Origin of the sequence: Burkholderia sp. MSMB1072 (assembly GCF_001524725.1) — a bacterium.
Lineage (GTDB): Bacteria > Pseudomonadota > Gammaproteobacteria > Burkholderiales > Burkholderiaceae > Burkholderia.
This window is the reverse complement of sequence record NZ_LOYC01000025.1, coordinates 1-55,661: the sequence shown is the minus strand read 5'-3', so window position 1 is coordinate 55,661 and position 55,661 is coordinate 1. Positions and strand designations below refer to the sequence as shown.

Sequence of the window (55,661 nt, the reverse complement as noted above, 5' to 3'; positions counted from 1 at the left end):
GGCCGCCGCCGACGTCGAGCAGGGCGCCTGTCGTGTAGGACGCCGTATCGCCGAGCAGCCACACGATCGCCTCGGCGATCTCCTGCGCTTCGCCCGCGCGGCCGAGCGGTGTCTGCGCGCCGAGACGGGCCGCACGGTCCGGCTGGCCGCCGCTTGCATGAATGTCGGTCTCGATCAGGCCGGGGCGCACCGCGTTCACGCGCACGCCGTGCGGGCCGAGTTCCTTTGCCAGGCCGATCGTCAGCGAATCGACCGCGCCTTTCGAGCCCGCGTAGTCGACGTACTCGTTCGGCGAGCCGAGCCGCGACGCGATCGACGACACGTTGACGATCGCGCCGCCGCGGCCGCCGCGGTCGGTGGACAGCCGGCGCGCGGCTTCGCGCGCACACAGGTAGGCGCCGAGCACGTTGGTATCGAACATCCGCCGCAGCCGGTCGACCGGCATGTCGGCGAGCGGCATCGACGGCGCGACGATGCCTGCATTGTTGACCAGCGCGTCGAGCCGCCCGAATTCGGCGGCAACGGTGTCGAACATCGCGACGACGTCCGCCTCGTTCGCGACATCGCCCGCGACGATGCACGCGCGGCCGCCCGCGTCGCGCACGGCCTGCGCGGTCCGTTCGGCCGCCGCCGCGTCGCGCGCGTAGTTGATGCCGACGTCCCAGCCGCGTTCGGCCGCGAGCACGGCGGTCGCGCGGCCGATGCCACGGCTCGCGCCGGTGATGAGGACGGCCTTGCGGTCGGACGGTGCGGTCATCGTGCGGGTTCCGGTGAGGGTTACTTCGCTGCGTCGGGTGCCCACTTGTCGCGGGCGGGCGGCTGGTAGCGGCGCAGCCGCTCGATCAGCCCGGCGGGTTCCGATTCGACGCACAGCGCGTCGAAGTAGGCCGGCCGCATGAAGCCTTCGTCGACCGTATGGCGCAACAGCGCGATCAGCGGATCGTAGAACGCATCGATGTTGTAGAGCGCGACGGGCTTGCGGTGATAGCCGAGCTGCGCCCACGTGTAGACCTCGAAGAGCTCCTCGAGCGTGCCGGCGCCGCCGGGCATCGCGACGAACGCATCGGAGAGGTCGGCCATCATCTTCTTGCGATGGTGCATGTCGGGCACCACGTGCAGTTCCGACAGCCCCGTATGGCCGACTTCCTTGTCGACGAGCAGCTCGGGGATCACGCCGACCGCACGGCCGCCGGCCGCCATCACTTCGTCGGCGATCACACCCATCAGGCCGACGCGGCCGCCGCCGTACACGAGCGTGAGGCCCTCGTCGACCAGCGCGCGGCCGAATGCGCGCGCGGCATCGGCATAGACGGGCCGCACGCCGGACGACGAGCCGCAGTAAACGCAGACCGCCTTCATTGCTTGGCGTCCTTGGCGGCGGCTTGACCGGTGGCGACGGGCCCGCCGGCCGGGCGCGGCGAACCGTCGCGCGGCGGCAGGTAGTCGGAGAACTGGCGCTTGGGCAGCTTGCCGGAGACCAGATCGTCGAACAGCTGGCGCGAGCGGCCGCGCAGGTACGGGGCCATGATCGAGATCACGTGCATGCTCACCTGGTGCAGCTCTTCGCGGATCGCGTCCTGGTCGTTGTATTTGCGCGGATGCATCACGTACTGGTACGACAGCCAGTACGTCGAGATCACCGCCATGTTGGTCGCAATGACTTCGATCTCGGCGGGCGTCGCGACCATTTCGGCGTCGGAGACGAGCAGCTCGCACATGTCGTGCGCGAAGCGCACCTTGTGGCTGATGATCTGCTTGAAGTGCGTCTCGAGCGTGCGGTTGCGTGCGAGCAGGTCGTTGAGGTCGCGATACAGGAACCGGTAGGTCCACATGAAATCGGCCATGTACTGCAGGTACGACCAGGTTTCGTCGATCGTCGGACGGTGATCTTCGGGGAAGCGCAGCCGCCGTTCGATCTGCTGCTCGAACTGCGCGAAGATGCTGTTGATGATGTCGTCCTTGTTGCGGAAATGGTAGTACAGGTTGCCTGGACTGATTTCCATTTCCTCGGCGATCGTCGTGGTGGTGACGTTCGGCTCGCCGATCTCGTTGAAGAGTTTCAACGACAACTCGAGAATCCGTTCGCGGGTGCGGCGGGGAGGTTTCGCTTCCATGTCGTCCGGCCCTGTGTGTGCCGGACTGGCGGGCGCTGCAATCGATGCTGCGTGATTCGTCCGGCGCGGGTTGCTGTTCTATGTCTAGCGGACGATTATAAACCGGGGTTTCGCCACATCGGGGCATTTCGTGATCGCGGCCCCGCGCGGCGCATGGTGCGGCGCCGCATGCGGGTGGCGGGGCAGGCGCCCGGCAGGGCTAGAAGCCGAGCCAGCGTGCGACGACCGGGCCGAGCACGAAGCCCCAGGTCGTCACGCACGCGAACAGCGCGACCGTCACGGCCGCGCTGCCGAGGTCCTTCGCGCGCTTCGAGAGTTCGTGGCGCTCGAGCGAGATGCGGTCGATCGCGGCTTCGACGCTCGAGTTCAGCAGCTCGACGATCAGCACCAGCAGCACCGAGGCGATCAGCAGCGCGCGCGACGCGGCCGGCACCGGCGCGAAGGCGCCGATCGGCAGCATCAGCGCGGCGAGCGTGAGCTCCTGGCGAAACGCGCTTTCCTCGCGGATCGCGACGCGAAAGCCGTTCAGCGAATGCTTGAGCGCGAACCACGCACGCGTGATGCCGCGGTGGCGCTTGTACGGGTTCGGCGGCAGCGGCGTCAGCCGATCGTCGGGGCCGAGCGGCTCGTGCGGATGCGCGTCCGTTTCGGCGTGCGGCTCTTCCTCGTCGAACGGCCGGTGCCGTTGCGGCGTTGCGTTAAAGGGCGGGGTCTTGTCGTTCAGGTCTCGTTTCAAACGGCGGCACCTTCGGCGGGCGAGTACGCGGTCTTCGGCAGCGGCTTCAGGTGCGACGCGAACTGCTCGGATGCCGCGCGCCACGAGAAGCGTTCCGCCCACGCGCGCGCAGTCGTGCGTTCGATCTTCAGCGCCTCGAGGCAGGCTTCCTGCAGGTCCTCGTGCATCGCGCCGGCGTCGCCTCCGCTGAGCACGTCGATCGGACCCGTGACGGGATACGCGGCCACCGGCGTGCCGCAGGCGAGCGCCTCGAGCAGCACGAGGCCGAACGTGTCGGTGCGACTCGGGAACACGAACACGTCGGCCGCAGCATACACCTTCGCGAGTTCGGCCTGCGACAGCACGCCGAGATAGTTCGCCTCCGGGTAGCGCGACTTCAGCTCCGCGAGCGCGGGGCCTTCGCCCGCGACCCATTTCGAGCCGGGCAGATCGAGGCGCAGGAATGCCTCGACGTTCTTCTCGATCGCGACGCGGCCCACGTACAGGAAGATCGGCCGCGCGGTGTTGAGCACCTTCGACTCCATCGGATGGAAGATGTCGAGATCGACGCCGCGCGTCCACAGCACCACGTTCGTGAAGCCGTATTTCTCGAGATCCTGCTTGACGACCGGCGTCGGCGCCATCACCGCGAGCGACGGGCCGTGGAACCAGTGCAGGAAGCGGTAGGTCGCGGCGAGCGGAATACCGAAGCGCGCCTGCACGTATTCCGGAAAGCGCGTGTGGTAGGCGGTCGTGTACGGCAGCTTGCGGGCGCGTGCATAGCGCCGGGCGGCCAGTCCGAGCGGGCCTTCGGTCGCGATGTGCAGCGCGTCGGGCGCGAACGCATCGATCCGCGCGCGCAGCTTGCGGTACGGCAGGATCGACAGGCGGATCTCGGGGTAGGTCGGGCAGGGCACCGTGCGGAATTCCAGCGGCGTCAGCAGTTCGACGCGGTGGCCGAGCGCCGTGAGTTCGCGCGACGTGCTTTTCAGCGTGCGCACGACGCCGTTGACCTGCGGTTCCCACGCATCGGTGACGATCATGATCTTCATCGCGGCATCTGTCCTGTAAGTAAGGTTGTGTCAGGCAGCGGCCTTGGCCTTGCGCGACGTGGTCTCCGACGGCGCGGAGCGCATCACCGTCCAGTAGACGATCTTCAGTTCGCCTTCCATCGTTTCGACGAGCGCGGACAGGCTTTCGACCCAGTCGCCGTCGTTGCAGTACAGCACGCCGTCGATGTCGCGGATCTCGGCCTTGTGGATATGGCCGCACACGACGCCGTCGCAGCCGCGGCGGCGGGCCTCGTCGGTCATCACGGTCTCGAACTGCGAGATGAAGTTGACCGCGTTCTTTACCTGGTGCTTCAGGTACTGCGACAGCGACCAGTACTGGAAGCCCAGCCGGCTGCGGATCCGGTTGAACCAGCGGTTCAGCACGAGGATCAGCGTGTAGAGCGTGTCGCCGAGGTACGCGAGCCATTTCGCGTGCTGGATCACGCCGTCGAACAGGTCGCCGTGCACGATCCACAAACGTTTGCCTGCGAGCGTCGTGTGGAATGCCTCGCCGCGCACCTGGATGTCGCCGAACGCGAGATCGCAGAACTGCCGCGCGCCTTCGTCGTGATTACCCGGGATGTAGACCACCTGCGTGCCCTTGCGCGCCTTGCGCAGGATCTTCTGCACGACGTCGTTGTGCGCCTGCGGCCAGTACCAGCCTTTCTTCAGCTGCCAGCCGTCGATGATGTCGCCGACGAGGTACAGGTATTCCGAGTCGTTGTGACGCAGGAAGTCCAGCAGGTAGGGCGCCTGGCAGCCGCTCGAGCCGAGGTGGATGTCGGACAGCCAGATGGTGCGGTAGCGATGGGCGGACGGTTCAGGGTCCTCGTGCTGCGTGGTGTGCGCGACGGGCGGCTTTTGCGACACCACGCCGTCGGTTGCCCCCGAGCCGGACAGGAACGCAGTGGCGGCGCGAGCGCCGATGGGGTGACGAAACAGTGAGGTCGCGGACGTTTTCTGGCCCATGCATGACTCGCGCCGGTTGACATTACCGGCATTCCGCCATGCGGGCGTGACTGTGCCGTGACAGTCACGAGACGTTCTTATTACGGCCGTTGAAGGGTGTTTAGCAGTGAATGGACAGGCGTTGCGTAACCTGCCGCACCGAACGATCGTCGCTTGTCCGGCACGGCCGTCCGGCTCGACGAGCGCACCGGACGAGCGGATTTCATCTGACGAATGCGGTGCGTCAGCGCGGTATCGCGACGACGCGCGTGCGCGCGATCCGGTCGTGCAGGAACTGGCGGCCTGCGTGCAACCGGGCGGCGCCGGCCCACACGACGATCCATGCGGCGGTGAGCGCGAGCGTGACGGGTACCGACAGTCCGAGGAGCGGGTGCAGCGCGAGCGGCGGCAGGAACCACAGCCAGCCGAGCACGTAGCGGACGAGCGCGTGGCCGGCGCTCAGCGGCCGGCCGCTCGACGATTCGAGCCGTAGCCGCCAGGTCTTCATCGGCAGCGTCTGGCCGCCGTGCGTCCAGAACCACACGAAATACGCGCCGACGACGAGCGCGATCCACGCGGCAAGCAGGTTGTGATGGACGAGGCCGTTGCGTTGCCGTGTCGCGAGGCTGAACGCGAGCCCGGCGAAGAACACGACGCCGAACAACAGTACGCCTTCGTAGAGCAGCGCGGCGAGGCGCCGCCGTACGGACGGCGCGACGGCCGGGGTTTCGGGGGCGCGGGCGCTCGCCACGGCCGCTCAGGAGCCCTTGAACAGCGAGGGCGCGTCGGCGGGCGACACCGGCGCCACGGCGGCCGGTGCGGATGCGGTGCCGGAGGTCGACGACGCGGGCGCCGGCTGCGCGGCGGCACCGGCCGACGCGGGCGCCGCGGCGGCCGCCGCGCCGCTCGCCGGGTGTTCGTGCGCGTTGACGAGGCGGCGCACGTCACGGTCGGCGATGGTCGGCGGCGCGCTGACGACACTCGGCTTGCGACGGCGCTCGGCGGCGGCAAGCCGTTCCTTCTGCTCCTGGGGGAGTTGCTGGTAGGCCTTCCACGCGCGCTCGCGCGCCTGAGCGGACAGCTCCTTCGCACTCTGGTAGTTCTCGCGCGCGACGCGGCGCTGCTCGGGCGTCATCTTCGCCCATTCGGTCATCCGCTCCTGCAGGCGTTTCTGGTCATCCGGCGATAACTTCGCGAAACGCGATGCGATCTTCAGCCATTTGCGCTTGCGGGCGTCGCTGAAGCCGTCCCACTGGTCGGCGAACGGAGCGAGGGCTGCGTGCTGCGCCGGCGTGAGGCGCGCCCACGACAGCGGGCCCGCGGCGGCCGGCAGCGGCAGGGGCAGCGGGGGGAGTTCGGTGGTCAGGCCGGTTGCGGTCGACGCGGGCGCGGCGGGGCTGGTGGTCGCGACGGGAGCCGTCGCGGGGGCCGGGTGAAATCGGGGATACGTGGCGACGTAGGAAACGGCGATCGCGATCACGCATCCGAAAAATACGGCCAGGCCGCGCTTCTGACTCACCCGTACGATCCCCTCGTTATTGTCTGTTAGTGAGCGCGCGAAAGATACGCGTTGAACCCGTGGTCGAGATACGCGTTGAGCGGCAGGTCGTCGCTGAGCATCGCCGCGTCGATGTCGGCGAGTTCGGCGGTGCGCTGCATGTCTTCCCAGTACGCGATGCCGACGAGCCCCGCGAGCAGCAATGCGAGCGGCCATGCGCGCAGCAGCCGGCGCGCGAACGACAGGCGGCCGGCCGGCGGGCGGTTCGCGGGCGTCGGGCCATAGGCGCCGGCCGCGCCGGCGAAGGCCGGCACGAACACCGGCGCACTCGCGGCTTCGGGCTTCTTGCGCGCGAGCGCGGCCCGGCGGGCGACGGCCAGCCGGTCGGTGGTCGCGGCAGGCAGGGCGGCGGCGCGCTCGTCCAGCGCGCGGCGCACCTTCAGCGCGAATTCGTGTTCTCGGTTTGCGGGAGCGGAGCTCATAGCGTGATTCCTTTGGCCTTGAGCGCTTGCGCCAGTGTGTGGGTGGCTCGCGAGCAGTGCGTCTTGACGCTGCCCTCGGAGCACCCCATCGCGGCGGCAGTCTCGGCGACATCCATATCTTCCCAATAACGCATCAGGAACGCTTCCCGTTGACGCGTCGGAAGTTTCTGGATTTCCTCGTCGATCAGGGCCAGAACCTGCTCTCTTTCGAGGCGGTGCTCGCTGCTCTCGACGCCGGCGTTGTCGTCCGCGGATTCGAGCGTTTCGAGCGGGTCGAAGTCGTCGTCGTCGGTGTTGTTCAGCGACGAGAAGAGCGTCACCCACGTGTTGCGGACCTTCTGCCGGCGGAACCAGTCGTGGATCGCGTTCTGCAGGATCCGCTGAAAAAGCAGCGGCAACTCGGCCGCCGGCCGGTCGCCGTACTTTTCAGCGAGCTTGATCATCGCGTCCTGCACGATGTCGAGCGATGCATCGTCGTCACGCACGGCGTACGCGGCCTGCTTGAACGCGCGCCTTTCGACGCCCGCCAGAAAGTCGGCGAGTTCCTTGTCTGATGCCATTCCGTGAAGGTATGCGCTGCGGCCCGCTGCGTGGTGTAAATGGTCGAAAAATTTCGTAAAACCCGCGGATGCTATCAAATTTTTGCGCGGCTTGGCACCGGGTCGGGCGCCGCACGTTGCGCGCGAACCGCGCCGGCGGGGCGCCGGGCGGCGCGCATGATGCGCTGCGGGATATTTTGCTTGACGGCTCAATCGCTACCCGCTATCGTCGGCGATTCGCAACATGAAGTGATGGTCTCATTTGAGGCTGGCCCAAGAAGCCCGCCCTTCAAACTAGACGCGCCGCTTGAACCCGAGCCACAAGCCCGGCAGAGAGCACCCGATCAATTTTTTGCCGAAAATTCGAAAGGTCAACATGAACATGCCCAGCGCGGAATTCTCCACGTCGGAACCCCTTTCCCCTCCCGATAGCGACTCCATCGGCGGTACCGTGCTCATGAAGGCACTGGCCGACGAAAACGTCGAATTCATCTGGGGCTATCCCGGCGGCTCGGTTCTCTACATTTACGACGAGCTGTACAAGCAGGACAAGATTCAGCACGTGCTGGTGCGCCACGAACAGGCGGCCGTGCACGCAGCCGATGCGTATGCGCGCTCCACCGGCAATGTCGGCGTCTGCCTCGTGACGTCGGGCCCCGGTGTCACCAACGCGGTGACCGGCATCGCAACGGCGTACATGGATTCGATCCCGATGGTCGTGATCAGCGGCCAGGTGCCGACGGCCGCGATCGGTCAGGACGCATTCCAGGAGTGCGACACCGTCGGCATCACGCGTCCCTGCGTGAAGCACAACTTCCTCGTGAAGGACGTGCGCGACCTCGCGGAAACCGTCAAGAAGGCGTTCTACATCGCCCGCACCGGCCGTCCGGGCCCGGTGCTGATCGACATCCCGAAGGACATCTCGAAGACGCCGTGTCAGTACGAGCCGATCAAGAGCGTGTCGCTGCGTTCGTACAACCCCGTCACGAAGGGCCATTCGGGCCAGATCCGCAAGGCCGTGTCGCTGTTGCTGACGGCGAAGCGCCCGTACATCTACACGGGTGGCGGCATCATCCTCGCCGACGCGTCGCGTGAACTGAACCAGTTCGCGGACCTGCTCGGCTACCCGGTCACGAACACGCTGATGGGCCTCGGCGGCTATCGCGCGTCGGACAGGAAATTCCTCGGCATGCTCGGCATGCACGGCACCTACGAAGCGAACATGGCGATGCAGCACTGCGACGTGCTGATCGCGATCGGCGCGCGCTTCGACGACCGCGTGATCGGCGATCCGGCCCACTTCGCGTCGCGTCCGCGCAAGATCATCCATATCGACATCGACCCGTCGTCGATCTCGAAGCGCGTGAAGGTCGACATCCCGATCGTCGGCGACGTGAAGGAAGTGCTGAAGGAGCTGATCGAGCAACTGCAGACGGCCGAGCACGGCCCCGACACCGAAGCGCTCGCGCAATGGTGGAAGGACATCGAGAGCTGGCGTGCGAAGGACTGCCTGAAGTACGACCGCGAAAGCGAGATCATCAAGCCGCAATACGTGGTCGAGAAGGCGTGGGAGCTGACGGACGGCAACGCGTTCGTGTGCTCGGACGTCGGCCAGCACCAGATGTGGGCCGCGCAGTTCTACCGTTTCAACAAGCCGCGTCGCTGGATCAACTCCGGCGGCCTCGGCACGATGGGCTTCGGCCTGCCGGCGGCGATGGGCGTCAAGATGGCCCATCCGGACGACGACGTGCTGTGCATCACGGGCGAAGGCTCGATCCAGATGTGCATCCAGGAACTGTCGACCTGCCTGCAGTACGACACGCCCGTGAAGATCATTTCGCTGAACAACCGCTACCTCGGCATGGTCCGCCAGTGGCAGCAGATCGAATACAGCAAGCGCTATTCGCATTCGTACATGGATGCGCTGCCCGATTTCGTGAAGCTCGCCGAAGCGTACGGCCATGTCGGCATGCGGATCGAAAAGACTTCGGATGTGGAGCCGGCGCTGAAGGAAGCGCTGCGCCTGAAGGACCGCACCGTGTTTCTCGACTTCCAGACCGATCCGACCGAAAACGTCTGGCCGATGGTACAGGCCGGCAAGGGCATCACCGAGATGCTGCTCGGATCGGAAGATCTGTAACGGCGCGACGCGCGCAGCGCGCGATGCGGCCGCCTTCACGAAGGGCGGCGCGGCACGCGACGGCGCGCGGCGCGAGTGAATCGACACGGACACATTCTGGAAGAAGCGAACATGAGACACATCATTTCCGTCCTGCTGGAAAACGAACCGGGCGCGCTGTCGCGCGTGGTCGGTCTCTTTTCCGCACGCGGCTACAACATCGAAACCTTGACGGTGGCGCCGACCGAAGACCAATCGCTGTCGCGGCTGACCATCGTTTCCATTGGCTCGGACGACGTGATCGAACAGATCACGAAGCATCTGAACCGCCTGATCGAGGTGGTGAAAGTGGTGGACCTGACCGACGGTGCACACATCGAACGCGAGCTGATGCTGATCAAGGTACGTGCAGTGGGCAAGGAGCGCGAAGAAATGAAGCGGATGTCGGACATTTTCCGCGGCCGCATCATCGACGTGACCGAGAAGACCTACACGATCGAATTGACGGGCGCGAGCGACAAGCTCGACGCATTCATCCAGGGGCTGGACGCCACCGCGATCCTCGAGACCGTGCGGACCGGCAGCTCCGGCATCGGACGCGGCGAGCGCATCCTGAAGGTGTGATGCCGATATTGCAAGAAGGCACGCCGGGTGCGCCGTCATGTCCCGGCCCGCAGTACCCCATCCGAACGAATTGTTGAATTTTTGAATTAGCGAAGGAACCATCATGAACGTTTTCTACGACAAAGACGCCGACCTCTCCCTCATCAAGGGCAAGCAAGTCACGATCATCGGCTACGGCTCGCAAGGCCATGCGCACGCACTGAACCTGAAGGACAGCGGCGTGAACGTGACGGTCGGCCTTCGCAAGGGCGGCGCGTCGTGGAGCAAGGCCGAGAACGCCGGTCTCGCAGTGAAGGAAGTCGCGGAAGCGGTGAAGGGCGCGGACGTCGTGATGATGCTGCTGCCGGACGAGCAGATCGCCGACGTGTACGCGAAGGAAGTGCACGCGAACATCAAGCAGGGCGCGGCGCTGGCATTCGCGCACGGCTTCAACGTCCACTACGGCCAGGTGATCCCGCGCGCCGACCTCGACGTGATCATGATCGCGCCGAAGGCCCCGGGCCACACCGTGCGCGGCACGTATGCACAAGGCGGCGGCGTGCCGCACCTGATCGCGGTTGCGCAGAACAAGTCGGGCGCGGCACGCGACATCGCGCTGTCGTATGCGGCGGCGAACGGCGGCGGCCGTGCCGGCATCATCGAGACGAACTTCCGTGAAGAAACTGAAACCGACCTGTTCGGCGAGCAGGCCGTGCTGTGCGGCGGTACCGTCGAGCTGATCAAGGCGGGTTTCGAGACGCTGGTCGAAGCCGGCTACGCGCCGGAAATGGCGTACTTCGAGTGCCTGCACGAACTGAAGCTGATCGTCGACCTGATCTACGAAGGCGGCATCGCGAACATGAACTACTCGATCTCGAACAACGCCGAGTACGGCGAGTACGTGACCGGCCCGCGCGTCGTCACGGAAGAGACGAAGAAGGCGATGAAGCAGTGCCTGACCGACATCCAGACGGGCGAGTACGCGAAGAGCTTCATTCTCGAAAACAAGGCAGGCGCGCCGACGCTGCAGTCGCGCCGCCGCCTGACGGCCGAGCACCAGATCGAGCAGGTCGGCGCGAAGCTGCGTGCGATGATGCCGTGGATCGCGAAGAACAAGCTCGTCGACCAGACGAAGAACTAAGCACCACGTGCTGTTCCGGCCCTTCGAGCGAAGGGCCGGCATCAAAAAGCCGTCCGAAGGCAGCAGTGCCCCGGGCGGCTTTTGTTATGCTACGGGCTTTGCAATTCACCGAACACAGAACGAATCCATGAACTATCCTCATCCGATCATCGCGCGCGAAGGCTGGCCGTTCATCGCGATTGCAGCCGTCATCGCGCTGTTGATCCATGCCGTCGGGGGCTTCGGCTTCGCGTGGCCGTTCTGGCTGCTGCTCGTCTTCGTCGTCCAGTTCTTCCGTGATCCGCAGCGCCCGATCCCGGCGCAGCCGAACGCGGTGCTGTGCCCGGCAGACGGCCGCATCGTCGCGGTCGAGACCGCGCAGGATCCGTACGCGAACCGCGAAGCGCTGAAGATCAGCGTGTTCATGAATGTCTTCAATGTCCATTCGCAGCGTTCGCCGGTCGATGGCGCGATCAGCAAGGTCGAGTATTTCCCGGGCGCGTTCCTGAACGCGGCGATCGACAAGGCGTCGACCGAGAACGAGCGCAACGCGGTCGTGATCCAGACGGCGAGCGGCAAGACCGTCACGTCCGTGCAGATCGCCGGCCTGATCGCGCGCCGGATCCTCTGCTACGTCCGTGCCGGCGAGCCGCTGTCGCGCGGCCAGCGCTACGGTTTCATCCGCTTCGGTTCGCGCGTCGACGTGTATCTGCCGCTCGGCAGCCGCGCGAAGGTGTCGATCGGCGAGAAGGTCTACGCGTCGTCGACGATCCTCGCCGAGCTCGAGCAGTAAGGGGCGGGGCGCACGATGGCCGCATTCAAACCGCGTCGGCCGCGCAACGGCTCCAGCCAGACGCCACGCCCGTTCCGCCGCAACAAGGTGATGGCGCCCGATCAGGCGCCGCTCGAAAGCCGCCGTGCCGCGCGCCAGCGGTTCCTGAAGACGCGCGGCATCTATCTGCTGCCGAACGCATTTACGACCGCCGCGCTGTTCTGCGGCTTCTTCGCGGTCGTGCAGGCGATGAACGTGCGCTTCGAGATCGCCGCGATCGCGATTTTCGTCGCGATGGTGCTCGACGGGATGGACGGGCGCGTGGCGCGCATGACGCATACGCAGAGCGCGTTCGGCGAGCAGTTCGACAGCCTGTCGGACATGGTGTCGTTCGGCGTGGCGCCCGCGCTCGTGATGTACGAGTGGGTACTGAAGGATCTCGGCCGCTGGGGCTGGCTCGCCGCGTTCGTCTATTGCTCGGGCGCTGCGCTGCGTCTCGCGCGCTTCAACACGAACATCGGCGTGGTCGACAAGCGCTTTTTCCAGGGGCTGCCGAGCCCGGCCGCCGCCGCGCTGATCGCGGGCTTCGTATGGCTCGCGACCGACAACCGCGTGCCGATGAAGCTCGGCTGGCTGCCGTGGGTCGCCTTCGTGCTGACGATCTACGCGGGCGTGACGATGGTGTCGAACGCGCCGTTCTACAGCGGCAAGGCGCTCGACGTGCGGCACCGCGTGCCGTTCGCGGCGATCCTGCTCGTCGTCGTCGCGTTCGTGCTCGTGTCGTCCGATCCGCCGCTGATGCTGTTCTGCCTGTTCGTGCTGTACGGGTTGTCCGGCTATGTGTTCTGGGCCTACACGGCCGTCCGCGGGCGCGCGAATCCGGCGCGCTCGTCGCAGCGCGATCACTGACGCCGACGCTGCGATTTGCCCGGAAGCGGCGGCCTCGGGGCCGCCGTTTTTATTTGGCCCTTTTTCGAGCCCGGCCACGTCGATTCCCGGGTGCCGTCCGATTGCGCGGCCAACGGAATGTCGCTATAGTCTTCGGCATGACTGCTTTTCCCCACCTCTCCCTCCTTCTAGCCGGTGCGCCGCTACGCGCGCTAGCTTTGGCGCGCCTGCCGCGCTGACCGTTCTCGCCCTCCGTCTCAAGCCTCGTCTGTTGTTGAACGTCGCCAGCGGTGGCGCGATCTCGTTACGTTTGACTTCCGTATAAAAGAGCCCTGGAGCCCCCATGACAGACAAGCTGATCATTTTCGATACGACGTTGCGTGACGGCGAGCAATCGCCCGGTGCGTCGATGACGAAGGAAGAGAAAATCCGCATCGCGAAGCACCTCGAGCGGATGAAGGTCGACGTGATCGAGGCCGGCTTCGCCGCCAGCTCGAACGGCGATTTCGACGCGATCCACACGATCGCCGGTCTCGTGAAGGACAGCACGATCTGCTCGCTGGCGCGGGCCAACGACAAGGACATCCAGCGCGCGGCCGACGCACTGAAGCCGGCCAACAGCTTCCGGATCCACACGTTCATCGCGACGTCGCCGCTGCACATGGAAAAGAAGCTGCGGATGACGCCCGATCAGGTGTTCGAGCAGGCGCGCCTCGCGGTGCGTTTCGCGCGCAAGTTCACCGACAACGTCGAGTTCTCGCCGGAAGACGGCAGCCGTTCGGACATGGATTTCCTGTGCCGCGTGCTGGAAGCCGTGATCGCCGAAGGCGCGACGACGATCAACATCGCCGACACGGTCGGCTACGGTGTGCCGGAGCTCTACGGCAACCTCGTGAAGACGCTGCGCGAGCGCATTCCGAACTCGGACAAGGCGATCTTCTCGGTGCACTGCCATAACGACCTCGGGATGGCGGTCGCGAATTCGCTCGCCGGCGTGAAGATCGGCGGCGCGCGTCAGGTCGAGTGCACGATCAACGGTCTCGGCGAGCGCGCGGGCAACACGTCGCTCGAAGAAATCGTGATGGCGGTGAAGACGCGCAAGGACTACTTCGGTCTCGACGTCGGTATCGACACGTCGCAGATCGTGCCGACGTCGAAGCTCGTGTCGCAGATCACCGGCTTCGTCGTGCAGCCGAACAAGGCGGTGGTCGGCGCGAATGCATTCGCGCACGCGTCGGGCATTCACCAGGACGGCGTGCTCAAGGCGCGCGACACGTATGAGATCATGCGTGCGGAAGACGTGGGCTGGACCGCGAACAAGATCGTGCTCGGCAAGCTGTCGGGCCGCAACGCGTTCAAGCAGCGCCTGCAGGAGCTTGGCGTATCGCTCGACAGCGAAGCCGAATTGAATGCCGCGTTCATGCGCTTCAAGGATCTGGCCGACCGCAAGGCGGAGATCTTCGACGAGGACATCATCGCGATCGTGTCCGAGGAATCGGCGCTCGCGCAGGAGCAGGAGCACTTCAAGTTCGTGTCGCTGTCGCAGCGTTCGGAAACGGGCGAGCAGCCGCAGGCGAAGGTCGTATTCGCGGTCGAAGGCAAGGAAGTGACCGGCGAGGCGCGCGGCAACGGTCCGGTCGATGCGACGTTCAATGCGATCGAAGGCGAAGTCGGCAGCGGGTCCGAGCTGCTGCTGTACTCGGTGAACGCGATCACGACCGGCACGCAGGCGCAGGGCGAAGTGACCGTCCGTCTGTCGAAGAGCGGGCGGATCGTCAACGGCGTCGGTACCGATCCGGATATCGTCGCCGCGTCCGCGAAGGCATATATTTCGGCGCTGAACAAGCTGCATTCGAAGGACGACAAGGTCAACCCGCAGCGCTCGTAAGCGCCGCGCGTGACGCGCCCCCGAAACGCCCCGTGCGGCCCTGTGCCGCCGGGGCGTTTTTTATCGGCCGCTCATTCGGCGGCCGGCGCACGGAACAGCCAGCGGCGCGCAGCCGCGCGTGGCGCGGGATGGCGCCGGCGGAACTCGACCGCGATCCCGCGCCGCGGCGCATCGGCGACGAACGCATCCAGCAGTTCGAGCACGTCGTGATCGATGTAGTCGGCGCGCGTCGCGTCGATGATCACCGCCGCCCGGTCCGGAATGTGCCGCAGGTGGTGCTTGACTTGCACCTTGCCGAGAAACGACACGTCCTTGCGGAACGACAGCAGGAAGTGGTCGTCGTGCTGCGCGAGCGTGACGGGGCTCTTCAGGTTCGCGACGGCGACGGCCAGCACGCTGCACGCGAGACCGAGCGCGATACCGAACAGCAGGTCGACCGTCAGCACGCCGGCGATCGTCGCGGCGAACGGCACGAACGCGGCCGGCCCCTGTTTCATCACCGAGCGGAACAGCGCCGGCTTCGCCAGCTTGAAGCCCGTATGGATCAGGATCGCGGCCAGGCTCGCGAGCGGGATCAGGTTGATCAGCCCGGTGAGTGCGAACACGCTGGCGAGCAGCAGCACTCCGTGGATGATCGCCGACATCCGGCTTTGCGCGCCCGCGTTGACGTTCACCGAGCTGCGCACGATCACCGACGTGATCGGCAGGCCGCCGACCGCACCCGCGACGAGGTTGCCGACGCCCTGGGCCTTCAGTTCGCGATCGGGTTGCACCGGCCGGCGCTTGGGGTCGAGCTGCTCGACCGCCTCGAGGCTCAGCAGCGTCTCGAGGCTGGCGACGACCGCAAGCGTGATCGCGACGCGCCATACGTCCGGATTGACGAGCTGCGCGAAGTTCTGGCCGAGCTCCGCGTGCTTGAGCGATGCGGCGAAGGCGGCGAACGATCCGAGTTCGGGCAGCGTGACGCGATGGGCGGCGCCCGGCGCGACCGCGGGCGCGACGACACCCAGCACGAGTGTCGCGCCGATGCCGAGCACGACCACCGCGAGCGGCGCGGGCACCGAGCGCACCAGCGCGAAGCGGCGCAGCGCGGGGGTGTCCCACGCCACGAGCAGCGCGAGCGAAACGAGCGCGATGGCCGTGGCGGCCCATGCGACAGGCAGGCCCGGCCAGTTCGCAAACGATTGCGCGGCCTGGCCGCCAATGCCGAATGCGAACGGAATCTGCTTCACGATCAGCAGCAGGCCGATCGCGGCGAGCATGCCCTTGATGACGGGCGACGGCACATAGGCGGCGAAGCGGCCCGCGCGCAGCATGCCGAAGCCGAACTGGAGCACGCCGGACAGCAGCACCGCGAGCAGGAACGCGGAGAAGCTGCCGAGTTGCGCGATCCCTTCGACGACGATCACGACGAGGCCGGCGGCCGGCCCGCTGACGGACAGCGACGAGCCGCTCAGCAGCGCGACGACGATGCCGCCGACGATGCCCGACACGAGCCCGGCGAACGGCTCGACGCCTGAGGCGTTGGCGATGCCCAGACAGAGCGGCAGCGCGACGAGGAAAACGACGATGCCGGCGACGATGTCGCGCGGCAGGGTGGATAGGCGCTCGTTCAGTTTCATGGTTGGGAGTGGTTTCGTTGGCATGGAGGACGGGGCGCGGATCAGCCGAGCGCGGCGGCCGCGGCAGGCTCGGCTTCGGCTTCGGCTTCGGCCGGCGGCGCCGTGTAGCCGGAATCGAGCTCCTTCAGGCGCCCGTCGGCGAGCGAAAAGATCCAGCCGTGCACGAGCGGCGGCCGTTCGCGGCCGCGTACGATCGGCGACGCGCGCAGCAGCCGCACCTGTTCGAGCACGTTCAGCTCGGCGAGGCGGTCGGCGGCGGCCAGGTCGTCGAGCCCGTCGAGCGCGTCGCGATGACGCCGCGCGAGCGCGCAGAGCGGCGCGATGCGGCGCGCGACGTGCGGCAGGTCGGCGGGCGGCGGCAGCAGCGACGCGCGGACCCCGCCGCACCCGTAATGGCCGCATACGATCACGTGATCGACCTTCAGCACTCGCACCGCGTACTCGAGCACGCTGGCGGAATTGTCGTCGTCGGGGTGGAACAGGTTCGCGATGTTGCGATGGACGAACAGCTCGCCGGGTGCGCAGTGCGTGATGGTTTCGGCCGGCACGCGGCTGTCGGCGCAGCCGATCCACAGCACGCGCGGGTTCTGGCCGCGCGCGAGCGCGTCGAAGAAGCCGGGCGTGTGTTCGCGCGTCTCGCGGGCCCAGGCAATGTTGGCAACCAGCATGCTCTTGGGGCGATTCATGAGGACTCCTTTCCGATAAAGGCAAATAAATACCGAACGAAATGGCGCAATGGCATTCTTTCTAAATTGAAAGGTTTGGTTTCGGTGATATTAGGGGTATGCCCTAGCAGTCCGGGTGAGTTGAAACAAATTGTTTCAAATTGATTGGGCGTAGTGCATTGCATGCACCAGCCCGACGCATGACATGCACTGCCCATGCCTGTTTACGCGCCACGGCCCGCATGACGGGGTGTTCAGCGTATTGCCATCGCAATGTCATCGATCGGAAAAGTTTTCCGTCTTATTCGTTAAATCAAATAAGGCGACGGAAAAAATGAAATGGCCATTCAGCAATAATTCGTGAATGGCCATTGCGATAATTGCGCGTAAATGTGCAATCGGTCAGAACAGGTTGCGGCGATCGGGGTCGTGCAGCGGGTCCGGCGTTTTCTGCGTGGTGCGCAGGATGCCCTGCGGATCGAAGTAGAAGCTGTACATCATGTACCAGACGTTGTCCTCCAGATACCGGTACGTCCAGACCTCGCGCTTCATCAGCGGGAAGTAGGAGGTCTCGACCGGGCGTCCGAAATTGACGAGGACGTCGGTCTTCGTCCACTTGCCGATTTCCGCGCGATAGAACTCGCTCGGCTGCAGCACCTGGCGCACGTTGACGATCCGGTGGGCTGTATCGACGTCGGCCGCGACCGTGATCTCGCCCATCGGCTGAGTCGGCCACATCAGGCGCTTGCCGCCGCCGGGCAGGTCGTAGATCTCGCGCGGCGGCCCCATGCGCGCGACGATCGCCGATTCGTCCTGGCCGGCCTGGTATTGCTGCCACGGTTGCGCGCAACCGGCCAGCAGCGCGGCGGCGCAGGCGGCCAGCACCGGCAGGCGCGCAGGAATGCGAATGCGCATCGGATTTCTCCAGAACACGGAAACAAGCCCCGTTTTATCACGGACGGCGCGCGATCGCGCATCGCGCGGAAAAAATCGGTGCGGATCGCGCACCGCCGCGCTTGCGGGCGGCGGGTGCGGGAGCCTATGATCCGCGCTTCTCGGGCAGATTGAAGGGCAGGTGGCCGATGCAGGGGTGGAAGCGATGCGCGCTCGCGTGGAGCGCGGGGTGGATGCTGATGTCGTCCGCATTTGCCGGTGGCGAGCCGGTGCGGATCGCGCTGATCGAAGGGATGTCGGGCCCGTTCGCGAACGCGGGCGCCGCGGTCGAGCGCAACCTGCGCTTCGGCGTCGAGCAGGTCAATGCGGCGGGCGGCGTGAAGCTGCGCGACGGCGCGCACCGGCTCGAACTCGTGGTGCTCGACAGCAAGGGCAGCCCGGAGGAGGCGCTCGTGCAATTGCGCGCGGCCGCCGACCGCCGTATCGGCTTCGTCGCGCAGGGCAACAGCTCGGCCGTCGCGGCCGCGCTCGTTGCGGCGCTCGACAAGCTGAACGCGCGCGATCCGGACCGCCGGATGCTGTTCCTGAATTATTCGGCCGACGATCCGGCGCTGACGGGCGCGCGCTGCAGTTTCTGGCATTTCCGCTTCGACGCGCATGCCGGCATGCGGATGGCCGCGCTCGCGGACGTGATGGCGCGCGATCGCGCGCTGCGCAAGGTCTATCTGTTGAACCAGGACTACAGCTTCGGCCACGACGTCAGCGCCCTCGCGCGGCAGGCGCTGGCCGCGCGACGCCCGGACGTGACGATCGCCGGCGACGAATTTCACCCGATCGGCCGGATCAAGGATTTCTCGCCGTATATCGCGAAGATCCGCGCGAGCGGCGCGGACGCCGTCGTGACCGGCAACTGGGGCAACGACCTCACGTTGCTCGTGAAGGCGGCGCGCGAACAGGGGCTCGATGCGAAGTTCTATACGTTCTACGGCAACAGCCTCGGCGCGCCGGCAGCCTTGGGCGACGCGGGCGTAGGGCATGTCGTGGCCGTTGCGGACTGGCACCCGAACGCGGGCGGCGTCGGCTCCGACGCGTTCTACCGTGCGTTCCGGGCCCGTTTCCCGGCCGCGCAGGACGACTATCCGGTGCGGCGGATGAGCCAGATGATCGAAATGCTGGCCGCCGCGATGACCAGCGCGGGTTCGGCCGACCCGGTCGCAGTTGCGCGTGCGCTCGAGGGCCTGTCGTTCGACGACGGCTTTCACGCGTCGCGGATGCGCGCGCAGGATCACCAACTGATCCAACCCCTTTACGTGATGGAAATGGACAAGGCCGGTACGCCGGGCGTGCGCTTCGACAACGAAGGGTCGGGCTACGGCTTCCGGACGGTGCTCGCGGTGCCGGCGCCGCGTACGGAGATGCCGTCGACGTGCTCGATGACGCGCCCGTGACAGGAGGCGGTAAGAACGGCACCGAGTTGTGCTACAATGCGCGCCGGTTGTAAATCACGGCACGGCCATTCTTCCGTGTCCGCCTGTTCAGTTAGAAAGGAAATCACATGTCTGTTGCAGATATCAAGAAGTCGGAAGTCGTTGCTCAGTTCGCCCGCGGTACCAACGACACGGGGTCGCCCGAAGTCCAGGTCGCACTGCTGACCGCACGTATCGTCGAACTGACGGGTCACTTCAAGACCCATGCGAAGGATCACCACAGCCGCCGCGGCCTGCTGCGCATGGTGAGCCGCCGCCGCAAGCTGCTCGACTACCTCAAGGGCAAGGATGCCGACCGTTACCGCGCACTGATCGAGAAGCTGGGTCTGCGTAAGTAATCGAGGCGATTGCCGCCAGCAAGATGCCTGTGTCAGTCCGCTGATACAGGCATTTTGTTTTTGCGCGGTGCGTAGCGTCACACGCATCGCAGGCTGTCCGGCACGTTCGTGCGGGGCCGCCGCCACGACCGATACCGGGGCGGGATTTGTGTCATTCCAGCGCGTCGCTGCATGAGCGCCGCGCTGGAATGGCATAAAAAACACACCTTGCTCCGGGTGATTCGGTCGGGACGCCGCCGCGCGGGATCGCCGGCGCGGCGAACGAAATGCATGAATACAAAGGAGCAACCATGTCCATGTTCAACAAGGTCGTGAAGGAATTCCAATGGGGCCAGCACAAGGTGCGCCTCGAAACCGGTGAAGTCGCCCGCCAGGCGAGCGGCGCCGTGATCGTCGACGTCGAAGACACCGTCGTGCTGGCAACCGTCGTCGGCGCGAAGTCGGCGAAGCCGGGCCAGGATTTCTTCCCGTTGACCGTCGACTATCTCGAGAAGACCTACTCGGCCGGCAAGATCCCGGGCGGCTTCTTCCGCCGCGAAGGCCGTCCGTCGGAACACGAGACGCTGACGTCGCGCCTGATCGACCGTCCGCTGCGCCCGCTGTTCCCGGAAGGCTTCTACAACGAAGTCCAGGTCGTGATCCACGTGCTGTCCGTGAACCCGGAAATCCCGGCGGACATCCCCGCGCTGATCGGCGCATCGGCTGCGCTCGCCGTGTCGGGCCTGCCGTTCAACGGCCCGGTCGGCGCCGCGCGCGTGGCGTACATCGACAACGCGTACGTGCTGAACCCGACGCGTGAGCAGCTCAAGGCATCGCGCCTCGACCTCGTCGTCGCGGGTACGGAGCGCGCCGTGCTGATGGTCGAATCGGAAGCCGATCAACTGTCGGAAGACGTGATGCTGGGCGCCGTGGTGTTCGGCCACGAGCAGATGCAGGTCGCGATCGACGCGATCCACGACCTGGTCCGCGACGGCGGCAAGCCCGAGTGGGACTGGCAGCCGGCGCCGAAGAACGAGGCGCTGATCGCACGCGTGACCGAGCTGGCGCAGAACGATCTGCTCGCCGCTTACCAGCTCCGCGACAAGCAGGCGCGTTCGGCGAAGCTGAAGGAAGTCTACGCGGCGACGTCGGCGAAGCTCGAGGAAGAGGCGCTGGCGGCCGGTACGGTCGCGGCCGACAAGGCCACGGTCGGCAACGTGCTGTTCGACATCGAAGCGAAGATCGTCCGCTCGCAGATCCTGAACGGCGAGCCGCGCATCGACGGCCGCGACACGCGCACCGTGCGCCCGATCGAGATCCGCACCGGCGTGCTGCCGCGTACCCACGGCTCGGCGCTGTTCACGCGCGGCGAGACGCAGGCGCTGGTCGTCGCGACGCTCGGCACCAAGGGTGACGAGCAGATCATCGACGCGCTCGAAGGCGAATACCGCGAGCGCTTCATGCTTCACTACAACATGCCCCCGTTCGCGACCGGCGAAACGGGCCGCGTCGGCTCGCCGAAGCGCCGCGAAATCGGCCACGGCCGCCTCGCGAAGCGCGCGCTGGTCAAGTGCCTGCCGAGCGCCGACGAATTCGGCTACTCGATCCGCGTCGTGTCGGAAATCACCGAGTCGAACGGTTCGTCGTCGATGGCGTCGGTGTGCGGCGGCTGCCTCGCGCTGATGGACGCCGGCGTGCCGATGAAGGCGCACGTCGCGGGTATCGCGATGGGCCTGATCCTCGAAGGCAACAAGTTCGCGGTGCTGACCGACATCCTCGGCGACGAAGATCACCTCGGCGACATGGACTTCAAGGTGGCCGGCACGGAGCAGGGCGTGACGGCGCTGCAGATGGACATCAAGATCCAGGGCATCACGAAGGAAATCATGCAGGTCGCGCTCGCGCAGGCGAAGGAAGGCCGCATGCACATCCTCGGCAAGATGACCTCGGCGGTGTCGGGTGCGAACACGCAACTGTCGGAATTCGCGCCGCGCATGATCACGATCAAGATCAACCCGGAAAAGATTCGCGACGTGATCGGCAAGGGCGGTTCGGTGATTCGCGCGCTGACGGAAGAAACGGGCACGACCATCGACATCTCGGACGACGGCGTCGTGACGATCGCGAGCACGAGCAGCGACGGCATGGCCGAAGCGAAGAAGCGCATCGAGCAAATCACGGCTGAAATCGAAGTCGGCCAGGTGTACGAAGGCACGGTGCTCAAGCTGCTCGATTTCGGCGCGATCGTGAACCTGCTGCCGGGCAAGGACGGCCTGCTGCACATCTCGGAAATCGTCAACGAGCGCGTGAAGGACATCAACGACTACCTGAAGGAAGGCCAGCAGGTGAAGGTCAAGGTGATCCAGACGGACGAGAAGGGTCGCGTGCGTCTGTCGGCCAAGGCGCTGCTGAATGAAGCAGCGGCGGCAGCGCAGTCGGATACGCCGCCGCAGCAGTAAGCGGACAGGCGGACCAACGGCCGGCAGTGCGAAAGCGTGCCGGCCGTTTTTTCTGTAGCATCGTTGTGCGGCGCAGCAGCGCCGGCCAGGCGCCCGCGCCGTGCGCATGGGCGTGCCATCCGATTCCGATCCTGGAGCGACTCTCACCATGAAAGCCATCGAAATCACCGAATTCGGCGCCCCCGACGTGCTGAAGCTCGCGGAGCGTCCGCGGCCCGAACCGAAGCGCGGCGAGGTGTTGATCAAGGTGGCGGCTTCCGGCGTGAACCGGCCCGACGTGTTCCAGCGCAAGGGCGCCTATGCGCCGCCGCCGGGTGCGTCGGATCTGCCGGGCCTCGAGGTCGCGGGCGAGATCGTCGGCGGCGATTTGTCCGATGCGGCGCTGAATCCGTTCGGCCTGAAGCTCGGCGATCGCGTGTGCGCGCTGCTCGCGGGCGGCGGCTATGCCGAATACGCGGTCGCGCCGCTGCCGCAGTGCCTGCCGGTGCCCGACGGCCTCACCGATATCGAGGCCGCATCGTTGCCCGAAACGTTCTTCACCGTGTGGAGCAACGTGTTCGACCGTGCGCAGCTCGGCGCGGGCGAGGGCGGCGAACAGGAGACGCTGCTCGTGCAGGGCGGCTCGAGCGGCATCGGCGTCACGGCGATCCAGATCGCGCATGCGCTCGGCTTTCGCGTGTTCGCGACGGCAGGCACCGCCGACAAGTGCCGTGCGTGCGAGGCGCTCGGCGCCGAGCGCGCGATCGACTACAAGACGGAAGACTTCGTCGAAGTCGTGAAGTCGCTGACGCACGATCGCGGCGTCGACGTGATCCTCGACATGGTGGCGGGCTCGTACGTGCCGCGCGAGCTGTCCGCGCTCGCGGACGGCGGCCGTCTCGTGCTGATCGCGCTGCTCGGCGGCGCGAAGGCCGAGGTCAACCTGAACGAGATCCTGCGGCGCCGGTTGACGGTGACGGGCTCGACGTTGCGCCCGCGCCCGGTCGAGTTCAAGGCGCGCATCGCCGCGCAGCTGAAGGCGCGCGTGTGGCCGCTGCTGGCCGACGGTCGCATCAAGCCCGTGATCTATCGTGTGCTACCGGCCGGCGAGGCTGCGCAGGCGCATGCGCTGATGGAGAGCGGCGAGCACATCGGCAAGATCGTGCTTGATTGGGGCGCGAACGCATGACGGCCCGCGCGGCGGGCTTGACATACGCGGTTTGACCGGTTCAAGCCGCGCGCAGTAAAATCGCGGGTTTGCTTCGCCAGATCCAACCTGACGGCCGGGTTCCGGCACGTTAATGACAAGATAGTGACGAGACAGACACGATGTCGAAACAACGAACAAAGCGAGTGATCGGCAACTGGAAGATGCATGGCCGGCTGGCCGGCAACCAGGCGCTGCTGAGCGAAGTGGTGCAGGGTGCGGGCGCGGTGGCGGCTGAAACGTCGATCGGCGTGTGCGTGCCGTTCCCGTATCTCGCGCAGGTTCAGGCGCAGCTCGGCGGCGGCCGTGTCGCGTTCGGTGCGCAGGACGTGTCCGCGCACGAGCAAGGCGCGTTCACCGGCGAGGTGGCGGCTGCGATGGTGGCGGAGTTCGGCGCGCAATATGCGATCGTCGGCCATTCGGAGCGTCGCGCGTATCACGGCGAAAGCAGCGAGACGGTCGCGGCGAAGACGCAACGCGCGCTCGCGGCCGGCCTCACGCCTGTCGTGTGTGTCGGCGAGACGCTCGACGAGCGCGAGTCGGGTGCGACCGAGCAGGTCGTCGGTGCGCAGCTCGACGCGGTGCTGGCCGTGCTGACGGCTGACGAAGCCGCCCGCATCGTCGTCGCGTACGAGCCGGTCTGGGCGATCGGCACGGGCAAGAGCGCGACGTCGGCGCAGGCACAGGACGTGCACGCGTTCCTGCGTGCGCGTCTCGCGGCAAAGGGTGCGGAGGGCGTGTCCGTGCTGTACGGCGGCAGCGTGAAGCCGGACAACGCGGAAGAGCTGTTCGCGCAGCCGGACATCGACGGCGGCCTGATCGGCGGCGCGTCGCTGAAGGCGGAAGATTTTCTGGCGATCTGCCGGGCTGCGCGTTGAGCGGTCCGAGATCGAATTGAACCATGACGGCGGCCGGTCGGTCCGGTCGCTTGATCCAATCGGGTGGGTGTGATGCTGTTATTCAAGACGCTGATTATTGTGGTGCAGGTGCTGTCTGCACTCGGTGTGATTGGGCTCGTGCTGCTGCAGCACGGCAAGGGCGCCGACATGGGCGCCGCATTCGGCAGCGGCGCGTCGGGCAGCCTGTTCGGCGCGACGGGCTCGGCGAACTTCCTGTCGCGCACGACGGCCATTCTCGCGGCGATTTTCTTCGTCGCGACGCTCGCGCTGACGTACCTCGGTTCGTACAAGTCGACGCCGTCGGCGGGCGTGCTCGGCACGGCGGTGACCGCGCCGGCATCGGCTCCGGCAGCATCGACGCCGGCCGTCGCGGCGTCTGCCGCCGCCGGTTCGGCCGCAAGCGCACCGGGCCAGGATGTCCCGAAATAAAAAGTTAATTTTTTTGCGGTTGTGCGTTGAACAAATCCGGAACTCGGGTTAGAATTTAATTCTTGAAGCGATTCGCGGGAACAAGCAGCACAACCCGAGTTGCATGCAGTGCCGACGTGGTGAAATTGGTAGACACGCTATCTTGAGGGGGTAGTGGCGAAAGCTGTGCGAGTTCGAGTCTCGCCGTCGGCACCAAAGTTACTCAATGCCAGCCGCTTCTAGTGGCTGGCATTTTTCATTTCTGGGGTGTGCTTGCGGTTGTCTTGCGATCGCCTGCACTCCGAAATGATTCCTTCCGCCGGAAGTGGTATTCTCCGGACGCTCAGAACCAACCGATAGAGGATTGCCTTGAACCTCGCAGCCTATTACCCCGTCTTGTTGTTCCTCCTCGTGGGCACTGGTTTAGGTATAGCGCTGGTCAGCATCGGCAAGCTCCTTGGTCCCAACAAGCCGGACGTCGAGAAGAACGCACCGTACGAGTGCGGCTTCGAAGCCTTTGAAGACGCCCGGATGAAATTCGACGTACGGTATTACCTCGTCGCCATCCTGTTCATCATCTTCGATCTCGAAACCGCATTCCTGTTTCCGTGGGGCGTCGCGCTCCGGGACATCGGCTGGCCGGGTTTCATCGCAATGATGATTTTTCTGCTCGAATTCCTGCTGGGCTTTGCCTATATCTGGAAGAAAGGCGGCCTCGACTGGGAGTGATGGGTTAATCGCCGGTTTGCATGGGCGGCCGCGCTCGGTCGCTCGTCTGGAGTGGAAAGCAAATGAGTATCGAAGGGGTCTTGAAGGAAGGGTTTGTCACCACGACGGCTGACAAGCTGATCAACTGGACGCGTACCGGCTCGCTGTGGCCGATGACGTTCGGGCTCGCGTGTTGCGCCGTCGAGATGATGCATGCGGGCGCGGCCCGTTACGATCTGGACCGGTTCGGCGTCGTGTTCCGTCCGAGTCCGCGTCAGTCGGACGTGATGATCGTCGCCGGCACGCTGTGCAACAAGATGGCGCCCGCGCTGCGCCGCGTGTACGACCAGATGGCCGAGCCGCGCTGGGTGATCTCGATGGGGTCGTGTGCGAACGGCGGTGGTTACTACCACTACTCGTACTCGGTGGTCCGCGGCTGCGACCGGATCGTGCCGGTCGACGTCTACGTGCCGGGCTGTCCGCCCACGGCCGAGGCGCTGGTCTACGGCGTGATCCAGCTTCAGGCGAAGATCCGCCGCACCAATACCATCGCCCGTCAATAAAGCCCCGAGCGTCCCCTCAATATGGCAAGCAAAATCGAGACCCTCAAGGCCAACCTCGAAGCCGCGCTCGGCGCGCGCGTGGTGAGCCTCACCGAAGCGATCGGTGAACTGACGCTCGTCGTGAAGGCGAGCGATTACCTCGAAGTCGCAAAGGCGCTGCGCGACGATCCGAAGCTCCGTTTCGAGCAACTGATCGACCTCTGCGGCGTCGACTACCAGACCTTCGGCGATGGCGCCTACGACGGTCCGCGCTTCGCGGCCGTGTCGCACCTGCTGTCGGTCACGAACAACTGGCGCCTGCGCCTGCGCGTATTCGCGCCGGACGACGATCTGCCGATCGTGGCGTCGCTGGTCGACATCTGGACCTCGGCGAACTGGTACGAGCGAGAAGCGTTCGACCTGTACGGCATCGTGTTCGAAGGCCACCCCGACCTGCGCCGCATCCTCACCGACTACGGCTTCATCGGTCACCCGTTCCGCAAGGACTTCCCGGTGTCGGGCTACGTCGAAATGCGTTACGACCCGGAAGAGAAGCGGGTTGTGTACCAGCCGGTGACGATCGAGCCGCGCGAAATCACGCCGCGCGTGATCCGCGAGGATCGCTATGGCGGTCTGAAACATTAAGGGGGCGTCATGGCAGAAATCAAAAACTACACGCTCAACTTCGGCCCGCAGCACCCGGCAGCGCACGGCGTGCTGCGCCTCGTGCTCGAGCTCGACGGCGAAGTCATCCAGCGTGCCGATCCGCACATCGGCCTGCTGCACCGCGCGACGGAAAAGCTCGCGGAATCCAAGACCTTCATCCAGTCCGTGCCGTACATGGACCGTCTCGACTACGTGTCGATGATGGTCAACGAGCATGGCTACGTGCTCGCGATCGAAAAGCTGCTCGGCATCGACGTGCCGGAGCGCGCGCAGTACATCCGCGTGCTGTTCGACGAAATCACGCGCGTGCTGAACCACCTGATGTGGATCGGCGCGCACGCGCTCGACGTCGGCGCGATGGCCGTGTTCCTGTACGCGTTCCGCGAACGCGAAGACCTGATGGACGTGTACGAAGCGGTGTCCGGCGCCCGGATGCACGCGGCCTACTATCGTCCGGGCGGCGTCTATCGCGATCTGCCTGACGCAATGCCGCAATACAAGGCGTCGAAGATTCGCAACGAGAAGGCGCTCGCGAAGATGAACGAAGCGCGCAGCGGCTCGGTGCTCGACTTCATCGACGATTTCTTCACGCGCTTCCCGAAGTGCGTCGACGAATACGAAACGCTGCTGACCGACAACCGGATCTGGAAACAGCGTCTGGTCGGGATCGGCGTCGTGAGCCCGGAGCGTGCGTTGCAGATGGGCCTGACCGGCCCGATGCTGCGCGGCTCGGGTATCGCATGGGATCTGCGCAAGAAGCAACCGTACGAAGTGTACGATCGCATCGATTTCGACGTGCCGGTCGGTGTGAACGGCGATTGCTACGACCGCTATCTGGTGCGCGTCGAGGAAATGCGCCAGTCGGTCCGTATCGCGAAACAGTGTATTGAGTGGCTCCGCAAGAATCCGGGCCCGGTGATGACGGACAATCACAAGGTTGCCCCGCCGTCGCGCGTCGGCATGAAGACCAACATGGAAGACTTGATTCACCACTTCAAGCTCTTCACCGAAGGTTTCCATGTGCCGGAAGGCGAAGCGTACGCGGCGGTCGAGCATCCGAAGGGTGAGTTCGGCATCTACCTCGTGTCCGACGGCGCCAACAAGCCGTATCGCCTCAAGATTCGCGCGCCGGGTTTCGCGCACCTGGCGTCGCTCGACGAAATGGCGCGCGGTCACATGATCGCCGACGCCGTCACGATCATCGGTACGCAGGACATCGTGTTCGGCGAAATCGATCGCTAATGGTTGCGCCGCCCGCGAGCGCGGGCGGCGAGCAGTCAGTCACATGCGAAGTCACATGCGGTATGCGCCGAACCGGCGCGGCTTCGCAAGCTGTCAACAGAGTGAGCGCCAGGTCTGCCGTCCATGCACCCCGATGTGCGGCAGGTTGTTCGTTCGGTAGGAATTGAAAGAGTCGTGTCTGAAAATGATCTCAGCTGAAGGCCTGAAGGAAATCGATCGCGCGTTGACGAAGTATCCCGCCGATCAGAAACAGTCCGCCGTGATGTCGGCGTTGGCCGTTGCTCAGGAAGAGCATGGCTGGCTGTCGCCCGAACTGATGCAGTTCGTCGCGGACTATCTCGGCATGCCGGCCGTTGCCGTGCAGGAAGTCGCGACGTTCTACACGATGTACGAGCTCAAGCCGGTCGGCAAGCACAAGATCACGCTCTGCACGAACCTGCCGTGCCAGCTCGGCCCGCACGGCGGCGCGGAAGCGGCTGCCGATTACCTGAAACAGAAGCTGGGCATCGACTTCGGCGAGACCACGCCCGACGGCAAGTTCACGCTGAAGGAAGGCGAATGCATGGGCTCGTGCGGCGATGCGCCGGTGCTGCTGGTGAACAATCACAGAATGTGCAGCTTCATGAGCCGCGAGAAGATCGACCAGCTGCTTGAGGAGCTCTCGAAATGACGTCCCTCCACGACCGTCACATCAAACCGCTGATCCTCGCTGGTCTGAACGGCGAGAACTGGCATCTCGAAGACTACGTTGCGCGCGGTGGCTACAAGCAGCTGCGCCGCATTCTCGAAGAAAAGATCCCGCCCGAGCAGGTGATCGCCGACGTGAAGGCGTCGGGCCTGCGCGGCCGCGGCGGTGCGGGCTTCCCGACCGGCCTGAAGTGGAGCTTCATGCCGCGCCAGTTCCCGGGGCAGAAGTACCTCGTCTGCAACTCGGACGAAGGCGAGCCTGGCACGTTCAAGGATCGCGACATCCTGCGCTGGAACCCGCACGCGCTGATCGAAGGCATGGCCATCGGCGCGTACGCGATGGGCATCACCGTCGGCTACAACTATATCCACGGCGAAATCTTCGAAGTGTATCGACGCTTCGAAGCCGCGCTCGATGAAGCGCGCGCGGCCGGGTTCCTCGGCGACAACATCATGGGCTCGGAATTCTCGTTCCAGCTGCACGCGCACCACGGTTACGGCGCGTACATCTGCGGCGAAGAGACGGCGCTGCTCGAGTCGCTCGAAGGCAAGAAGGGCCAGCCGCGCTTCAAGCCGCCGTTCCCGGCGAGCTTCGGCGTGTACGGCAAGCCGACCACGATCAACAACACCGAGACGTTCGCGGCGGTGCCGTTCCTGCTGTCCATCGGGCCGCAGAATTATCTCGAGATCGGCAAGCCGAACAACGGCGGCACGAAGATTTTCTCGGTGTCGGGCGACGTCGAGCGTCCGGGCAACTACGAGGTGCCGCTCGGCACGCCGTTCGCGACGCTGATGGAGCTCGCCGGCGGGATGCGCGGCGGCAAGAAGATCAAGGCCGTGATTCCGGGCGGGTCGTCGGCGCCGGTGATCCCGGGCGACATCATGATGCAGACGGATCTCGACTACGATTCGATCGCGAAGGCGGGCTCGATGCTCGGCTCCGGCGCGGTGATCGTGATGGACGAGACGCGCTGCATGGTGCGCTCGCTGCTGCGCCTGTCGTACTTCTACTACGAGGAATCGTGCGGCCAGTGCACGCCGTGCCGTGAAGGCACCGGCTGGCTGTATCGCGTCGTGAACCGCATCGAGCACGGCGAAGGGCGCCAGGAAGATCTGGACCTGCTGAATTCGGTGGCCGAGAACATCATGGGCCGCACGATCTGTGCGCTCGGCGATGCGGCGGCGATGCCGGTACGCGGGATGCTCAAGCACTACTGGGACGAATTCGCGTACCACGTCGAGCACAAGCACTGCATGGTCGGCGGCCACGCGCACGCGGCGGCAGCCTGAAGCGCACCCGGTTGCGGAATTTGAGCGCACGGTCGGGCCAAGGCGCGAACGGGCGGAAATAGGTTAAGGACCATTCACCATCATGGTTGAACTTGAAATAGACGGCAAGAAGGTCGAGGTGCCCGAAGGCAGCATGGTGATCCAGGCTGCGCACAAGGCGGATACGTACATTCCTCACTTCTGCTATCACAAGAAACTGTCGGTAGCGGCCAACTGCCGGATGTGCCTCGTCGAAGTCGAGAAGATGCCGAAGGCCGTGCCTGCCTGCGCGACCCCCGTGTCGGCCGGCATGATCGTCCGTACGCAGTCCGACAAGGCTGTGAAGGCGCAGCAGTCGGTGATGGAATTTCTCCTCATCAATCACCCGCTCGATTGCCCGATTTGCGATCAGGGCGGCGAATGTCAGCTGCAGGATCTGGCGGTCGGCTACGGCAAGTCGTCGTCGCGCTACTCGGAAGAAAAGCGCGTGGTGTTCCACAAGAACGTGGGCCCGCTGATCTCGATGGAAGAAATGTCGCGCTGCATCCACTGCACGCGCTGCGTCCGCTTCGGCCAGGAAATCGCCGGCGTGATGGAGTTCGGCATGCTGGGCCGCGGCGAGCATTCGGAAATCACGACGTTCGTCGGCAAGACGGTCGACTCCGAAATGTCGGGCAACATGATCGATCTGTGCCCGGTCGGCGCGCTGACCAGCAAGCCGTTCCGCTACAGCGCCCGTACGTGGGAACTGTCGCGCCGCAAGTCGGTGAGCCCGCACGATTCCGTCGGCGCGAACCTCGTCGTGCAGGTGAAGAACAACCGCGTGATGCGCGTGCTGCCGTTCGAGAACGAAGCCATCAACGAATGCTGGATCTCGGACAAGGACCGCTTCTCGTATGAAGGCCTCAACAGCGAAGAGCGTCTGACGAAGCCGATGCTGAAGCAGGGCGGCCAGTGGATCGAAACCGACTGGCAGACCGCGCTCGAATATGTCGCGAAGGGCCTGAAGGGCATCGCCGCGGATCACGGCGCGAACGCACTGGCGATGCTCGCGAGCGCGCACAGCACCGCGGAAGAACTGTTCCTCGTGAAGCAGCTCGCCAACGAACTGAAGACGCCGAACGTCGACTTCCGTCTGCGTCAGCAGGATTTTTCGGCGCCGGTCCAGGGCGCGCCGTGGCTCGGCATGCCGATCGCCGACCTGTCGAACGTGGACGCCGCGTTCGTCGTCGGTTCGTTCCTGCGCCGCGACCACCCGCTGTTCGCGTCGCGCCTGCGTCAGGCTGCGAAGAACGGCGCGAAGCTGCACTTCCTGCACGCGACCGGTGACGATTCGCTGATCCCGACCGCGCAACGCATCGTCGCCGCGCCGTCCGCCTGGCTCGACGAGCTGGCCGGCATCGCCGCGGCCGTCGCGCAATTGCGCGGCGTCGCGCTGCCCGACGCGCTCGCAGGCGTCGCCGCATCGCCGGCCGCGCAAGCCGTCGCGCAGTCGCTCGCGAACGGCGAACGCCGCGCGGTGCTGCTCGGCAACGTCGCGGTCCGTCATCCGCAATTCGCGAAGCTGCACGCCGTCGCCCAGTGGATCGCCGACAACACCGGCGCCACGTTCGGCTTCCTGACGGAAGCGGCGAACACGGTCGGCGCGCACGTCGTCGGCGCACTGCCGGGCGAAGGCGGCCTGAACGCACGCGAAGCGTTCGCGCAGCCGCGCAAGGGCTACGTGCTGCTGAACGTCGAACCGGAATTCGACACCGCCGATCCGGCACAGGCACTGGCCGCGCTGAACCAGGCGGAGATGGTCGTCGTGATGTCGCCGTTCAAGCACGGCCTCGACTACGCCGACGTGCTGCTGCCGGTCGCGCCGTTCACGGAAACGGCCGGTACGTTCATCAACGCGGAAGGTACCGTGCAGAGCTTCAACGGCGTCGTGCGCCCGCTCGGCGACACGCGTCCGGGCTGGAAGGTGCTGCGCGTGCTCGGCAGCCTGCTCGGCCTGCCGAACTTCGAATACGAGACCGCGGAAGAAGTGCGTGTCGCCGCGCTCGGCGACGCCGGCGTCGCGGGCCGTCTGTCGAACCGCACGTCGGTCGCGCCGGCTCGTGCCGCGGCGAATGCCGCGAACGGCGGGTTCGAGCGCCTGGCCGACGTGCCGATCTATCACGCCGACGCGCTCGTGCGCCGCGCAGGTGCGCTGCACCTGACGGCCGCCGCGAAGGCGGCGAATGCCGCAGCCCTGCCGGCCGCGCTGTTCGACAAGCTGGGCTTGAAGGAAGGCGACGCCGTGCGCGTGCGCCAGGGCGAGCGTGCGGTGCAGTTGCCGGCCGTGCGCGACGCGAATCTTGCGGAGACGGTCGTTCGCGTGTCGGCGGCGACGCCTGCCGGCGCAGCGCTCGGCAGCCTGTCCGGTGAACTGGTGGTGGAGAAGGCGTAAATGAGCTTGTTCGATACGATCAACGCGGGCGGGGCCGAGCTTCTCGGCTTCGCGTGGCCGACGGTGTGGGCAGTCGTGCGCATCCTCGTCGTCTCCGTCGTCATCCTGCTGTGCGTCGCGTACCTGATTCTGTGGGAGCGCAAGCTGATCGGCTGGATGCACGTGCGTCTCGGCCCGAACCGCGTCGGCCCCGGCGGCCTGCTGCAGCCGATCGCCGACGTGCTGAAGCTGCTGCTGAAGGAAGTCATTCAGCCGAGCGCCGCCAGCCGCTGGCTGTACCTGATCGCGCCGGTGATGACCGTCGTGCCGGCGTTCGCCGTATGGGCCGTGATTCCGTTCCAGGCCGAAGCCGTTCTCGCGAACGTGAACGCGGGCCTGCTGTACGCGATGGCGATCTCGTCGATCGGCGTGTACGCGGTGATTCTCGCCGGCTGGGCGTCGAACTCGAAGTACGCGTTCCTCGGCGCGATGCGTGCCGCGGCACAGATGGTGTCGTACGAAATCTCGATGGGCTTCGCGCTGGTGCTCGTGCTGATGACCGCCGGCAGCCTGAACCTGTCGGAAATCGTCGGTTCGCAACAGCACGGCTTCTTCGCCGGCCACGGCGTGAACTTCCTGTCGTGGAACTGGCTGCCGCTCCTGCCGGCGTTCGTCGTCTACTTCATCTCGGGTATCGCCGAAACGAACCGTCACCCGTTCGACGTGGTGGAAGGGGAGTCGGAGATCGTCGCGGGTCACATGATCGATTACTCGGGCATGGCGTTCGCGCTGTTCTTCCTCGCCGAGTACATCAACATGATCGTGATCTCGGCGCTGGCGGCGACGCTGTTCCTCGGCGGCTGGGACGCACCGTTCGAATTCCTGTCGTTCATTCCGGGCATCTTCTGGCTGGTGCTGAAGGTCTTTGCGCTGCTGTCGGTGTTCATCTGGGTGCGCGCGACGTTCCCGCGCTTCCGTTACGACCAGATCATGCGTCTGGGCTGGAAGGTGTTCCTGCCCGTCACGGTGGTCTGGGTGGTCGTGGTCGGCTTCTGGATGATGTCGCCGCTGAACATCTGGGTGAAGTAAAGATCGGACGAAATCATGACGGCTATCCAACACTTCTTTAAGACTTTCTTCCTGACCGAACTGCTGAAGGGGCTCGCGCTGACCGGTCGTTACACGTTCAAGCGCAAGTTCACCGTGCAGTTCCCGGAAGAGAAGACCCCGATTTCGCCGCGTTTTCGCGGGCTGCACGCACTGCGCCGCTACGAGAACGGCGAAGAGCGCTGCATCGCGTGCAAGCTGTGCGAGGCCGTGTGCCCCGCGCTGGCGATCACGATCGAATCGGAAACGCGCGCGGACAACACGCGCCGCACGACGCGCTACGACATCGACCTGACGAAGTGCATCTTCTGCGGTTTCTGCGAAGAGAGCTGCCCGGTCGATTCGATCGTCGAGACGCAGATTCTCGAGTACCACGGCGAAAAGCGCGGCGACCTGTATTTCACGAAGGAAATGCTGCTCGCGGTGGGCGATCGCTACGAGAAGGACATCGCCGCGGCGAAGGCTGCCGACGCGCCGTATCGTTGATTGTGTTTGCAGTGCCGGCCCGGCATGAACGGGCCGAGCCGCCGCGACGGGTGCGGGCGTCCCGCAAGCCGCGCCTGACTATGGCCTAACGATGAACCGGTAATCATGGAATTCACGACCGTACTGTTCTACATCTTCGCGCTGCTCCTGGTGGTATCAGGGCTGAAGGTGATCACTTCGCGCAACCCGGTGGCGTCTGCGCTTTTCCTTGTGCTGGCGTTCTTCAACGCCGCCGCGATCTGGATGCTGCTGGAGGCGGAATTCCTCGCGATCCTGCTGGTTCTGGTCTACGTGGGCGCGGTGATGGTGCTGTTCCTGTTCGTCGTGATGATGCTGGACATCAACATCGACTACCTGCGCCGCGACTTCAAGCGCTTCGTGCCGATGGCAACCGTGGTCGGCGCGATCATCGTGATCGAAACCGCGCTGATCCTGTGGCGCGGTTACGGCGACACGCACACCGTGCATGCGATGGCGACGGGCGAGATGGCCAACTGGTCGAATACGCGCCTGATCGGCAAGGTGATCTACACCGACTACATCTTCGCGTTCGAAATCGCCGGCCTCGTGCTGCTGGTCGCGATCATCGCCGCGATCGGGCTGACCGAGCGCAAGGGCAAGGACAGCAAGCGCCAGCGCGTGTCGGATCAGGTCAAGGTGCGCCGCGACGACCGTGTGCGCCTCGTGAAGATGGAAGCGGACAAGCCGCAGCCGGAAACGGCGCAAAGCGAAGCCGGTTCGGGCACCAACGGCTAAGCGGAGGAAAAGAAAACCATGCTGACTCTTGCTCACTACCTTGTGCTCGGCGCGATCCTGTTCGCGATCGCGATCGTCGGGATCTTCCTGAACCGCCGCAACGTCATCATCATCCTGATGTCGATCGAACTGATGCTGCTGGCGGTGAACACCAACTTCGTCGCGTTCTCGCATTACCTCGGCGACGTGCACGGCCAGATCTTCGTGTTCTTCGTGCTGACCGTCGCCGCAGCGGAAGCCGCGATCGGTCTCGCGATTCTGGTGACCCTGTTCCGTAAGCTCGACACGATCAATGTCGAGGATCTCGATCAGCTCAAAGGTTAATTTCAGGCAACGCTGTTATGTCAACGACACTCAATGAAAACCTGCTGCTGGCGATTCCGCTCGCTCCGCTGGCCGGCTCGCTGATCGCGGGGCTGTTCGGGAACGCAGTCGGGCGCAAGGGCGCACATCGGATCACGATCCTCGGCGTATTGATCGCGTTCCTCCTGTCGGCGAAAGTCTTCTTCGACGTGATGGGCGGCGCAAGCTTCAACGCGACCGTCTACGAATGGATGAACGTCGGCTCGCTGAAGCTCGAAGTCGGCTTCCTCGTCGATTCGCTGACCGCGATGATGATGGTCGTCGTGACCTTCGTCTCGCTGATGGTGCACGTGTACACGATCGGCTACATGGCGGAAGAAGACGGCTACCAGCGCTTCTTCTCGTACATCTCGCTGTTCACGTTTTCGATGCTGATGCTCGTGATGAGCAACAACTTCCTGCAGCTGTTCTTCGGCTGGGAAGCGGTGGGTCTGGTGTCGTACCTGCTGATCGGCTTCTACTTCACGCGTGAGAGCGCGATCTACGCGAACATGAAGGCGTTCCTCGTGAACCGCGTGGGCGACTTCGGCTTCCTGCTCGGCATCGGCCTGCTGCTCGCGTTCGCCGGCTCGATGAACTATGGCGAAGTGTTCGCGAAGCGCGCGGAGCTCGCGAGCCTGCACTTCCCGGGCACCGACTGGGGCCTGCTGACCGTTGCCTGTATCTGCCTGTTCATCGGCGCGATGGGCAAGTCGGCGCAATTCCCGCTGCACGTGTGGCTGCCGGACTCGATGGAAGGCCCGACCCCGATCTCGGCGCTGATTCACGCGGCGACGATGGTGACGGCCGGCATCTTCATGGTGTCGCGCATGTCGCCGCTGTTCGAACTGTCGGACACCGCGCTGTCGTTCATCACGGTGATCGGCGCGATCACGGCGCTCTTCATGGGCTTCCTCGGCATCGTCCAGAACGACATCAAGCGCGTGGTCGCGTACTCGACGCTGTCGCAGCTCGGCTACATGACCGTCGCGCTCGGCGTGTCCGCTTACCCGGTCGCCGTGTTCCACCTGATGACGCACGCGTTCTTCAAGGCGCTGCTGTTCCTCGGCGCCGGCTCGGTCATCATGGGCATGCACCACGACCAGGACATGCGCAACATGGGCGGCCTGCGCAAGTACATGCCGATCACGTGGATCACGTCGCTCATCGGGTCGCTCGCGCTGATCGGTACGCCGTTCTTCTCGGGCTTCTACTCGAAGGACTCGATCATCGATGCGGTGAAGCTGTCGCACCTGCCCGGTTCGGGCTTCGCGTACTTCGCGGTCGTCGCGAGCGTGTTCGTCACGGCGCTGTACTCGTTCCGCATGTACTTCCTGGTGTTCCACGGCGAAGAGCGCTTCCGCAATCCGAAGCATCCGGAATCGCCGATGGGCATGGCGGCCGCGCACGGCCACGACGATCACGGCCATGGCCACGGTCATGACGACCACGCGCACGAGCCGCACGAGACCCCGTGGGTCGTGTGGGTGCCGCTGGTCCTGCTGGCGATCCCGTCGGTGATCATCGGCGCGATCGCGATCAGCCCGATGCTGTTCGGCGACTTCTTCCAGCACGGCGTCGCATTCGACAAGGTGATCTTCATCGGCGAAAACCATCCGGCGCTGGCCGAGATGGCCGAAGAGTTCCACGGCTGGGTCGGCATGGGCCTGCACTCGGTGTCGGGCCTGCCGGTGTGGCTGGCGCTCGCCGGTGTCGTCGTCGCGTGGTTCCTGTATCTGAAGCGTCCGGAGCTGCCGGCGTCGATCCGCCGTGCATTCGGCCCGATCTACACGCTGCTGGACAACAAGTACTACATGGACAAGATCAACGAAGTGGTGTTCGCCCGCGGTTCGGTGGCGATCGGCCGCGGCCTGTGGAAGGAGGGTGACGTCGTGGTGATCGACGGCCTCGTCAACGGCAGCGCCCGGTTCATCGGCTGGTTTGCCGGCGTGATCCGCTTCCTCCAATCCGGTTACATCTATCACTACGCGTTCGCCATGATCATCGGCATGCTGGGGCTCCTGACCCTGTTTGTAACGCTCGGCGGCAAATAAGGCGGGGGGACAACACTAATGCACGCTTTTCCGATTCTCAGTACCGCGATCTGGCTGCCGATCGTTTTCGGCCTCCTCGTGCTTGCGGTGGGTAACGACAAAAATCCGGGGACGGCCCGCTGGGTCGCGCTGATCGGTGCGCTGCTCGGCCTCGCGGTCACGATCCCGCTGATCACCGGCTTCGACTCGAGCACGGCTGCGCTGCAGTTCGTCGAGAAGTCGACCTGGATCGAACGCTTCGATATCGCGTATCACCTCGGCGTCGACGGCATTTCGATGTGGTTCGTCGTGCTGACCGCGCTGATCACGGTGATCGTCGTGATCGCCGCATGGGAAGTGATCACCGAGAACGTCGCGCAGTACCTCGCGGCGTTCCTGATCCTGTCCGGGATCATGATCGGCGTGTTCTCGGCGGCCGACGGCCTGCTGTTCTACGTGTTCTTCGAGGCGACCCTGATCCCGATGTACATCATCATCGGCGTGTGGGGCGGCCCGAATCGCGTGTATGCGGCGTTCAAGTTCTTCCTGTACACGCTGGCCGGTTCGCTGCTGATGCTGGTCGCGCTGATTTACCTGTACACGGAAACGCACTCGTTCGACCTCGCGACGTGGCAGAACGCGAAGATCGCGATGACGCCGCAGATCCTGCTGTTCATTGCGTTCTTCCTCGCGTTCGCGGTGAAGGTGCCGATGTGGCCGGTGCACACGTGGTTGCCGGACGCGCACGTGGAAGCGCCGACGGGCGGCTCGGTCGTGCTGGCGGCGATCATGCTGAAGCTCGGCGCATACGGTTTCCTGCGTTTCTCGCTGCCGATCACGCCTGACGCGAGCCATTTCCTGGCGCCCGTCGTGATCACGCTGTCGCTGATCGCGGTGATCTACATCGGCCTCGTCGCGATGGTGCAGGCCGACATGAAGAAGCTGGTCGCGTATTCGTCGATCGCGCACATGGGCTTCGTCACGCTGGGCTTTTTCATCTTCAACCAGCTCGGCGTCGAAGGCGCGATCATCCAGATGATCTCGCACGGCTTCGTGTCGGGCGCGATGTTCCTCTGCATCGGCGTGCTGTACGACCGCGTGCACTCGCGCCAGATCGCCGATTACGGCGGCGTCGTCAACGTGATGCCGAAGTTCGCGGCATTCGCGATGCTGTTCTCGATGGCCAACTGCGGCCTGCCGGGTACGTCGGGTTTCGTCGGCGAGTTCATGGTGATTCTCGCGGCCGTCCAGTACAACTTCTGGATCGCATTCGGTGCGGCATTCACGCTGATCCTCGGTGCAGCCTACACGCTGTGGATGTACAAGCGCGTGTATTTCGGCGCGGTGGCGAACGATCACGTCGCCAAGCTGAAGGACATCGGCCGTCGCGAATTCCTGATGCTGGCCGTGCTCGCCGCGTTCACGCTGCTGATGGGCCTGTATCCGAAGCCTTTCACCGACGTGATGCACGTTTCCGTGGAAAACCTCCTCTCCCACGTCGCGCAGTCGAAGCTGCCGCTGGCCCAGTAATCGCGAGCGGAGGAACTCAAGATCATGCAAAACGCCTCTATGAATGTCCTGTTGCCTGACGCGCTGGTGCTGGCCGCCATCGTCGTCGCATGGCTGAACGACACCTTCACCGGTGCTTCCGGCCGCCGCCTGACCTATCTGATCGCGGTCGTCTCGTCGGTCGTCGCCGGCGTGTGGTTCGCGGTCCAGGCGCTCGACCCGCAGCAGTACTACTTCTTCTCGAAGATGGTCGTCGTCGACTCGTTCGCGAGCATGATGAAGGCTGTCGTGTCGTTCGGGTTCGCGGTCTCGCTCGTCTATTCGCGCAAGTACCTCGAAGACCGCGACATGTTCCGCGGCGACGTGTTCCTGCTCGGCATGTTCTCGCTGCTCGGTCAGCTGGTCATGGTGTCGGGCAACAACTTCCTGACGCTGTATCTCGGCCTCGAACTGATGTCGCTGTCGCTGTATGCGGTGATCGCGCTGCGTCGCGATGCAGCGCAGTCGAGCGAAGCCGCGATGAAGTACTACGTGCTGGGCGCGCTCGCGTCGGGCTTCGTGCTGTACGGCATCTCGATGCTCTACGGCGCGACCGGCTCGCTCGAACTCGGCGAAGTGTACAAGGCGGTCGGCGGCAACACCGACGCGGCCGTGCTGATGTTCGGCGTGATCTTCATCGTCGCCGGTATCGCGTTCAAGCTCGGCGCCGTGCCGTTCCACATGTGGGTGCCGGACGTCTACCAGGGCGCACCGACCGCGATGACGCTGTTCGTCGGCGGCGGCCCGAAGGTTGCCGCGTTCGCGTGGGGCCTGCGCTTCCTGGTGATGGGCCTGCTGCCGCTCGCGCAGAACTGGCAGACCGCGCTCGTGATCCTTGCCGCGCTGTCGCTGATCGTCGGCAACATCACCGGTATCGTCCAGCGCAACATCAAGCGGATGCTCGCGTACTCGGCGATCTCGAACATGGGCTTCGTGCTGCTCGGCCTGCTCGCGGGCATCGTGAAGGGCGACGCGGCGGCGCCGGCGAACGCGTACAGCTCGGCGATGTTCTACGCGATCGTCTACCTGATCACGACGCTCGGCTCGTTCGGTGTGGTGATGCTGCTCGCTCGCCGCGATTTCGAAGCCGAAACGATCGACGACTTCAAGGGCCTCAACAAGCGCAGCCCGGTGTTCGCGTTCGTGATGATGGTCATGATGTTCTCGCTGGCCGGCATCCCGCCGACCGTCGGCTTCTACGCGAAGCTCGCCGTGCTCGAGGCGACCGTCAACGCGGGCCTCACGTGGCTGGCCGTGCTGGCCGTGATCACGTCGCTGTTCGGCGCGTTCTACTACCTGCGCATCGTCAAGGTGATTTACTTCGATGCGCCGCAGGATTCGACGCCGATCTCGGGCGATTTCTGCAAGCGCACGATCCTCGTGCTGAACGGCGTGGCGGTCGTCGTGCTCGGCCTGATCCCGAGCCCGCTGCTGACCGCCTGCCTGCAGGCAATCCGTCACACGCTGCCGCTGTAATGTCGGCAGCCGGCTGGTTCATCGTGCTGTTGGCGCTCGTCTGCGCCAACCTGCCGTTCCTGAACCAACGCCTCTTCGCCGTCGTGCCGTTCGGCGCGACGAAGAAGAATGCGTGGGTGCGGATCGGCGAGTTGATCGTGCTGTACTTCGTCGTCGGCGCGCTCGGCTTCTGGCTCGAGTCGCGTGCCGGCAACCGCTTCGAACAGGGCTGGCAGTTTTACGCGATCACGTTCAGTCTTTTCGTCGTGTTCGCGTTTCCCGGCTTCACGTTCCAGTATCTCGTCAAACGACGCTGACGGCTTCGGCCGTCCGTCGTGCTCATTCAGGAGCCGCCGATGGCCGAACTACCCAATCACGACGCCGCACTGACCGAAACCTGCCTCGAGAGCGAGGCGATCTTCGACGGCGCGTTCCTCAAGCTCAAGCGCGACACCGTCCGTCTGCCGGACGGCAAGAAGGCCACGCGCGAATACGTGCAGCACCCGGGTGCGGTGATGGTGATCCCGCTGTTCGACGACGGCCGCGTGCTGATGGAAAGCCAGTTCCGCTATCCGATCGGCAAGGTGATGGCGGAATTCCCGGCCGGCAAGCTCGACCCGAACGAAGGCGCGCTCGCGTGCGCGATGCGCGAGCTGCGCGAGGAAACGGGCTACACGGCGCGCGAATACGTGTTCCTGGCCCGCATTCATCCGATCATTTCCTATTCGACCGAATTCATTGACCTGTATCTCGCGCGCGGGCTGACGGCCGGCGAACGCAAGCTCGACGACGGCGAATTCCTCGAAACCTTCACGGCGACGCCGGCCGACCTGCAGGAATGGGTGCGCACGGGCCAGATCACCGACGTGAAGACGATCATCGGCGCGATGTGGCTCGACAAGGTGCTGTCCGGCACGTGGCCGCTCGGGCCGGTCGTCACGCCCTGAGCACGGGCGTCGGCGGCGGCCGGGGCGCCGCGTTACAATTCCGTGACGCGGCGCGCTCGTGCCGCGCGATCCGGATTTAGCACGATCGTTCACAAAACCGCTTTTTGCGCTACACTCGTCACACGCCCTGATTCAGCATGAAGGTCCTCGATTTACAGTGTCCGCACGGTCATCGGTTCGAAGGCTGGTTCGCTTCCGCCGATGAATTCGAAGCGCAGTTGTCCCGCAAGCTGGTCGAATGCCCGGTGTGCGGAACGACGGAGATCAACCGGATGCCGTCGGCGCCGCGCCTGAACCTGTCGGGCGCGACGCAGGCGCAGCCGGCCGATCCGCGTGCGCTGCAGGCGCAGGTGATGCGCGCGCTGCGTGAGGTGCTGGAGAAGACCGAGAACGTGGGCGAGCGCTTCGCCGAGGAAGCGCGGCGCATCCATTACAACGAGGCGCCGGCACGCAGCATTCGCGGCGTCACGACGCCTGAGGATGCGCAGTCCTTGGTCGAAGAAGGCATCGACGTGATGCCGTTGCCGATTCCAGCCGCGCTGAAAGAACCGCTGCAATAACGTACGCAGTGTGTCCTTGCCGGGCCGGACGGTCGCGGCGAGCCTTGCATGGGATCAGAGTAAGCGCTGAAGCGCCGATGCTGATCGACCGCGAAGCATGGGACCGGAGTAAGTGCTGAAGCACTCACTCCGGTCGACAGGAGACACTGCGCATGGATCTGGATTATTCCCCCGCCGACGACGCGTTCCGCGCCGACGTCCGCGCCTGGCTCGAGGCCAACCTGCCTCACGCGCTGCGCGCCAAGGTACTCGATCACAAACGACTCGACCGCGAAGACTTCGCGAGCTGGCACCGGATTCTCGGCCAGCGCGGGTGGTCCGCGCCCGCCTGGCCGGTCGAATATGGCGGCCCGGGCTGGAACGCGACGCAGCGACACATCTGGGACGAGGAGTGCGCGCGGATCGGTGCGCCGACCGTGTTGCCGTTCGGGGTGTCGATGGTCGCGCCGGTCCTGATGAAATACGGCAGCGAAGCGCAGAAGCGCCGCTATCTGCCACGTATTCTCGACGGCTCGGACTGGTGGTGCCAGGGGTATTCGGAGCCGGGTTCCGGGTCCGACCTCGCGTCGCTGCGCACGCGCGCCGAGCGCCACGGCGATCACTACGTCGTCAACGGCCAGAAGACCTGGACCACGCTCGGCCAGTACGCCGACATGATGTTCTGCCTCGTACGCACCGATCCGGCTGCGAAGAAGCAGGAGGGCATCTCGTTCCTGCTGATCGACATGAAGACGCCCGGCATCACGGTGCGCCCGATCGTGATGCTCGACGAGGATCACGAGGTCAACGAGGTGTTCTTCGAGGACGTGAAGGTGCCGGTCGAGAACCTCGTCGGCGACGAGAACCGCGGCTGGACCTACGCGAAATATCTGCTCGGCCACGAGCGCACCGGCATCGCGCGCGTCGGCGCGTCGAAGCGGGAGCTCGCGTTCCTGAAGCGCGTCGCATCGAATCAGCGCAAGAACGGCAAGCCGTTGCTCGCCGATCCCGTGTTCGCCGCGAAGGTCGCGGCGCTCGAAGTCGAGTTGATGGCGCTGGAAGTGACGGTGCTGCGCGTCGTCAGCCGCGAGACGAGCGGCAAGGGGCCCGGCCCCGAGGCGTCGATGCTGAAGATCAAGGGCACCGAGGTGCAGCAGGCGCTCACCGAGCTGATGGTCGAAGCGATCGGCCCGCTGGCCGCCCCGTTCGACGTGCCGTTCCTTGACGGCGAGCGCGAACACAGCATCGCGGGCGACGACGATGCGGCGCCGCTCGCCGCGTACTACTTCAATTACCGGAAGACGTCGATCTACGGCGGTTCGAACGAGATCCAGAAGAACATCATCGCGCAGATGATTCTGGGGCTGTGATCAGGGAACGGAGACAACCATGGATTTCAGCTTTACCGATGAGCAGCAGCAGTTCGCCGACGCGCTGCGCCGGTATCTCGGCGAGCAATACGGCTTCGAAGCGCGCCAGGCGATCGTGCGCAGCGATGCCGGTGTGTCGGATGCGCAGTGGAGCGCATTCACCGAGCTGGGATTGACCGCGTTGCCCGTGCCGGAGGCACAGGGCGGCTTCGGCGGCGGCCCGGTCGACATGCTGGTCGTGATGCAGGAGCTCGGCCGCGCGCTCGTGATCGAGCCGTACTGGGCGACGGCGGTCGGCGTCGAAGCACTGCGGATCGCCGGCTCGGGCGCAGGCGCCGACGCCGCGCTGCTGGAGGCGGTCGCGCAGGGGCAAAAGCGCGTGGCGGTCGCGTTCCACGAACCGCGGGCGCGCTATGACCTGTACGAACTCGACACGCGCGCGCGCGAGCAGGGCGGCACGTACCGGCTGACCGGTACCAAGTCGGTGGTTCAGCACGGCGCCCAGGCGCATGCGTGGATCGTGCCGGCGCGGGTCGACGGCGGCGGCATCGGCCTCTTCGTCGTCGAACGCGATGAGGCCAACGCGAAGGTGGTCGACTACCGGACCATCGACGGCCAGCGTGCCGCGACGATCGCGTTCGACGACACGCCGGCCCGACTGCTGACGGGCGGTGCGCGCGACGCGGCGGCACTCGAGCAGATCGCCGATTACGCGACTTTCCTGCTGTGCGCGGAAGCGGTCGGCGCGCTCGACGAACTGAATCGCGCGACGGTCGAATACACGAAGACGCGCGAGCAGTTCGGCGTGCCGATCGCGCGTTTTCAGGCGCTGCAGCACCGGATGGTCGACATGCTGATTCATGCCGAGCAGGCGCGTTCGCTGACCTATCTCGCGGCGGTGCGCTACGCGAACGGCGATGCCGATGCGCGGCGCAAGGCCGTGTCGGCCGCGAAGGCGCGGGTCGGCGCGGCCGCGCGCTTCGTCGGCCAGCAGGCCGTACAGTTGCACGGCGGTATGGGCGTGACCAACGAAGTGGCCGCCGCGCACTTGTTCAAGCGGTTGTCGATCATCGAGACGACGCTCGGCGATACCGATCATCACCTCGCCCGCATCGCGGCGCTGCCCGATTTTGCGCAGACCGACGTAGCATGACGGCGACGCGCGAGCGCGCCAGACAAGGAGACTTATCCGTGGGCATCAGTTACGAAGACCTGGTGGTGGGCAGTACGACCGAAGTGGGCCGCTACACGTTCGAGCCCGACGACATCAAGGCGTTCGCGAAGCGCTACGATCCGCAGCCGTTCCATGTCGACGAGGAAGCGGGGAAGGCATCGCATTTCGGCGGCCTCGTCGCGAGCGGCTGGCATACGTGCTCGGTGTTCATGAGCCTGCTGGTCCGCAAGCTCGGATCGGATTCGACCAGCATGGGCTCGCCGGGCATCGATTCGATCCGCTGGCTGAAGCCGGTCCGCGCCGGCGATACGATCACGATGTACCAGAAGGTGCACGACAAGCGCGTGTCGGAGAGCAAGCCCGATCGCGGCATCGTGTCGACCGAATGGGTCGGCGTGAACGAAGCCGGCGAGACGGTGATCACCGTCCAGACCAAGGTGATTTTCGGGCTGCGCCATCCGGGGGGCGCGAACCCATGACCGACGTGACCTTGCCGCTGATCGCATCGGCGCAGGCGTTGCGGGCGCGGGTCGGTGCGGAGCCGCTCGCGAGCGGCTGGAGCGAGATCGATCAGGCGCGCGTCGACGGTTTCGCCGACGCGACCGGCGATCATCAATGGATTCACGTCGACCCCGAGCGCGCGCGACGCGAGTCGCCGTTCGGCGGGCCGATCGCGCACGGGTTCCTGACGCTGTCGCTGATTCCCGCGTTGATGACCGACGCAATGCGCTTCGAGCAAAAGATGGGCGTGAACTACGGGCTGAACCGCGTGCGGTTCTTGAAGCCGGTGCCGGTCGGGGCGCGCGTGCGTGCGCTGTTCGCGGTGAAGGAAACCGCCGACGCCGCACGCGGCGGCATCCAGGTGACGTGGTCGGTGTCGATGCAGGTCGAGCGCCCCGACGCGCCGCTGCCGGTATGCGCGGCGGAGTTCATCACGCTGCATTACTTCTGACGCACGGAGCGGCATGCACGAATGCCGCTCCGCTCGTCATACGCTCGTCAGCGTTTCGCGTATTGCGTTGCGCCGAACAGCACTTCGCGCGCCTTGTCGTCCTGCAGCGCCTTGCGCATCGACGCGAGCACCTCGACGCCGCGCTGCACGGCCGGTCGCGCGGTGATCGCCTCGTGCCAGCGCTTCACGTTCGGCAACTCGTCGAGCATGATGCCCTGGTTCTGCCACGAGCGCGTCCACGGGAACGTCGCAATGTCCGCGATCGTGTACGCGTCGCCCGCGAGATACTCGGATTCGCCGAGGCGCTTTTCCATCACGTTGTACAGGCGCTTCGCTTCGTTCGTGTAGCGGTTGACCGCATATTCGATCTTCTCCGGCGCATACAGGCGGAAGTGGTGCGCCTGCCCGAGCATCGGACCGACACCGCCCATCTGGAACATCAGCCACTCGAGCGTCGCATAGCGCGCGGCCGGATCGGTCGGCAGAAACTTGCCGGTTTTTTCCGCGAGGTAGATCAGGATCGCGCCCGATTCGAACAGCGAGATCGGTTGGCCGCCGGGGCCGTCCGGATCGACGATCGCGGGGATCTTGTTGTTCGGGCTGATCTTCAGGAACTCGGGCTCGAACTGGTCGCCCGCGCCGATATCGACCGGATGCGCGCGATACGCGAGGCCCGTTTCCTCGAGCATGATGTGCACCTTGTGACCGTTCGGGGTCGCCCAGCTATAGACGTCGATCATCGTCAACTCCTGTGTGTCATGCGCGAAAACGGCGCCGGCGGCGCCGACAGGCGGTCATTAGAGCATGGATCGACACGGGCTGCTGGCGACGGAAACGCGCGCGCCGACGCGCATGCGTGGCCGGGCCGGAGAGCGCCGCGACGTTGTGCGCGGCGGCGACGGGCCGCATCGGATGGACGCGGCGGCGTGGCGCCGGTTCGAAGGCCGACGCGGCGGATCAGCGCTTGTAGCGTGGCTGGCGCTTCTCGAGAAAGGCAGTGATGCCTTCGAGGCCGTCCGCATGATGCAGCGACGCGACGAAATGATCGCGCTCGGTGCCGAGGTGCGCATCCAGCGGTTGCGCGGTCGCGTCGTCGAGCAGCGACTTGATGCGCGTGAGCGCATTCGGCGAGATGCCGGCGAGCGCGTCGGCCCATGCCAGTGCGTCGCCAAGTGCCGAGCCGGGCGCGGCAAGCCGGTTGACGACGCCGAGCGCATGCAGCCGTTCGGCGGCCACCGGCTTGCCTTCGAACAGGATCTCGGCCGCGATCGCACGCGGCAACGCGCGGGCGAGAAACCACGAGCCGCCGCCGTCGGGCGTCAGACCGACGCGCGCATACGACATCACGAATTTCGCGTCGTGTGCCGAGACGATCAGGTCGCACGCGAGCGCCAACGAGAAGCCCGCGCCGGCCGCGGCGCCTTCGACGGCTGCGATCACCGGCTTCGTCGATGCGCGGATCGCCGTGACCCATGCCGCGAGCTGATCGATGCTGTCGGCCTGGAAGGACGGATCCTTCGAGCGATTCTCGAGCAGCCGGTTCAGGTTCCCGCCTGCGCAGAAGAAACGATCGGCACCCGTCAGCACGACGGCGCGAATCGCCGGATCGCGCTCGGCGGTGGCGAGCGCTTCGATGCCGGCCGCGTACATGTCGGGATGCAGCGCGTTGCGCGCGCCGGGATTGGACAGCGTGAGGACGAGCGTCGATTCGCTCTCGGGCGGACGCGAGGCCAGCAGTTCAGCACTCATGCGAGTGTGTCTCCATCGGGTGGCGCGGCGGCGCCGCCGCGTGTGTCGCGCGGACGGGCGGAACTGACGCCGCAGCGGAGGTAATGTTGTCGTGACGAACGCACGACTTGCTTTAGACTAGCACGAACGTGCTTTTCAGCGCGATGAATCCCGATGCGGCCGGCGTCGATGCGGCCGCACTTCAGCAAGGAAGGAGACGCCAATGCTACAGCTGTGCGGTATTCCGTTGTCCAACTACTACAACAAGGTGAAGTTCGTCCTGCTCGAGCACGACATTCCGTTCGAGGAGGCGGCGTGTGGTTTGCCGATCAGCGATCCGGCCCGGCTTGCCGATTCGCCGCTCGGCAAGATTCCGTTCCTGAAGACCGAAGAGGGGGCGCTGTTCGAGTCGCAGGTGATCGTCGAATACCTGGCGGCGCGCTATCCCGAAAAAGGCATTTTCCCCGCGAGCCCGTTCGCGGCAGCGAAGGTGCGTGAACTGGTCGAGACGCTCGAGCTGTATCTCGAATGGACGGCGCGCGAGGTGTACACGGAAGCGTTTTTCGGCGGGAAGGTGAGCGACGGGATGAAGGCGCACGTCGAGAAGCGGCTGCCGCGCGCGATCGATGCATTCAAGCAGATGACGCGGTTTTCGCCGTATGCGCTCGGCGAATCGTTCGGCCTCGCGGACATTGCCGCGTGGGTTCATCTGCCGGTCATCGGGATGGCGACGAAGGCCATATTCGGCCGCGACTTCCTGCTCGAGGCAGGCATCGACTGGAAGGCGCACGCGAAGACGGTGGGTGAACGCCCGGCCGCGCAACGCGTGGCAGCTGAGCGCAAGGCGTATGTCGAAGCGGCGAACGTCGCACGTTCGTAAGCGCGGTTCCCGAAGGGCGGCGCGCGGCCGCCCGTGCGGCGCTTACAGGCGAGCCAGCCGATCGAGCGCGGACGCGAGCGTGCTTTCCTGCTTCGCGAAGCAGAAGCGGACGACGCCCGACTCGTGCGGCTCGTGATAGAACGCCGACACCGGAATGGCGGCCACGCCGATCTCCGACGTGAGCCATTTCGAGAATTCCGCTTCGGGCAGGTCGCTGATCGCCGAGTAATCGACGCATTGGAAGTACGTGCCCGTGCACGGCAGCAGCTTGAAGCGCGTGCGCTCGAGGCCGGCCCGGAAGAAGTCGCGCTTCTGTTGATAGAAGCCCGCGAGCGACAGGTACGGCGCCGGGTCGCGCAGATAGTCGGCGAGCCCGATCTGCATCGGCGTGTTCACCGTGAACACGTTGAACTGGTGGACCTTGCGGAATTCCGCGGTCAGCGCGGCAGGCGCCGCGACGTAACCGACCTTCCAGCCCGTCACGTGGTAGGTCTTGCCGAAGCTCGACACGATGAAGCTGCGCGCGGCGAGTTCCGGGTAGCGCGCGACGCTCTCGTGGCGCGCACCGTCGTAGACCATGTGTTCGTAGACTTCGTCGGACAGGATCAGCACGTTGGTGCCGCGCACGATGTCCTCGAGCTTGCGCATGTCCGCCTCGCGCCACACGGTGCCCGTCGGGTTGTGCGGCGTGTTGATCAGGATCATCCGCGTTTTCGGCGTGATCGCTGCCGCGAGGCGATCGAACGGGATCGCGTAGTCGGGCGCTTCCAGCGTGACGAACACGGGCTTGCCGCCGGCGAGCTCGATCGACGGCAGGTAGCTGTCGTAGGTCGGCTCGACGACGATCACCTCGTCGCCCGGATGCACCGCGCACAGGATCGCCGTCAGCAGCGCCTGCGTCGCGCCGGCCGTCACGGTGATTTCGGTGGCCGGATCGTAGCGCCGGCCGTACACCTGCGCGATCTTGTCGGCGATCGCGTCGCGCAGCGGCGCGACGCCGGCCATCGGCGGATACTGGTTGTGCCCGTTGCGCATCGCGGTTGCGACCGCATCGACGATGCGCGGATCGCAATCGAAATCAGGAAAACCCTGGCCGAGGTTCACCGCACCTTTTTCGGCGGCAAGCGCGCTCATGACCGTGAAGATCGTCGTGCCGACGTTCGGCAGGCGCGAGGGGAAAACGGGCGTCGTTGGCATATCTGAAGGAGCGTTCATCGATACGGTCGGATTCGGATGAGGTTGCGTCAGGCGGGCGTCGCCGTGGCGGGCGGCGCGGCGTCGAGTGCGCAGGCTTCCACGAACGGCGCGGGTTGCGCGATCCGGAAACCGAAGTCGCGTGCGGTGCGCTTCGCGAGCTTCAGCAGCGCGCGGTCTTTCGACACGAGCCACTCGGCCTGCGCGGCGCGGGCGAGTTCGAGAAATTTCTGATCGTCGCGGTCCTTGCACTTCGGCAGCGGCGGCGCGTCGGCGTCGACGGGCGGCGGTTCGACGAGGCTCGCGAGCCGGGCGACCGTGGCGAGCGCGTCGGCCTTGTCGATCGCACGCGACTGGAACTGCGGATAGTCGAGCACGTATTCGAGTTCGGTCAGGCAGCGGCCGTCGATCACGGCGGCAAGCATGCCGTGCTCCAGCGCGGCACGGATCGGGCGCGTAGCGGGGTCGTCGAATACGAGGATGTCGATCCAGACGTTCGAGTCGAGCACGACGCGGTGTGCGGCATGCGGGGCGAGAGAGCGGGCCATTCGTTACAATCGGAGGTTTTCGTCTGACCGCAAGGCACGGCGTGCCAGCGAGCCTCTATGATAATCGTTCTCTCTCCCGCCAAATCCCTCGACTACGATACGCCCCCGCACGTCCAGTCTTACACGAAGCCTGCATTCGTCGACGACGCATCGGAGCTGATCGACGGCCTGCGCAAGCTGTCGCCGCAGGACATCGCGACGCTGATGGATATCTCCGATCCGCTCGCGCACCTGAACTTCCAGCGCTACGCCGACTGGTCGCCGACGTTCACGCCGGCCAACGCCAAGCAGGCCGTGCTGGCGTTCAATGGCGACGTCTACGAGGGTTTCGACGCGAAATCGCTGTCGTCCGCCGATCTCGACTATGCGCAGCAGCACGTGCGCGTGTTGTCGGGCCTGTACGGGCTGCTGCGTCCGCTCGATCTGCTGCAGCCATACCGGCTCGAGATGGGCACGCGGTTCGCGAACGCGCGCGGCAAGGATCTGTATGCGTTCTGGGGCGACCGCATCACGCGGGCGCTGAACGAGCAACTCGAGACGCGCAGCGGCGCCGCGCGCGTGTTGATCAACTGCGCGTCGACCGAATACTTCAAGTCGGTCAAGCCGAAGCTGCTGGCCGCACCGGTCATCACGCCGGTATTCGAGGACTGGAAGGGCGGCCGCTACAAGATCATCAGCTTCCATGCGAAACGCGCGCGCGGCCTGATGGCGCGTTTTGTCGTCGAGAACCGTATCGCCGACCCGAAGGCGTTGCAGGCATTCGCGACCGAAGGCTATGCGTTCGATGCGGCCGCATCGAACGATTCGACTTACGTATATCGCCGGCGCGTCGGCGAGTGACCCTGCGGGCCGTTCACGAGACGGCCTGCGCATGCATGAGACTGGATGGGCGGGATACCGTCTGCTTCGGGCTTCGCATGGGACCGGAGATAAGCGCTAAAGCGCTAACACCGGTCGACAGCTTTGCATGGGACCGGAGGTAAGCGCTGAAGCGCTAACTCCGGTCGACAAAGGAGAGATAGATGGCCCTTTCTATTACCAGTAATTTCGACGCAGGCGCAATCGACGTCGTGTCGTGCGACCGCCCCGATGCAATCCGGCTGCGCGTGCGCGGCGACAATCGTTCGGAATTCGCGCAATGGTTTTACTACCGCTTGACGGGAGCGCGCGGCGAGCGATGCGTGATGACGTTCGAGAACGCAGCCGAATGCGCGTATCCGTCCGGCTGGCGCAACTACCACGCGGTGGCGAGCTACGACCGGGTCGACTGGTTCCGCGTGCCGACGACGTTCGACGGCAAGACGATGACCATCGACCATACGCCGGAGTTCGACAGCATCTACTACGCGTATTTCGAACCGTACTCGGAAGAGCGTCACGCGGCGTTTCTCGGCGCGGTCCAGCAGTTGCCGCAGGCCAGCGTCGTCGAGCTTGGCCGCACGGTCGAAGGCCGTCCGATGTCGCTGCTGACGCTCGGCACGCCGGAAACCGATGGTGCGCCGAAGAAGAAGGTATGGATCATCGCGCGCCAGCATCCGGGCGAGTCGATGGCCGAGTGGTTCGTTGAAGGCCTGGTTAAGCGGTTGGCCGGATGGGGCGACTGGGCCGGCGATCCAGTGGCGCGCAAGCTCTACGATCGCGCGACGTTCTACATCGTCCCGAACATGAACCCGGACGGCAGTGTGCACGGTAACCTGCGCACCAATGCGGCCGGCGCGAACCTGAACCGCGAGTGGATGGCGCCCGATGCCGAGCGCAGTCCCGAGGTACTGGCCGTGCGCGACGCGATCCATGCGATCGGCTGCGACATGTTTTTCGATATTCACGGCGATGAGGATCTTCCGTACGTGTTCGTCGCCGGCTCGGAGATGCTGCCGAGCTTTACCGAGCAGCAGGGCAAGGAGCAGGCTGCGTTCATCGACGCGTTCAAGGTCGCAAGCCCCGACTTCCAGACCGAGCATGGCTACGCGGCGAGCAAGTACAAGGAAGATGCGTTGAAGCTCGCGTCGAAGTACATTGGCCACCAGTTCGGCTGTCTGTCGCTGACGCTCGAAATGCCGTTCAAGGACAACGCGAACCTCCCCGACGAGCGCGTCGGCTGGAACGGCGAGCGCAGCGCGGCGCTCGGTGCGGCGATGCTGGCTGCGATCCTGGTGCACGTCGACACGTTCGCGTAAGCGCAGCCGTCGTCGCATGAAAAAAAACCGACGCATCTCGCGATGCGCCGGCTTTTTTGCTGCTGTCGTTGCCGCTCCGCCGTATCAGGACTTCTTCGCGGTTTTTTTCTTCACGGCTTTGTGCTGGCCGCTTGATTTCTTCGTTGCGACGGCCTTCTTGCTGGCGGTGCGGCCCGATGCCTTCGCCTTGGCTTTGCCGCGGTGCGACTTGCCCTTGAGCTTCTTCGTCGAAGACGACGAACGCTCGACGCGCGGCTTCAGCGGCGGAACCGGATCGTTCCAGCTGAACGCGAGCATTTGCTGGCCGACATAGCCGCAACGGAATTTCAGCGGCGTCGGATCGCTGCCGTCGCTGTGGATGCCGAGCCCGTCGACGGTGACGATATTGTCGACTTTCACGCGCTGCTTGCCTTGGTCGAACGAGTCGTTCCACGGCGTGATCGTCGCGTTGCCGCTGTCGAATGCATTCGGCGCGAAGTCGACTCGGTCGAAGGCCGTCGACGTGCTGGCGATGAAGCTGCCGTGCGCCGCACAATCGGCGGCGAGCGGATCGGCATGCATCTCGTTGACGAATTTGTTGATCAGTTCGGAGCGCTGGTCGAGCAGGTCGGCGAATACCGGAGCGGGAAGCGCAAGCGACAGGCCCGCGATACAGGCTGCCAGCTTGCCGAGCGCCCGGAAAATCCGGAGCGAGGCAGGTGAGCTGTCCATCTGGTTATTGGTGAGGAGCGAAGGAGACATCGGGCACGTATAGATGCCCGATGAAGAACAGGAGTTCAATCTTAGCGTAAAAAAGTTGTGCGGCAGTAGGTGACGTATTCGGCGCGCGCCGCGGAAGCCCGTCGGTATGCGGGTGCGCCGAGTCGATCCGGAGGAAATTCAGGCGCGAGGGCCGCCGAGGCGGTAGCGCCGGACGTCGAAGGTCGTGACCCACGCAGGGCGATAGACGGCGATGAGTGCCGTTGCCATGCCGGTGAACCATGCTTCGCCGAGCGCGAGCAGCGCGGTGTTCAGCAGATAGCCGGCCGGAATCACGACGGGCACGCCGTCCGCGAGCGCGAGCTGGACACCGGCTGCCGCGGCGGCGACCGCGACGATCGCGATGGCCGGCGACAGGAAGCCCTGCCCGGTGATGAACGACGCGAGGTTGTGCGGCAACCACGCGAGCGCGGCGCGTTGCAGCAACGCCGACACGCCGACAGGCAACGCACCGTAGATCAGATAGGTCAAGCCGATACCTTGCCACGGTGCATCGAAGATGACCGCGGCAATCGCCGTGACGGCGCCCATGGCGACCAATGCGAGTGTCCAGTCGAACAGCGTGACGAGCAGCGTTGCGCCAAGCAGATGCATGACGATGCCATCTTCGAGCCATGCGTTCGAGGCCCACAGGACCGTGATCGCAGTGACGAGCGCAAGCCACACGTGCTGAAGCGTGGCGTCTTGCAGACGGACGAAGGGGCGATTCCAGATCGCGAGCGCGAGCAGGGCCACGGCGGCGATCCAGCCACCGATGCCAACCCAGAGCGGAAGCGGTGTGAAAAGAAAACCCATGCGTCCATATTACTCGTTGAGCATCAAAGGTGGGAGCCTGCGCATGCCCGACCGTCGCAATATCGAGACTGTTTGCCTAGCGTCCGCGCCGGAACCGTGCCGGCGGCTCGGCGGCGAGCGGCAGGTCCTGCGTGCCGGTATTCGCGATGGGCAACGGGTACGGATGGTCGTGCCGTTGCGTACGCAGCGGAGCCGGGCCGTGTTCGCCGACGGCCGGCTTGCGGGCGCGGTTGCGGTTCGCCAGCAGCACCTCGAGATGGGGCGACAGCCAGCCGTTGTAGATCGCGACCGCGGCGGCGCGGTTTGCGGCGCCGAGCTGCTGGAAGATGCTCGCGAGGTGGATTTTCACAGTGCCTTCGCTGATGCCGAGCGTACGCGCGATCATCTTGTTCGTGCTGCCCATGTGGACGAACCGCATGATCTGCGCTTGGCGCGGCGACAGGAGGCCGCTCGGCGGGCGCCGGGGCAGCGAGCCGGCGAGCGTCTGGAAATGGGCGTCGTGGCGCGCCGTCGCAGTCGCCGTGGACGGCAGCAGGCTGAGGGCGATCGGCGGAATGTAGTATCCGCCCAGCAGGACGATCTCGAGCGCTCGCACGATCAGGTGCGGCCGCGTGGAGTGCGGGATCACGCCCGCGACGCCGTAATTGAAGAAGCGTTGGATGGCGTCGGGCGAGATGTCGTCGACCAGAACGGCGACCGGTGTCGGCGAGCACGCGTTGCCGAGTGCCTGAAGCTCGCTGAGCCGGCCCACGTCCAGCCAGTCGATCGCGACGAGGTCGAAACGCTGGGTGCGCAGCAGCCGGCGCGCCTGGAAACCGTCAGGCGCATCGTTGATGCTGGCGTGCCGGTCGATCTGCCGCAACAGGGTCTTCAGTCCGTCACGCCGTTCGGCGTCTGAGTTAAGTACCAAGAACCGCATATTCAACCTCCGTAAAGTGAGTCATTCACTGCTGTCGGGTATTAGCTGGCCCCGATAATGACAAAGACCTTACACGATGTCTGCTTGGCTGAAAGGCTTAGGAAAAGTTCGAAATTTTGGACGACCGGCATCGGATAAGAAAAAAGCCGCTTCGGTGGGCACCGGAAGCGGCTTTAAGCAGGGCAGGCCATCGAGGCCTGCGGGGTGGGTCAGTGGAAGTGCGGCTGGGCGGGCGACGCGTCTTCCGGCATTTCCGCATGGACGATTTCGCCGAGCGGATCGGCGTAAAGTGGCACGCCGCAGTCGTCGCAGTATTCGGGTTCGAAGCGACCCGCGTGCCGGCGGATGTCGGTTACGCCGCATTCTTTCAGCAGGCTCACGATTTCCTCGAGCGGCCCTTCGATCGGGGCTTCGCCTTCGAGCGTCGCGTTGTCGATCGATACGTCGCCGTTTTCACGGCCGTAGAGCGGCCACACGACGCCGTAGATCACGTCGTTGCTGGCACGCCGCGTGAAGCCGACGCGATACTCGTCGATACGACGTTCGCCGAAGCCGGCGACCACCGCGCGCAACTCCTGCGGCGCCGCACCAAGTGTGTCGAATAGATAACGAATGGCCGTTCGGACGGTGTGCGGACGCACGCGTTCGTCCGCATCGCGACAGGCCGAGTAGTACGCGTCCGGAAGCAGGCATTCGAACTCGCAGCCGGGCAACGCGATCGACAGGTTCGGGCCGCCTTGAGCCGTCCATTGTTCGAGGCACTGGCCGCGCTCGATCCGGCTGCCGTTTTCTTCCTCCTGCCAGCGGAACAGCGGCGAGCCGGCCGGCGCGGCGACGACCGCCAGCAGGAAGCGCGGATCGGCCAGGATCGGTGAGGTTTCCGGCAGATCGCCGAAGCTCAGCTTCGGGGGCTGCTGGCCGATCGCCGCATGGGCGAGTTGCTGAGCGAGCCGATAGGTTTCCACGTGATGCCGCGGCAACTGGTCGATGCTGTAGAGGAACGGTGCGAGCCCGACGAGGGTGCCGTTCGCGAGCACATGCGCCTGCAGGTGCGTTCGCAGCGCGTCGGCAACGTCGCCCTTGAGCGGGCCCGACGGAATCATGTAGCGCGTCCAGGCGAGAACCGGGACGGCGACCAGCAGCGCATCGTAGGGTTGGCCGTCGTGTTCGATCATCATCGACTCGCTGTGCGTCTCGGCCATGTCGGCGAGCGCGCCGTAGGCGTCGGGATGATTTTGCTGAAGATGGTCGAGCGCGGCGTCGAGCGTGGTCTGATTGCCGTTGCGGACAATCTTGGCGAGCAGCGCATCGAGCTTCGCTTCCCAGAAGCGGTCCTCGATGCGGCTGCCCGACGCGAAGAGCGCAAGTGACAGACCGACCAGTTTGTCGGCATCGGGGGGGAGGCGTTTGGCGATTCGCTGGCGCATATTAAAGACGTATATAGAAAGAGGCGAAGAACCTCACATTCTAGTCCGTTCTTTGCACCATAAGCGGCATTGTGCCCAGGCATGGCCGGACGGCCGAATTCCGGCGTTTGTAAAAAAAGTTGCTTCAAACCCCTTGCGCTCACGGTGTGGGCTGAATAGAATCACGCCTCTTTCGCGCTAACGGAAACGCGGCGCGGGAGAGAGGGAAGCGGTGCTGTTGAGGTTCGGAAGTAGCGAGCCTTGGCAGCGCAGGAAGATGGCCCCGCAGTCGCAACGATGTCGTGCAGAAAGTTGTTGACGCGCTGCGAAACACGGTTCATAAT

57 protein-coding genes and 1 tRNA gene (1 of these 58 running past the window's edge) are annotated in these 55,661 nt (G+C 65.1%); 37 read left to right on the top strand and 21 right to left on the bottom strand.

Annotated features, from left to right (window positions below; all coding sequences use genetic code 11):
- From WS89_RS12730 to WS89_RS12685, 10 genes are all read right to left on the bottom strand, one after another.
- Positions 1-757, bottom strand: partial view of an SDR family oxidoreductase gene (locus WS89_RS12730; RefSeq protein ID WP_059499225.1) — the 5' portion only. 5 nt of this gene lie to the left of the window's left edge; only the first 757 of its 762 coding nucleotides appear in the window; it begins with the start codon at positions 755-757; the stop codon falls past the left edge of the window.
- A gap of 20 nt (positions 758-777) precedes the next feature.
- Entirely contained in the window at positions 778-1,359 is a 582-nt protein-coding gene (locus tag WS89_RS12725) for a TIGR00730 family Rossman fold protein (RefSeq protein ID WP_059499226.1), read from the bottom strand.
- Positions 1,356-2,114, bottom strand: a complete 759-nt coding sequence (locus tag WS89_RS12720) for a TetR/AcrR family transcriptional regulator (RefSeq protein WP_034207986.1) — start codon at positions 2,112-2,114, stop codon at positions 1,356-1,358. The genes WS89_RS12725 and WS89_RS12720 overlap by 4 nt, the downstream gene beginning before the upstream one ends.
- A gap of 199 nt (positions 2,115-2,313) precedes the next feature.
- A complete protein-coding gene (locus tag WS89_RS12715; protein WP_059499227.1) occupies positions 2,314-2,850 on the bottom strand; it encodes a diacylglycerol kinase in 537 nt (178 codons plus the stop codon).
- Positions 2,847-3,881, bottom strand: coding sequence for a glycosyltransferase family 4 protein (locus WS89_RS12710; RefSeq protein WP_059499228.1), 1,035 nt, complete (start codon positions 3,879-3,881; stop codon positions 2,847-2,849). The genes WS89_RS12715 and WS89_RS12710 overlap by 4 nt, the downstream gene beginning before the upstream one ends.
- Positions 3,882-3,911: 30 nt before the next feature.
- Positions 3,912-4,850, bottom strand: coding sequence for a UDP-2,3-diacylglucosamine diphosphatase (locus tag WS89_RS12705; protein WP_059499229.1), 939 nt, complete (start codon positions 4,848-4,850; stop codon positions 3,912-3,914).
- A 223-nt stretch (positions 4,851-5,073) separates the two neighbouring features.
- Positions 5,074-5,580, bottom strand: coding sequence for an RDD family protein (locus WS89_RS12700; RefSeq protein WP_059791292.1), 507 nt, complete (start codon positions 5,578-5,580; stop codon positions 5,074-5,076).
- A gap of 6 nt (positions 5,581-5,586) precedes the next feature.
- Complete coding sequence (locus WS89_RS12695) at positions 5,587-6,348, bottom strand: DUF3106 domain-containing protein (protein ID WP_059791290.1); 762 nt, start codon at positions 6,346-6,348, stop codon at positions 5,587-5,589.
- Positions 6,349-6,374: 26 nt separating this feature from the next.
- The gene (locus tag WS89_RS12690) at positions 6,375-6,809 is read right to left on the bottom strand and encodes a DUF3619 family protein (protein WP_059791287.1); all 435 of its coding nucleotides are present in this window, start codon (positions 6,807-6,809) and stop codon (positions 6,375-6,377) included.
- Positions 6,806-7,369 carry an RNA polymerase sigma factor gene (locus WS89_RS12685; protein WP_027784998.1) on the bottom strand — a complete coding sequence of 188 codons (564 nt, stop codon included), beginning with the start codon at positions 7,367-7,369 and terminating at the stop codon, positions 6,806-6,808. Before WS89_RS12685 ends, WS89_RS12690 begins: the two co-directional genes overlap by 4 nt.
- 355 nt (positions 7,370-7,724) lie before the next feature.
- Here WS89_RS12685 and WS89_RS12680 point away from each other — a divergent pair, with 355 nt between their 5' ends.
- From WS89_RS12680 to WS89_RS12655, 6 genes are all read left to right on the top strand, one after another.
- Entirely contained in the window at positions 7,725-9,488 is a 1,764-nt protein-coding gene (locus tag WS89_RS12680) for an acetolactate synthase 3 catalytic subunit (protein ID WP_059499233.1), read from the top strand.
- A 111-nt stretch (positions 9,489-9,599) separates the two neighbouring features.
- Positions 9,600-10,091: an acetolactate synthase small subunit gene (gene ilvN, locus WS89_RS12675; protein WP_034207977.1), complete on the top strand. Its 492-nt coding sequence runs from the start codon at positions 9,600-9,602 to the stop codon at positions 10,089-10,091.
- Positions 10,092-10,194: 103 nt separating this feature from the next.
- Entirely contained in the window at positions 10,195-11,211 is a 1,017-nt protein-coding gene (gene ilvC / locus WS89_RS12670; RefSeq protein ID WP_059791285.1) for a ketol-acid reductoisomerase, read from the top strand.
- 127 nt (positions 11,212-11,338) lie between these two features.
- A complete protein-coding gene (locus WS89_RS12665; RefSeq protein ID WP_006491035.1) occupies positions 11,339-11,983 on the top strand; it encodes a phosphatidylserine decarboxylase in 645 nt (214 codons plus the stop codon).
- 15 nt (positions 11,984-11,998) lie between these two features.
- Positions 11,999-12,871, top strand: coding sequence for a CDP-diacylglycerol--serine O-phosphatidyltransferase (gene pssA, locus WS89_RS12660; RefSeq protein ID WP_059499235.1), 873 nt, complete (start codon positions 11,999-12,001; stop codon positions 12,869-12,871).
- A 322-nt stretch (positions 12,872-13,193) separates the two neighbouring features.
- Positions 13,194-14,738: a 2-isopropylmalate synthase gene (locus WS89_RS12655; protein WP_034207975.1), complete on the top strand. Its 1,545-nt coding sequence runs from the start codon at positions 13,194-13,196 to the stop codon at positions 14,736-14,738.
- Positions 14,739-14,809: 71 nt separating this feature from the next.
- Here WS89_RS12655 and WS89_RS12650 read toward each other — a convergent pair whose 3' ends face one another.
- From WS89_RS12650 to WS89_RS12640, 3 genes are all read right to left on the bottom strand, one after another.
- The gene (locus WS89_RS12650; protein ID WP_059499236.1) at positions 14,810-16,360 is read right to left on the bottom strand and encodes a SulP family inorganic anion transporter; all 1,551 of its coding nucleotides are present in this window, start codon (positions 16,358-16,360) and stop codon (positions 14,810-14,812) included.
- A 41-nt stretch (positions 16,361-16,401) separates the two neighbouring features.
- On the bottom strand, positions 16,402-17,046 hold the full coding sequence (locus tag WS89_RS34925; RefSeq protein WP_059791283.1) for a carbonic anhydrase: 645 nt from the start codon (positions 17,044-17,046) through the stop codon (positions 16,402-16,404).
- Positions 17,047-17,427: 381 nt separating this feature from the next.
- Positions 17,428-17,940, bottom strand: a complete 513-nt coding sequence (locus tag WS89_RS12640) for a hypothetical protein (protein ID WP_059791281.1) — start codon at positions 17,938-17,940, stop codon at positions 17,428-17,430.
- A 167-nt stretch (positions 17,941-18,107) separates the two neighbouring features.
- Here WS89_RS12640 and WS89_RS12635 point away from each other — a divergent pair, with 167 nt between their 5' ends.
- The 28 genes from WS89_RS12635 to WS89_RS12500 all read left to right on the top strand — a co-directional run bounded on the left by WS89_RS12635 (position 18,108) and on the right by WS89_RS12500 (position 44,911).
- Complete coding sequence (locus WS89_RS12635) at positions 18,108-19,367, top strand: branched-chain amino acid ABC transporter substrate-binding protein (protein WP_059791279.1); 1,260 nt, start codon at positions 18,108-18,110, stop codon at positions 19,365-19,367.
- A 107-nt stretch (positions 19,368-19,474) separates the two neighbouring features.
- Positions 19,475-19,744, top strand: a complete 270-nt coding sequence (gene rpsO / locus WS89_RS12630; protein ID WP_006398792.1) for a 30S ribosomal protein S15 — start codon at positions 19,475-19,477, stop codon at positions 19,742-19,744.
- Between the two features lie 290 nt (positions 19,745-20,034).
- The gene (gene pnp / locus WS89_RS12625) at positions 20,035-22,182 is read left to right on the top strand and encodes a polyribonucleotide nucleotidyltransferase (protein ID WP_059499239.1); all 2,148 of its coding nucleotides are present in this window, start codon (positions 20,035-20,037) and stop codon (positions 22,180-22,182) included.
- Between the two features lie 148 nt (positions 22,183-22,330).
- Positions 22,331-23,350, top strand: a complete 1,020-nt coding sequence (locus tag WS89_RS12620; protein WP_059499240.1) for an NAD(P)H-quinone oxidoreductase — start codon at positions 22,331-22,333, stop codon at positions 23,348-23,350.
- Between the two features lie 140 nt (positions 23,351-23,490).
- Complete coding sequence (gene tpiA, locus WS89_RS12615) at positions 23,491-24,246, top strand: triose-phosphate isomerase (protein ID WP_059499241.1); 756 nt, start codon at positions 23,491-23,493, stop codon at positions 24,244-24,246.
- 72 nt (positions 24,247-24,318) lie between these two features.
- The gene (gene secG / locus WS89_RS12610; RefSeq protein WP_059499242.1) at positions 24,319-24,696 is read left to right on the top strand and encodes a preprotein translocase subunit SecG; all 378 of its coding nucleotides are present in this window, start codon (positions 24,319-24,321) and stop codon (positions 24,694-24,696) included.
- Between the two features lie 110 nt (positions 24,697-24,806).
- A tRNA-Leu gene (locus tag WS89_RS12605) sits at positions 24,807-24,891 on the top strand.
- A 153-nt stretch (positions 24,892-25,044) separates the two neighbouring features.
- Positions 25,045-25,404 (top strand): NADH-quinone oxidoreductase subunit A, encoded by a 360-nt coding sequence (locus WS89_RS12600; RefSeq protein ID WP_006398798.1) that lies wholly within the window; start codon positions 25,045-25,047, stop codon positions 25,402-25,404.
- A 62-nt stretch (positions 25,405-25,466) separates the two neighbouring features.
- Entirely contained in the window at positions 25,467-25,946 is a 480-nt protein-coding gene (locus WS89_RS12595) for a NuoB/complex I 20 kDa subunit family protein (protein ID WP_006398799.1), read from the top strand.
- Between the two features lie 21 nt (positions 25,947-25,967).
- Positions 25,968-26,570: an NADH-quinone oxidoreductase subunit C gene (locus WS89_RS12590; RefSeq protein ID WP_059791274.1), complete on the top strand. Its 603-nt coding sequence runs from the start codon at positions 25,968-25,970 to the stop codon at positions 26,568-26,570.
- Positions 26,571-26,579: 9 nt separating this feature from the next.
- Positions 26,580-27,833 carry an NADH-quinone oxidoreductase subunit D gene (locus WS89_RS12585; RefSeq protein ID WP_059499243.1) on the top strand — a complete coding sequence of 418 codons (1,254 nt, stop codon included), beginning with the start codon at positions 26,580-26,582 and terminating at the stop codon, positions 27,831-27,833.
- A gap of 184 nt (positions 27,834-28,017) precedes the next feature.
- Positions 28,018-28,503: an NADH-quinone oxidoreductase subunit NuoE gene (gene nuoE, locus WS89_RS12580; RefSeq protein ID WP_059499244.1), complete on the top strand. Its 486-nt coding sequence runs from the start codon at positions 28,018-28,020 to the stop codon at positions 28,501-28,503.
- Entirely contained in the window at positions 28,500-29,810 is a 1,311-nt protein-coding gene (nuoF, locus tag WS89_RS12575; protein WP_006478267.1) for an NADH-quinone oxidoreductase subunit NuoF, read from the top strand. The genes nuoE and nuoF overlap by 4 nt, the downstream gene beginning before the upstream one ends.
- A gap of 82 nt (positions 29,811-29,892) precedes the next feature.
- On the top strand, positions 29,893-32,223 hold the full coding sequence (gene nuoG, locus WS89_RS12570) for an NADH-quinone oxidoreductase subunit NuoG (protein ID WP_059499245.1): 2,331 nt from the start codon (positions 29,893-29,895) through the stop codon (positions 32,221-32,223).
- Positions 32,224-33,291, top strand: coding sequence for an NADH-quinone oxidoreductase subunit NuoH (nuoH, locus tag WS89_RS12565; RefSeq protein WP_059499246.1), 1,068 nt, complete (start codon positions 32,224-32,226; stop codon positions 33,289-33,291). It abuts the gene before it with no gap.
- A gap of 15 nt (positions 33,292-33,306) precedes the next feature.
- Positions 33,307-33,795, top strand: a complete 489-nt coding sequence (gene nuoI, locus WS89_RS12560) for an NADH-quinone oxidoreductase subunit NuoI (protein ID WP_006478270.1) — start codon at positions 33,307-33,309, stop codon at positions 33,793-33,795.
- Positions 33,796-33,900: 105 nt separating this feature from the next.
- Positions 33,901-34,551: an NADH-quinone oxidoreductase subunit J gene (locus WS89_RS12555; protein ID WP_059499247.1), complete on the top strand. Its 651-nt coding sequence runs from the start codon at positions 33,901-33,903 to the stop codon at positions 34,549-34,551.
- Between the two features lie 18 nt (positions 34,552-34,569).
- Entirely contained in the window at positions 34,570-34,875 is a 306-nt protein-coding gene (nuoK, locus tag WS89_RS12550) for an NADH-quinone oxidoreductase subunit NuoK (protein WP_006478272.1), read from the top strand.
- 17 nt (positions 34,876-34,892) lie between these two features.
- Positions 34,893-36,947 (top strand): NADH-quinone oxidoreductase subunit L, encoded by a 2,055-nt coding sequence (gene nuoL, locus WS89_RS12545; RefSeq protein ID WP_034207962.1) that lies wholly within the window; start codon positions 34,893-34,895, stop codon positions 36,945-36,947.
- An 18-nt stretch (positions 36,948-36,965) separates the two neighbouring features.
- Positions 36,966-38,456, top strand: a complete 1,491-nt coding sequence (locus WS89_RS12540) for an NADH-quinone oxidoreductase subunit M (protein WP_006484881.1) — start codon at positions 36,966-36,968, stop codon at positions 38,454-38,456.
- Between the two features lie 39 nt (positions 38,457-38,495).
- The gene (gene nuoN, locus WS89_RS12535) at positions 38,496-39,950 is read left to right on the top strand and encodes an NADH-quinone oxidoreductase subunit NuoN (RefSeq protein WP_059499249.1); all 1,455 of its coding nucleotides are present in this window, start codon (positions 38,496-38,498) and stop codon (positions 39,948-39,950) included.
- On the top strand, positions 39,950-40,246 hold the full coding sequence (locus tag WS89_RS12530) for a DUF2818 family protein (protein ID WP_006478276.1): 297 nt from the start codon (positions 39,950-39,952) through the stop codon (positions 40,244-40,246). Before nuoN ends, WS89_RS12530 begins: the two co-directional genes overlap by 1 nt.
- Before the next feature lie 39 nt (positions 40,247-40,285).
- Positions 40,286-40,876 (top strand): NUDIX domain-containing protein, encoded by a 591-nt coding sequence (locus tag WS89_RS12525; protein ID WP_059791272.1) that lies wholly within the window; start codon positions 40,286-40,288, stop codon positions 40,874-40,876.
- 137 nt (positions 40,877-41,013) lie between these two features.
- The gene (locus WS89_RS12520) at positions 41,014-41,436 is read left to right on the top strand and encodes a DUF1178 family protein (protein ID WP_006750470.1); all 423 of its coding nucleotides are present in this window, start codon (positions 41,014-41,016) and stop codon (positions 41,434-41,436) included.
- Positions 41,437-41,588: 152 nt separating this feature from the next.
- Positions 41,589-42,785, top strand: coding sequence for an acyl-CoA dehydrogenase family protein (locus tag WS89_RS12515; RefSeq protein ID WP_059499252.1), 1,197 nt, complete (start codon positions 41,589-41,591; stop codon positions 42,783-42,785).
- A 19-nt stretch (positions 42,786-42,804) separates the two neighbouring features.
- On the top strand, positions 42,805-43,938 hold the full coding sequence (locus WS89_RS12510; RefSeq protein WP_059791270.1) for an acyl-CoA dehydrogenase family protein: 1,134 nt from the start codon (positions 42,805-42,807) through the stop codon (positions 43,936-43,938).
- A 38-nt stretch (positions 43,939-43,976) separates the two neighbouring features.
- Complete coding sequence (locus WS89_RS12505) at positions 43,977-44,438, top strand: MaoC family dehydratase (protein ID WP_034207957.1); 462 nt, start codon at positions 43,977-43,979, stop codon at positions 44,436-44,438.
- Positions 44,435-44,911, top strand: coding sequence for a MaoC family dehydratase (locus tag WS89_RS12500; protein WP_059499255.1), 477 nt, complete (start codon positions 44,435-44,437; stop codon positions 44,909-44,911). The genes WS89_RS12505 and WS89_RS12500 overlap by 4 nt, the downstream gene beginning before the upstream one ends.
- A 47-nt stretch (positions 44,912-44,958) precedes the next feature.
- Here WS89_RS12500 and WS89_RS12495 read toward each other — a convergent pair whose 3' ends face one another.
- Together WS89_RS12495 and WS89_RS12490 are read right to left on the bottom strand one after the other, a co-directional pair.
- Complete coding sequence (locus tag WS89_RS12495; protein ID WP_059791341.1) at positions 44,959-45,651, bottom strand: glutathione binding-like protein; 693 nt, start codon at positions 45,649-45,651, stop codon at positions 44,959-44,961.
- A 217-nt stretch (positions 45,652-45,868) separates the two neighbouring features.
- Positions 45,869-46,660 carry an oxepin-CoA hydrolase, alternative type gene (locus tag WS89_RS12490; RefSeq protein WP_059499256.1) on the bottom strand — a complete coding sequence of 264 codons (792 nt, stop codon included), beginning with the start codon at positions 46,658-46,660 and terminating at the stop codon, positions 45,869-45,871.
- Between the two features lie 202 nt (positions 46,661-46,862).
- Between WS89_RS12490 and WS89_RS12485 the strand changes: the two genes are divergently transcribed.
- Positions 46,863-47,519: a glutathione S-transferase family protein gene (locus tag WS89_RS12485; RefSeq protein ID WP_059499257.1), complete on the top strand. Its 657-nt coding sequence runs from the start codon at positions 46,863-46,865 to the stop codon at positions 47,517-47,519.
- Between the two features lie 42 nt (positions 47,520-47,561).
- Here the strand turns inward: WS89_RS12485 and WS89_RS12480 are convergent, their stop codons facing one another.
- Positions 47,562-48,665, bottom strand: a complete 1,104-nt coding sequence (locus WS89_RS12480; protein ID WP_257128166.1) for a pyridoxal phosphate-dependent aminotransferase — start codon at positions 48,663-48,665, stop codon at positions 47,562-47,564.
- 98 nt (positions 48,666-48,763) lie between these two features.
- Positions 48,764-49,261 carry a putative toxin-antitoxin system toxin component, PIN family gene (locus WS89_RS12475; RefSeq protein WP_059499259.1) on the bottom strand — a complete coding sequence of 166 codons (498 nt, stop codon included), beginning with the start codon at positions 49,259-49,261 and terminating at the stop codon, positions 48,764-48,766.
- A 57-nt stretch (positions 49,262-49,318) separates the two neighbouring features.
- On the opposite strand from WS89_RS12475, the gene yaaA reads away from it, so the two are divergent.
- Both yaaA and WS89_RS12465 read left to right on the top strand, forming a co-directional pair.
- On the top strand, positions 49,319-50,101 hold the full coding sequence (gene yaaA, locus WS89_RS12470; RefSeq protein WP_059791268.1) for a peroxide stress protein YaaA: 783 nt from the start codon (positions 49,319-49,321) through the stop codon (positions 50,099-50,101).
- 182 nt (positions 50,102-50,283) lie between these two features.
- A complete protein-coding gene (locus WS89_RS12465) occupies positions 50,284-51,438 on the top strand; it encodes a M14 family metallopeptidase (protein ID WP_059499261.1) in 1,155 nt (384 codons plus the stop codon).
- 84 nt (positions 51,439-51,522) lie between these two features.
- On the opposite strand, the gene WS89_RS12460 is transcribed toward WS89_RS12465, so the two are convergent.
- From WS89_RS12460 to WS89_RS12445, 4 genes are all read right to left on the bottom strand, one after another.
- On the bottom strand, positions 51,523-52,179 hold the full coding sequence (locus WS89_RS12460) for a BspC domain-containing protein (RefSeq protein ID WP_059791266.1): 657 nt from the start codon (positions 52,177-52,179) through the stop codon (positions 51,523-51,525).
- Between the two features lie 138 nt (positions 52,180-52,317).
- Complete coding sequence (locus tag WS89_RS12455) at positions 52,318-52,992, bottom strand: energy-coupling factor ABC transporter permease (protein WP_011545801.1); 675 nt, start codon at positions 52,990-52,992, stop codon at positions 52,318-52,320.
- Positions 52,993-53,068: 76 nt separating this feature from the next.
- Complete coding sequence (locus WS89_RS12450; protein ID WP_059499263.1) at positions 53,069-53,911, bottom strand: LuxR C-terminal-related transcriptional regulator; 843 nt, start codon at positions 53,909-53,911, stop codon at positions 53,069-53,071.
- A 209-nt stretch (positions 53,912-54,120) separates the two neighbouring features.
- A complete protein-coding gene (locus WS89_RS12445; RefSeq protein ID WP_059791264.1) occupies positions 54,121-55,338 on the bottom strand; it encodes a DUF2863 family protein in 1,218 nt (405 codons plus the stop codon).
- Between the last annotated feature and the right edge of the window lie 323 nt (positions 55,339-55,661).

What these genes read in the sequence shown, in the direction of transcription:
- WS89_RS12510 (WP_059791270.1), top strand. Translation starts at nt 42,805, where the DNA reads ATGGATTTCAGCTTTACCGATGAGCAGCAGCAGTTCGCCGACGCGCTG.
- WS89_RS12520 (WP_006750470.1), top strand. Translation starts at nt 41,014, where the DNA reads ATGAAGGTCCTCGATTTACAGTGTCCGCACGGTCATCGGTTCGAAGGC.
- WS89_RS12650 (WP_059499236.1), bottom strand. Translation starts at nt 16,360, where the DNA reads ATGAAACTGAACGAGCGCCTATCCACCCTGCCGCGCGACATCGTCGCC.
- WS89_RS12635 (WP_059791279.1), top strand. Translation starts at nt 18,108, where the DNA reads ATGCAGGGGTGGAAGCGATGCGCGCTCGCGTGGAGCGCGGGGTGGATG.
- WS89_RS12640 (WP_059791281.1), bottom strand. Translation starts at nt 17,940, where the DNA reads ATGCGCATTCGCATTCCTGCGCGCCTGCCGGTGCTGGCCGCCTGCGCC.
- nuoH (WP_059499246.1), top strand. Translation starts at nt 32,224, where the DNA reads ATGAGCTTGTTCGATACGATCAACGCGGGCGGGGCCGAGCTTCTCGGC.
- WS89_RS12590 (WP_059791274.1), top strand. Translation starts at nt 25,968, where the DNA reads ATGGCAAGCAAAATCGAGACCCTCAAGGCCAACCTCGAAGCCGCGCTC.
- WS89_RS34925 (WP_059791283.1), bottom strand. Translation starts at nt 17,046, where the DNA reads ATGAATCGCCCCAAGAGCATGCTGGTTGCCAACATTGCCTGGGCCCGC.
- WS89_RS12720 (WP_034207986.1), bottom strand. Translation starts at nt 2,114, where the DNA reads ATGGAAGCGAAACCTCCCCGCCGCACCCGCGAACGGATTCTCGAGTTG.
- WS89_RS12690 (WP_059791287.1), bottom strand. Translation starts at nt 6,809, where the DNA reads ATGAGCTCCGCTCCCGCAAACCGAGAACACGAATTCGCGCTGAAGGTG.
- WS89_RS12585 (WP_059499243.1), top strand. Translation starts at nt 26,580, where the DNA reads ATGGCAGAAATCAAAAACTACACGCTCAACTTCGGCCCGCAGCACCCG.
- WS89_RS12555 (WP_059499247.1), top strand. Translation starts at nt 33,901, where the DNA reads ATGGAATTCACGACCGTACTGTTCTACATCTTCGCGCTGCTCCTGGTG.
- WS89_RS12490 (WP_059499256.1), bottom strand. Translation starts at nt 46,660, where the DNA reads ATGAGTGCTGAACTGCTGGCCTCGCGTCCGCCCGAGAGCGAATCGACG.
- pnp (WP_059499239.1), top strand. Translation starts at nt 20,035, where the DNA reads ATGTCCATGTTCAACAAGGTCGTGAAGGAATTCCAATGGGGCCAGCAC.
- WS89_RS12455 (WP_011545801.1), bottom strand. Translation starts at nt 52,992, where the DNA reads ATGGGTTTTCTTTTCACACCGCTTCCGCTCTGGGTTGGCATCGGTGGC.
- WS89_RS12620 (WP_059499240.1), top strand. Translation starts at nt 22,331, where the DNA reads ATGAAAGCCATCGAAATCACCGAATTCGGCGCCCCCGACGTGCTGAAG.
- nuoK (WP_006478272.1), top strand. Translation starts at nt 34,570, where the DNA reads ATGCTGACTCTTGCTCACTACCTTGTGCTCGGCGCGATCCTGTTCGCG.
- ilvC (WP_059791285.1), top strand. Translation starts at nt 10,195, where the DNA reads ATGAACGTTTTCTACGACAAAGACGCCGACCTCTCCCTCATCAAGGGC.
- WS89_RS12515 (WP_059499252.1), top strand. Translation starts at nt 41,589, where the DNA reads ATGGATCTGGATTATTCCCCCGCCGACGACGCGTTCCGCGCCGACGTC.
- nuoL (WP_034207962.1), top strand. Translation starts at nt 34,893, where the DNA reads ATGTCAACGACACTCAATGAAAACCTGCTGCTGGCGATTCCGCTCGCT.
- WS89_RS12465 (WP_059499261.1), top strand. Translation starts at nt 50,284, where the DNA reads ATGGCCCTTTCTATTACCAGTAATTTCGACGCAGGCGCAATCGACGTC.
- WS89_RS12525 (WP_059791272.1), top strand. Translation starts at nt 40,286, where the DNA reads ATGGCCGAACTACCCAATCACGACGCCGCACTGACCGAAACCTGCCTC.
- WS89_RS12705 (WP_059499229.1), bottom strand. Translation starts at nt 4,850, where the DNA reads ATGGGCCAGAAAACGTCCGCGACCTCACTGTTTCGTCACCCCATCGGC.
- ilvN (WP_034207977.1), top strand. Translation starts at nt 9,600, where the DNA reads ATGAGACACATCATTTCCGTCCTGCTGGAAAACGAACCGGGCGCGCTG.
- nuoF (WP_006478267.1), top strand. Translation starts at nt 28,500, where the DNA reads ATGACGTCCCTCCACGACCGTCACATCAAACCGCTGATCCTCGCTGGT.
- WS89_RS12685 (WP_027784998.1), bottom strand. Translation starts at nt 7,369, where the DNA reads ATGGCATCAGACAAGGAACTCGCCGACTTTCTGGCGGGCGTCGAAAGG.
- rpsO (WP_006398792.1), top strand. Translation starts at nt 19,475, where the DNA reads ATGTCTGTTGCAGATATCAAGAAGTCGGAAGTCGTTGCTCAGTTCGCC.
- nuoN (WP_059499249.1), top strand. Translation starts at nt 38,496, where the DNA reads ATGAATGTCCTGTTGCCTGACGCGCTGGTGCTGGCCGCCATCGTCGTC.
- WS89_RS12460 (WP_059791266.1), bottom strand. Translation starts at nt 52,179, where the DNA reads ATGTCTCCTTCGCTCCTCACCAATAACCAGATGGACAGCTCACCTGCC.
- WS89_RS12530 (WP_006478276.1), top strand. Translation starts at nt 39,950, where the DNA reads ATGTCGGCAGCCGGCTGGTTCATCGTGCTGTTGGCGCTCGTCTGCGCC.
- secG (WP_059499242.1), top strand. Translation starts at nt 24,319, where the DNA reads ATGCTGTTATTCAAGACGCTGATTATTGTGGTGCAGGTGCTGTCTGCA.
- WS89_RS12665 (WP_006491035.1), top strand. Translation starts at nt 11,339, where the DNA reads ATGAACTATCCTCATCCGATCATCGCGCGCGAAGGCTGGCCGTTCATC.
- WS89_RS12450 (WP_059499263.1), bottom strand. Translation starts at nt 53,911, where the DNA reads ATGCGGTTCTTGGTACTTAACTCAGACGCCGAACGGCGTGACGGACTG.
- WS89_RS12495 (WP_059791341.1), bottom strand. Translation starts at nt 45,651, where the DNA reads ATGATCGACGTCTATAGCTGGGCGACCCCGAACGGTCACAAGGTGCAC.
- WS89_RS12540 (WP_006484881.1), top strand. Translation starts at nt 36,966, where the DNA reads ATGCACGCTTTTCCGATTCTCAGTACCGCGATCTGGCTGCCGATCGTT.
- WS89_RS12485 (WP_059499257.1), top strand. Translation starts at nt 46,863, where the DNA reads ATGCTACAGCTGTGCGGTATTCCGTTGTCCAACTACTACAACAAGGTG.
- WS89_RS12710 (WP_059499228.1), bottom strand. Translation starts at nt 3,881, where the DNA reads ATGAAGATCATGATCGTCACCGATGCGTGGGAACCGCAGGTCAACGGC.
- WS89_RS12445 (WP_059791264.1), bottom strand. Translation starts at nt 55,338, where the DNA reads ATGCGCCAGCGAATCGCCAAACGCCTCCCCCCCGATGCCGACAAACTG.
- nuoE (WP_059499244.1), top strand. Translation starts at nt 28,018, where the DNA reads ATGATCTCAGCTGAAGGCCTGAAGGAAATCGATCGCGCGTTGACGAAG.
- nuoG (WP_059499245.1), top strand. Translation starts at nt 29,893, where the DNA reads ATGGTTGAACTTGAAATAGACGGCAAGAAGGTCGAGGTGCCCGAAGGC.
- pssA (WP_059499235.1), top strand. Translation starts at nt 11,999, where the DNA reads ATGGCCGCATTCAAACCGCGTCGGCCGCGCAACGGCTCCAGCCAGACG.
- WS89_RS12680 (WP_059499233.1), top strand. Translation starts at nt 7,725, where the DNA reads ATGAACATGCCCAGCGCGGAATTCTCCACGTCGGAACCCCTTTCCCCT.
- WS89_RS12725 (WP_059499226.1), bottom strand. Translation starts at nt 1,359, where the DNA reads ATGAAGGCGGTCTGCGTTTACTGCGGCTCGTCGTCCGGCGTGCGGCCC.
- tpiA (WP_059499241.1), top strand. Translation starts at nt 23,491, where the DNA reads ATGTCGAAACAACGAACAAAGCGAGTGATCGGCAACTGGAAGATGCAT.
- yaaA (WP_059791268.1), top strand. Translation starts at nt 49,319, where the DNA reads ATGATAATCGTTCTCTCTCCCGCCAAATCCCTCGACTACGATACGCCC.
- WS89_RS12475 (WP_059499259.1), bottom strand. Translation starts at nt 49,261, where the DNA reads ATGGCCCGCTCTCTCGCCCCGCATGCCGCACACCGCGTCGTGCTCGAC.
- WS89_RS12655 (WP_034207975.1), top strand. Translation starts at nt 13,194, where the DNA reads ATGACAGACAAGCTGATCATTTTCGATACGACGTTGCGTGACGGCGAG.
- nuoI (WP_006478270.1), top strand. Translation starts at nt 33,307, where the DNA reads ATGACGGCTATCCAACACTTCTTTAAGACTTTCTTCCTGACCGAACTG.
- WS89_RS12595 (WP_006398799.1), top strand. Translation starts at nt 25,467, where the DNA reads ATGAGTATCGAAGGGGTCTTGAAGGAAGGGTTTGTCACCACGACGGCT.
- WS89_RS12500 (WP_059499255.1), top strand. Translation starts at nt 44,435, where the DNA reads ATGACCGACGTGACCTTGCCGCTGATCGCATCGGCGCAGGCGTTGCGG.